The 57,671-nt window shown below is 63.9% G+C and carries 47 protein-coding genes and 1 pseudogene (1 of these 48 running past the window's edge); 24 read left to right on the top strand and 24 right to left on the bottom strand.

Annotation, left to right across the window (positions count from 1 at the left end; translation table 11 throughout):
* From IEX32_RS00240 to IEX32_RS00210, 7 genes are all read left to right on the top strand, one after another.
* Positions 1-141 carry the end of an ATP-binding cassette domain-containing protein gene (locus IEX32_RS00240; protein WP_188767065.1) on the top strand. It extends 1,641 nt beyond the left edge of the window, so only the last 141 of its 1,782 coding nucleotides appear in the window; its start codon lies beyond the left edge, outside the window; the stop codon is at positions 139-141.
* Positions 138-1,265: an ABC transporter permease gene (locus IEX32_RS00235; RefSeq protein WP_188767063.1), complete on the top strand. Its 1,128-nt coding sequence runs from the start codon at positions 138-140 to the stop codon at positions 1,263-1,265. Before IEX32_RS00240 ends, IEX32_RS00235 begins: the two co-directional genes overlap by 4 nt.
* A gap of 4 nt (positions 1,266-1,269) precedes the next feature.
* Positions 1,270-2,379, top strand: coding sequence for an ABC transporter permease (locus tag IEX32_RS00230; protein ID WP_188767061.1), 1,110 nt, complete (start codon positions 1,270-1,272; stop codon positions 2,377-2,379).
* 16 nt (positions 2,380-2,395) lie between these two features.
* Positions 2,396-3,943 (top strand): efflux transporter outer membrane subunit, encoded by a 1,548-nt coding sequence (locus tag IEX32_RS00225; protein ID WP_188767059.1) that lies wholly within the window; start codon positions 2,396-2,398, stop codon positions 3,941-3,943.
* 79 nt (positions 3,944-4,022) lie between these two features.
* Complete coding sequence (locus IEX32_RS00220; RefSeq protein ID WP_188767057.1) at positions 4,023-4,334, top strand: FtsB family cell division protein; 312 nt, start codon at positions 4,023-4,025, stop codon at positions 4,332-4,334.
* A gap of 127 nt (positions 4,335-4,461) precedes the next feature.
* On the top strand, positions 4,462-5,547 hold the full coding sequence (gene pdhA / locus IEX32_RS00215; protein WP_188767056.1) for a pyruvate dehydrogenase (acetyl-transferring) E1 component subunit alpha: 1,086 nt from the start codon (positions 4,462-4,464) through the stop codon (positions 5,545-5,547).
* Complete coding sequence (locus IEX32_RS00210) at positions 5,547-6,977, top strand: pyruvate dehydrogenase complex E1 component subunit beta (protein WP_188767053.1); 1,431 nt, start codon at positions 5,547-5,549, stop codon at positions 6,975-6,977. Before pdhA ends, IEX32_RS00210 begins: the two co-directional genes overlap by 1 nt.
* 42 nt (positions 6,978-7,019) lie before the next feature.
* Here the strand turns inward: IEX32_RS00210 and IEX32_RS00205 are convergent, their stop codons facing one another.
* From IEX32_RS00205 to IEX32_RS00195, 3 genes are read right to left on the bottom strand one after another with little or no spacing between them, the layout of a single operon-like run.
* The gene (locus IEX32_RS00205; RefSeq protein WP_188767051.1) at positions 7,020-7,469 is read right to left on the bottom strand and encodes a TadE/TadG family type IV pilus assembly protein; all 450 of its coding nucleotides are present in this window, start codon (positions 7,467-7,469) and stop codon (positions 7,020-7,022) included.
* On the bottom strand, positions 7,466-7,873 hold the full coding sequence (locus tag IEX32_RS00200) for a TadE/TadG family type IV pilus assembly protein (RefSeq protein ID WP_229735749.1): 408 nt from the start codon (positions 7,871-7,873) through the stop codon (positions 7,466-7,468). The genes IEX32_RS00205 and IEX32_RS00200 overlap by 4 nt, the downstream gene beginning before the upstream one ends.
* A gap of 44 nt (positions 7,874-7,917) precedes the next feature.
* Complete coding sequence (locus tag IEX32_RS00195) at positions 7,918-9,219, bottom strand: pilus assembly protein TadG-related protein (RefSeq protein ID WP_188767048.1); 1,302 nt, start codon at positions 9,217-9,219, stop codon at positions 7,918-7,920.
* Between the two features lie 149 nt (positions 9,220-9,368).
* Between IEX32_RS00195 and IEX32_RS00190 the strand changes: the two genes are divergently transcribed.
* Both IEX32_RS00190 and IEX32_RS00185 read left to right on the top strand, forming a co-directional pair.
* The gene (locus tag IEX32_RS00190) at positions 9,369-10,067 is read left to right on the top strand and encodes a hypothetical protein (RefSeq protein ID WP_188767047.1); all 699 of its coding nucleotides are present in this window, start codon (positions 9,369-9,371) and stop codon (positions 10,065-10,067) included.
* An 82-nt stretch (positions 10,068-10,149) separates the two neighbouring features.
* Positions 10,150-10,611 carry an EF-hand domain-containing protein gene (locus IEX32_RS00185; RefSeq protein ID WP_188767046.1) on the top strand — a complete coding sequence of 154 codons (462 nt, stop codon included), beginning with the start codon at positions 10,150-10,152 and terminating at the stop codon, positions 10,609-10,611.
* A 9-nt stretch (positions 10,612-10,620) separates the two neighbouring features.
* Here IEX32_RS00185 and trmFO read toward each other — a convergent pair whose 3' ends face one another.
* The 4 genes and pseudogenes from trmFO to IEX32_RS00165 form a co-directional block, all read right to left on the bottom strand.
* On the bottom strand, positions 10,621-11,964 hold the full coding sequence (gene trmFO, locus IEX32_RS00180; RefSeq protein WP_188767045.1) for a methylenetetrahydrofolate--tRNA-(uracil(54)-C(5))-methyltransferase (FADH(2)-oxidizing) TrmFO: 1,344 nt from the start codon (positions 11,962-11,964) through the stop codon (positions 10,621-10,623).
* Positions 11,965-12,042: 78 nt separating this feature from the next.
* A pseudogene (locus tag IEX32_RS20525) lies at positions 12,043-12,424 on the bottom strand (MBL fold metallo-hydrolase); the annotation flags it as partial.
* 17 nt (positions 12,425-12,441) lie between these two features.
* Positions 12,442-13,134, bottom strand: a complete 693-nt coding sequence (locus IEX32_RS00170; protein ID WP_188767043.1) for an SDR family NAD(P)-dependent oxidoreductase — start codon at positions 13,132-13,134, stop codon at positions 12,442-12,444.
* 166 nt (positions 13,135-13,300) lie between these two features.
* Entirely contained in the window at positions 13,301-13,780 is a 480-nt protein-coding gene (locus tag IEX32_RS00165) for a peroxiredoxin (RefSeq protein ID WP_188767038.1), read from the bottom strand.
* A gap of 241 nt (positions 13,781-14,021) precedes the next feature.
* On the opposite strand from IEX32_RS00165, the gene IEX32_RS00160 reads away from it, so the two are divergent.
* From IEX32_RS00160 to trxA, 9 genes are all read left to right on the top strand, one after another.
* Positions 14,022-14,477, top strand: coding sequence for an S-adenosyl-L-homocysteine hydrolase (locus IEX32_RS00160; protein ID WP_229735748.1), 456 nt, complete (start codon positions 14,022-14,024; stop codon positions 14,475-14,477).
* A gap of 182 nt (positions 14,478-14,659) precedes the next feature.
* Complete coding sequence (gene ahcY / locus IEX32_RS00155) at positions 14,660-16,120, top strand: adenosylhomocysteinase (protein ID WP_229735747.1); 1,461 nt, start codon at positions 14,660-14,662, stop codon at positions 16,118-16,120.
* Between the two features lie 173 nt (positions 16,121-16,293).
* Positions 16,294-18,648 carry a sensor histidine kinase gene (locus IEX32_RS00150; RefSeq protein WP_188767033.1) on the top strand — a complete coding sequence of 785 codons (2,355 nt, stop codon included), beginning with the start codon at positions 16,294-16,296 and terminating at the stop codon, positions 18,646-18,648.
* The gene (tsaE, locus tag IEX32_RS00145) at positions 18,645-19,088 is read left to right on the top strand and encodes a tRNA (adenosine(37)-N6)-threonylcarbamoyltransferase complex ATPase subunit type 1 TsaE (RefSeq protein ID WP_188767031.1); all 444 of its coding nucleotides are present in this window, start codon (positions 18,645-18,647) and stop codon (positions 19,086-19,088) included. Before IEX32_RS00150 ends, tsaE begins: the two co-directional genes overlap by 4 nt.
* Entirely contained in the window at positions 19,088-20,083 is a 996-nt protein-coding gene (locus tag IEX32_RS00140) for an aminoglycoside phosphotransferase family protein (protein WP_188767521.1), read from the top strand. The genes tsaE and IEX32_RS00140 overlap by 1 nt, the downstream gene beginning before the upstream one ends.
* Positions 20,080-20,805, top strand: coding sequence for a nucleotidyltransferase family protein (locus tag IEX32_RS00135; protein WP_188767029.1), 726 nt, complete (start codon positions 20,080-20,082; stop codon positions 20,803-20,805). Before IEX32_RS00140 ends, IEX32_RS00135 begins: the two co-directional genes overlap by 4 nt.
* Entirely contained in the window at positions 20,798-23,797 is a 3,000-nt protein-coding gene (locus IEX32_RS00130; RefSeq protein ID WP_188767028.1) for a PD-(D/E)XK nuclease family protein, read from the top strand. The genes IEX32_RS00135 and IEX32_RS00130 overlap by 8 nt, the downstream gene beginning before the upstream one ends.
* Positions 23,794-27,288, top strand: coding sequence for a double-strand break repair helicase AddA (gene addA / locus IEX32_RS00125; protein ID WP_188767027.1), 3,495 nt, complete (start codon positions 23,794-23,796; stop codon positions 27,286-27,288). Before IEX32_RS00130 ends, addA begins: the two co-directional genes overlap by 4 nt.
* Before the next feature lie 78 nt (positions 27,289-27,366).
* Positions 27,367-27,687 carry a thioredoxin gene (gene trxA, locus IEX32_RS00120; RefSeq protein WP_188767026.1) on the top strand — a complete coding sequence of 107 codons (321 nt, stop codon included), beginning with the start codon at positions 27,367-27,369 and terminating at the stop codon, positions 27,685-27,687.
* A gap of 291 nt (positions 27,688-27,978) precedes the next feature.
* On the opposite strand, the gene IEX32_RS00115 is transcribed toward trxA, so the two are convergent.
* The 10 genes from IEX32_RS00115 to IEX32_RS00070 form a co-directional block, all read right to left on the bottom strand.
* Positions 27,979-28,983, bottom strand: coding sequence for an alpha/beta hydrolase fold domain-containing protein (locus tag IEX32_RS00115; RefSeq protein WP_188767025.1), 1,005 nt, complete (start codon positions 28,981-28,983; stop codon positions 27,979-27,981).
* A gap of 365 nt (positions 28,984-29,348) precedes the next feature.
* Positions 29,349-31,781, bottom strand: coding sequence for a TonB-dependent receptor (locus IEX32_RS00110; RefSeq protein WP_188767024.1), 2,433 nt, complete (start codon positions 31,779-31,781; stop codon positions 29,349-29,351).
* Between the two features lie 251 nt (positions 31,782-32,032).
* A complete protein-coding gene (locus IEX32_RS00105; protein WP_188767023.1) occupies positions 32,033-32,767 on the bottom strand; it encodes an alpha/beta fold hydrolase in 735 nt (244 codons plus the stop codon).
* A 12-nt stretch (positions 32,768-32,779) separates the two neighbouring features.
* Positions 32,780-33,526, bottom strand: a complete 747-nt coding sequence (locus tag IEX32_RS00100; RefSeq protein WP_188767022.1) for an SDR family NAD(P)-dependent oxidoreductase — start codon at positions 33,524-33,526, stop codon at positions 32,780-32,782.
* The gene (locus IEX32_RS00095) at positions 33,526-34,485 is read right to left on the bottom strand and encodes a LysR family transcriptional regulator (RefSeq protein WP_188767020.1); all 960 of its coding nucleotides are present in this window, start codon (positions 34,483-34,485) and stop codon (positions 33,526-33,528) included. Before IEX32_RS00095 ends, IEX32_RS00100 begins: the two co-directional genes overlap by 1 nt.
* Positions 34,486-34,496: 11 nt before the next feature.
* A complete protein-coding gene (locus IEX32_RS00090; protein ID WP_188767019.1) occupies positions 34,497-35,975 on the bottom strand; it encodes an acyl-CoA reductase in 1,479 nt (492 codons plus the stop codon).
* Positions 35,975-37,366 (bottom strand): phenylacetate--CoA ligase family protein, encoded by a 1,392-nt coding sequence (locus tag IEX32_RS00085; RefSeq protein WP_188767018.1) that lies wholly within the window; start codon positions 37,364-37,366, stop codon positions 35,975-35,977. The genes IEX32_RS00090 and IEX32_RS00085 overlap by 1 nt, the downstream gene beginning before the upstream one ends.
* Positions 37,367-37,517: 151 nt before the next feature.
* Complete coding sequence (locus tag IEX32_RS00080) at positions 37,518-40,007, bottom strand: glycoside hydrolase family 2 TIM barrel-domain containing protein (RefSeq protein ID WP_188767017.1); 2,490 nt, start codon at positions 40,005-40,007, stop codon at positions 37,518-37,520.
* On the bottom strand, positions 40,007-40,294 hold the full coding sequence (locus IEX32_RS00075; RefSeq protein WP_188767016.1) for a hypothetical protein: 288 nt from the start codon (positions 40,292-40,294) through the stop codon (positions 40,007-40,009). The genes IEX32_RS00080 and IEX32_RS00075 overlap by 1 nt, the downstream gene beginning before the upstream one ends.
* Before the next feature lie 58 nt (positions 40,295-40,352).
* A complete protein-coding gene (locus tag IEX32_RS00070) occupies positions 40,353-41,261 on the bottom strand; it encodes an SGNH/GDSL hydrolase family protein (RefSeq protein ID WP_188767015.1) in 909 nt (302 codons plus the stop codon).
* Between the two features lie 316 nt (positions 41,262-41,577).
* Between IEX32_RS00070 and IEX32_RS00065 the strand changes: the two genes are divergently transcribed.
* The 6 genes from IEX32_RS00065 (at position 41,578) to IEX32_RS00040 (ending at position 50,982) form a co-directional block, all read left to right on the top strand.
* Entirely contained in the window at positions 41,578-42,177 is a 600-nt protein-coding gene (locus tag IEX32_RS00065; protein ID WP_188767014.1) for a TetR/AcrR family transcriptional regulator, read from the top strand.
* A gap of 141 nt (positions 42,178-42,318) precedes the next feature.
* Entirely contained in the window at positions 42,319-44,604 is a 2,286-nt protein-coding gene (gene bglX / locus IEX32_RS00060) for a beta-glucosidase BglX (protein ID WP_188767013.1), read from the top strand.
* Positions 44,605-44,932: 328 nt separating this feature from the next.
* A complete protein-coding gene (locus IEX32_RS00055) occupies positions 44,933-47,401 on the top strand; it encodes a TonB-dependent receptor (protein ID WP_188767003.1) in 2,469 nt (822 codons plus the stop codon).
* A 114-nt stretch (positions 47,402-47,515) separates the two neighbouring features.
* Positions 47,516-48,799, top strand: a complete 1,284-nt coding sequence (locus IEX32_RS00050; RefSeq protein ID WP_188766995.1) for an MFS transporter — start codon at positions 47,516-47,518, stop codon at positions 48,797-48,799.
* Between the two features lie 173 nt (positions 48,800-48,972).
* Positions 48,973-49,953, top strand: coding sequence for an NAD(P)H-dependent amine dehydrogenase family protein (locus IEX32_RS00045; RefSeq protein ID WP_229735746.1), 981 nt, complete (start codon positions 48,973-48,975; stop codon positions 49,951-49,953).
* 144 nt (positions 49,954-50,097) lie between these two features.
* Positions 50,098-50,982 (top strand): sugar phosphate isomerase/epimerase family protein, encoded by an 885-nt coding sequence (locus tag IEX32_RS00040; RefSeq protein ID WP_188766991.1) that lies wholly within the window; start codon positions 50,098-50,100, stop codon positions 50,980-50,982.
* Between the two features lie 141 nt (positions 50,983-51,123).
* Here IEX32_RS00040 and IEX32_RS00035 read toward each other — a convergent pair whose 3' ends face one another.
* The 7 genes from IEX32_RS00035 to IEX32_RS00005 form a co-directional block, all read right to left on the bottom strand.
* Positions 51,124-52,224: a ThuA domain-containing protein gene (locus IEX32_RS00035; protein ID WP_188766989.1), complete on the bottom strand. Its 1,101-nt coding sequence runs from the start codon at positions 52,222-52,224 to the stop codon at positions 51,124-51,126.
* A gap of 14 nt (positions 52,225-52,238) precedes the next feature.
* On the bottom strand, positions 52,239-52,910 hold the full coding sequence (locus IEX32_RS00030) for a TetR/AcrR family transcriptional regulator (protein WP_188766987.1): 672 nt from the start codon (positions 52,908-52,910) through the stop codon (positions 52,239-52,241).
* 6 nt (positions 52,911-52,916) lie between these two features.
* Positions 52,917-54,602, bottom strand: a complete 1,686-nt coding sequence (locus IEX32_RS00025; RefSeq protein WP_188766986.1) for a GMC oxidoreductase — start codon at positions 54,600-54,602, stop codon at positions 52,917-52,919.
* 20 nt (positions 54,603-54,622) lie between these two features.
* Positions 54,623-55,240, bottom strand: a complete 618-nt coding sequence (locus tag IEX32_RS00020; RefSeq protein WP_188766984.1) for a gluconate 2-dehydrogenase subunit 3 family protein — start codon at positions 55,238-55,240, stop codon at positions 54,623-54,625.
* Complete coding sequence (locus IEX32_RS00015; RefSeq protein WP_229735745.1) at positions 55,240-56,088, bottom strand: sugar phosphate isomerase/epimerase family protein; 849 nt, start codon at positions 56,086-56,088, stop codon at positions 55,240-55,242. Before IEX32_RS00015 ends, IEX32_RS00020 begins: the two co-directional genes overlap by 1 nt.
* 8 nt (positions 56,089-56,096) lie before the next feature.
* The gene (locus tag IEX32_RS00010) at positions 56,097-57,401 is read right to left on the bottom strand and encodes an MFS transporter (protein ID WP_188766980.1); all 1,305 of its coding nucleotides are present in this window, start codon (positions 57,399-57,401) and stop codon (positions 56,097-56,099) included.
* A 23-nt stretch (positions 57,402-57,424) separates the two neighbouring features.
* Positions 57,425-57,671 (bottom strand): TIM barrel protein (locus IEX32_RS00005; protein ID WP_229735744.1); only part of this gene is annotated, 247 nt, incomplete at its 5' end.

The following is a 57,671-nucleotide window of genomic DNA, read 5'->3' as shown; positions in this document are numbered from 1 at the left end:
GGCCGCCTGCTGGCGCTGGGCACGCCGAGGGAGGTTCGCGAAAGGGCGGGGGATGGGGAAGAGGCGGACATGAACCGCGCCTTCATCTCTATCGTCGAGCAGGCCCGCGCAAACGGTAACGACGACAGGGCGGCGGCGTGAGCAGGTCGCCGTTCCATACGCGTCTCGCCGCGCTCACGCGCAAGGAGACGCGTCAGATGCTGCGCGATCGCAGCAACCTCATGGTCGGGCTGCTGCTGCCGATCGCGCTGATCCTGCTGTTCGGTTATGGTCTTTCCTTCGATGTCAGGAATGCGCCGGTCGCGCTGGTGATGGACGACAACTCCGCCATCGCGCGCGAGGCGGTATCGGGGATCGGGGGCTCCGAGTATCTCGTGCCCGTCCACGCCGCCACCATGATCGAGGCCGAGGAAATGCTGCGCGCCGGCAGGGTCGAGGCGATCGTCCGCGTGCCGGTCGATTTCACCCGCCGCGTGGCCGCCGGCGACGCCCGTGTCCAGCTTATCCTCAACGGCCTCGATTCGACCACCGCCACGACCATGGAAAGCTATGTCGGCGGCGCCATCTCCAGCGCCATGCAGCGCCGCATGGACCGCAGCCCGGAAATGCGGGGAGGCGGCAGGGTCGAACTGTCGCAGCGTACGTGGTTCAACGAGGCAGGGTACAGCACATGGTACCTCGTGCCGGGACTGATCGCGCTGATCATGACCCTGGTAGGCGCCTTCCTCACTTCGCTGCTGATCGCGCGCGAGTGGGAGCGCGGGACGCTGGAGGCGCTGTTCGTGACACCGGTCAGGCCGCTCGAACTCGTACTCGCCAAGCTCGTGCCCTACATGATCGTGGGGATCATCGATCTCGTGATGTGCCTGCTGGCGGCGCGCTATCTGTTCGAGGTGCCGATCCGTGGATCGCTGCTGGCGATCGTCGTCGCATCGCTGCTGTACCTCGCGGTGTCGCTTCTGCTGGGGCTCTTTATCTCGGGTGTCACGCGAAACCAGTTCGCGGCCAGCCAGCTGGCGCTGCTGCTCAGCTTCATGCCCGCCCTGATGCTGTCCGGCTTCGTCTTCGACCTTCGTAACGTGCCGGTGGTTGTACGGGTGGTGGCACAGGCGCTTCCGGCGACGCACTTCATGGGCATGATCAAGTCGCTGTTCCTTGCCGGCACGGACTGGATCATGGTCCTGCGCAACTGCGGCATCCTTGGGGCATACGGCGTGATCCTGCTGTTCGCGACGCGTCGCACGCTGCGCAAGCGGCTGGATTGAACCGATGCAGCGGGCCATCGCCTATCTCGTTCAGATCGCCTTCCTTTGCCGCAAGGAAATTTCCGCGCTGCTGAAGGATCCGGCGAACCGGCTGATCCTGCTCGGTCCGGCGCTCATCCAGTCGATGCTGTTCGGATATGCCGCCACGTTCGACCTGCAAAACGTACCGTATGCTCTTCTCGACCAGAGCCGCGGCGCGGCGGCGCGCGAGTTCGTGACGAGGCTTGACGGGACGGGCGTGTTCGAACGCGAAGCCACGCTGACCTCGGAGAACCAGATCGCCCGCGTCATCGATTCCCGCCAGGTGCTGGTCGCCATCACTATCCCCGCCGACTTCGACGAGCGCCTTGCGCGCGGCGCTGACGCGCAGATCCAGGTCATTCTCGACGGGCGCAATTCATCGACTGCGGCATCTGCAGCGGGCTATCTCGCTGCCGTCGCGGAGCGTTACAACCGTTCCGTCGGCAGCGCGCCGCCGATCACCGTCGTGCGAAGGGCATGGTTCAACCCGAATCTGGAATCGCGCTGGCAGATCATGCCGGCGATGATCGCGACCCTGAGCATGATACAGACGCTGCTGCTGGCCGCCCTTTCCGTCGCGCGTGAGCGGGAGCAGGGGACGTTCGACCAGCTTCTGGTGACGCCGCCGCCCATGCAGATACTCGTCGGCAAGGCGCTGCCTGCGATCGGCGTGGGGCTGGTGCAGTCAACGATCGTGCTGCTGATCGTGCGCTTCTGGTTCGGGGTGCCGATGAGCGGTTCGCTCTGGCTGCTCTACCTCGGCCTGCTCGGCTTTACCGGCGCGGCCGTGGGGATCGGCATGTCGCTGTCGGCCATGGCGCGCAACATGCAACAGGCGATGCTCTATTCGTTCCTCATCATCCTGCCGCTCACCCTGCTTTCGGGGCTGCTGACGCCGGTGCGTAACATGCCTGAGGTTCTCCAGCTCGTGACGTACCTGAACCCGCTTCGCTTCGCGATAGACCTGGTTCGCCGGGTCTATCTCGAAGGCGCGGGGCTTGCGGATGTCGCGCCGGATTTCATTCCCATGCTGGTGGTAGGAGGCGTTACCTTGCCGCTCGCCGCGTGGCTGTTTCGCCACCGTCTTGCCTGATCTCGGGATGCCCGACATGACGCGACCATCAAGTTCACCGAACCCGCGCATTTTCACCGGCCTTGCGACCATCGGATCGCTGCTGCTTGGCGGGTGCACGATGGGCCCCGACTATGTGCGCCCCGCCACTGCCGCGCCGGACGACTGGACGACGTGGCGCAGTGGCGATCCCGTCCTTGTCGCGCATGGGGCATCGGAAGAATCGATCCCCGCCGACTGGTGGAAGGTTTTCGACGATCCCGTCCTCGACGGGCTGGTCGGCAAGGCGCTTGCCGCAAGCCCCGACATCGAGACCGCCGCGCTCCATTTCGCGCGGGCTCGCGTGCAGCGATCGGCCGAAGCCGCGGCGAGCCTTCCGCACGTCGCGGCCAATGCCGATGTCAGTCGCCAGCGGCAGAGCGAATATGGCGCCGGTACGCGGCTGTTCGAGGCGATCGGGCGGGATCGGGACGCGCTTGCCAGGTTGCTGTCGCAGCCGTTCACGCTCTATCGCGGCGGTTTCGACGCCTCTTGGGAACTCGATCTGTGGGGCAAGGTCCGGCGCTCGCTGGAGGCCGCGGACGCCGGCATTGCCGCGCAGGGGGCCTTGCTCGACCTGGCGCGGCTCAGCGTTGCCGGCGAAGTGGCGCAGACCTATTTCGAGCTGCGCGCCACGCAGCGGCAAGCGGCGCTGATGCGGGAGGAGAGCGCCTTGCTGCGCGAGCGCGTCTCGCTCGTAGCCGCCCGGGTCGAGGGCGGCATCGAAAACCACCGGGAACTGGAGAGCGAACGCGCCGCGCTGGATGCGGTCGAGGCGCAGCTTCCCGTCTTGCTCACGCGCGAGGCCGAGCAGATAAACGCCATTTCGTTCCTGCTGGGGGAGCGGCCCGGGAGCCTGAGGGAGACTCTGAAGCCGGTCGCGGACAGTAGCGGCGCGCTTCCGCCGGACCTGTCGTTGGGGCTTCCCTCAGAAGCGGCCTTGCGCCGGCCCGACGTGCGCGCCGCCGAGGCGCGTCTTCATGCCGCCACTGCGGGAATCGGCGTGGCCGTGGCCGATCTCTACCCGAGCATTCGTCTTGGCGGGGGCATCGCCCTTGAATCCTATCGCAGTGAGAACCTGTTCGACTGGGCAAGCCGGACCTGGTCGATCGGGCCGAGCCTTGATCTGCCGCTGTTCGACGGCGGGAGAAGGCGGAGCGTGGTGCAACTGCGCAAGCTGGAACAACGCGAGGCGGCCGTGGAATTTCAGGCCACGGTCCTGCGCTCGTGGCAGGAGATCGACGACGCGCTCAATCGCTTCGCGTCCGAACACCTACAGCATGCCAGGCTGCTTGCCCGCATCGAAACCACGCGCCGGGCCTTCGGTCTCGCCGAGGCGAGTTATCGCGGCGGTGCCATCAACTATCTGGGGGTGATCGATGCACGGCGCACCGTACTCCAGGCCGAGCGCGATCTGGCGCAGAACGAAGGGCGCCTGCGCACCAGCTACGCTGCCGTGAACAAGGCGATCGGCAATACGCCCGCAGAGGGCACGAGGCGCGAGTTATCAACATCAATCGACGCGACGACGCGCCGGCTCGATTAGCCGGATACTGTGCCTGCTCGCAGGCCGGGTCTATCGAATAGTCTTGCAACGCGGAATCACTTGTGATTCTATCGATTCCATGAGGACCATGCGGCCGGAGCCAAACATAGCAAAAGAGCGGTTCGTGCAGGGCCTTGCGCTCGCCGTGCTCTTGCTGATGGGCGCCTGGGTCATCGCGGGGCCGAGTGGTCTTGTCGCCTGGGGCGAGAACCAGCGACTGCTCGAACAGCGCGAAGCGAAGTTGGCGGAGCTCAGGCTGGAGAGGGAGCGGATCAGGAACCGCGTCGACCTTCTCAATCCGCAGAATGTCGATCCTGATCTGGCTGGCGAGCTGCTGCGCGGCAACCTGAATGTCGCCCGCCCGGACGAGATGGTGATGCTCGTTCCCTGACCGCTGCGTCCCGGCAGGCGACAATTTATGTTCACGCCAGCGCAAATTCACGATAACGGCGCTTCCGATTTCCGTCGCACCTGCCTATATCCCCCCGCGATGATCGCGTGAACGATGGGGAGCCTCATTGCCTAAGGTAAAAACTGACGCCCGACCCGGAGGAGAATCTGCCGGGTCGCCCGCAGCAGACGACGAGTTCGTCCTCCACAGTCTCCAGCAGACCCACGCGGCGGACCGCCGCTACAAGGCGAGCAAGGAAGAACTGCTCAAGCTGTACGAGCAGATGTTGCTCATCCGGCGGTTCGAGGAGAAGGCCGGTCAGCTTTACGGCCTCGGGCTGATTGGCGGTTTTTGCCACCTCTACATCGGGCAGGAAGCCGTCGCGGTCGGGTTGCAGTCCGCGCTCGACGGCAATCGGGACTCGGTCATTACCGGCTACCGCGACCACGGGCATATGCTGGCTTACGGCATCGACCCGAAGGTCATCATGGCCGAACTGACCGGACGCCATTCGGGGATCTCCAAGGGCAAGGGCGGTTCGATGCACATGTTCAGCGTGGAGCATCGCTTCTACGGCGGTCACGGCATCGTCGGCGCCCAGGTTTCGCTCGGCGCGGGCCTTGCCTTCGCGCACAAGTATCGCGAGGACGGCGGCGTCGCCATGGCCTACTTCGGTGATGGTGCGGCGAACCAGGGGCAGGTCTACGAGAGCTTCAACATGGCCTCCTTGTGGAAGTTGCCGATCATCTTCGTGATCGAGAACAACCAGTACGCCATGGGTACGGCGGTCAACCGCTCGTCCGCCGAGACGCATTTCTACCGCCGTGGCACGGCCTTCCGCATTCCCGGTATGCAGGTTGACGGCATGGACGTGCTCGAGGTCCGCAAGGCTGCGGAAATCGCGCTCGAGCATGTGCGCGGCGGCAACGGGCCGGTCCTCATGGAGCTCAATACCTACCGCTATCGCGGCCACTCGATGTCGGACCCGGCCAAGTACCGCAGCCGCGAGGAAGTTCAGGGCGTGCGCGAAAAGCGCGATCCGATCGAGCATGCCAAGGCCGAACTCATGGAATTGGGCGTCGATGAAGCCGCCCTCAAGAATCTCGACAAGCGCGTTCGCGCAAAGGTGTCCGAAGCGGCCGACTTCGCCGAGAATTCGCCCGAGCCCGACATGTCCGAACTCTATACCGACGTTCTGGTGGAGCGCTACTGATGGCGATCGAACTGAAGATGCCCGCGCTCTCGCCGACCATGGAAGAGGGCAAACTTTCCAAATGGCTGGTCAAGGAAGGCGACGAGGTTTCCTCGGGCGACATCCTTGCCGAGATCGAAACCGACAAGGCGACGATGGAATTCGAAGCGGTCGATGAAGGCACGGTCGGCAGGATCGTTGTGCCCGAAGGCACCGAAGGCGTGAAGGTCGGGACGGTGATCGCGCTGATCGCCGGCGAGGACGAAGACGCGTCGGCTGTCGAGGCGCCCGCCAAGAAGACCGAAGCACCGGAGAAGACCGAAGCACCGGAGAAGGCCGAGAAGGCCGAGAAGGCTGAGGAAGCCGGTGATTCGCAAGCCAAGGCCGCGAAATCAGAAGGCGGCTCCGCGCAGCTCGAGAGTGAGGTCCAGCCCCGCAAGGACCCCGTAATCCCCGCCGGCACCAACATGAAGACGGCGACCGTGCGCGAGGCACTGCGCGATGCCATGGCCGAGGAAATGCGCCGCGACGAGCGCGTTTTCGTGATGGGCGAGGAAGTCGCCGAGTATCAGGGTGCCTACAAGGTGACGCAAGGCCTGCTCGACGAGTTCGGACCGAAGCGCGTCATCGACACGCCGATCACCGAATATGGCTTTGCCGGCATCGGCACCGGCGCCGCCATGGGCGGTCTCAGGCCCATCATCGAGTTCATGACGTTCAACTTCGCCATGCAGGCGATCGACCACATCATCAACTCGGCGGCGAAGACCAATTATATGTCCGGCGGCCAGATGCGCTGCCCGGTCGTGTTTCGCGGACCGAATGGCGCAGCCGCGCGCGTGGGCGCGCAGCATTCGCAGAATTACGGACCGTGGTACGCCAACGTGCCGGGGCTGGTGGTCATCGCGCCCTACGACGCGTCGGACGCGAAGGGCCTGCTCAAGGCCGCGATCCGCAGCGAGGACCCTGTGGTGTTCCTGGAGAACGAGCTGGTCTATGGCCGTTCGTTCGAACTGCCCGAACTTGACGATCATGTCCTGCCGATCGGCAAGGCGCGGATCGTGCGCGAGGGCAGCGATGTGACCATCGTGTCCTACTCGATCGGTGTCGGTCTTGCACTCGAAGCCGCGGAAACCCTGGCGGGCGAGGGCATTGATGCCGAAGTCATCGACTTGCGCACGCTACGCCCGCTCGACAAGCAGACCGTGCTCGACAGTCTGGCCAGGACGAACCGTATCGTCGTCGCCGAGGAGGGCTTCCCGGTCTGCTCGATTGCCTCGGAAATTTCCGCGATCTGCATGGAAGAGGGCTTCGACAATCTCGACGCCCCGGTCGTGCGCGTCTGCAACGAGGATGTGCCGCTGCCTTACGCCGCCAACCTCGAGAAGGCGTCGCTGATCGACGCGGCGCGCATTGTCGAGGCCGTGAAAAAGGTGTGCTATCGGGGCTGAGATGGCTGCATAGAGGATCGCCCGCAGCAACGCGGGCGTCCGCTATGCAGGTTTCAGCAGGAATACGGGCCGTTCATACTTGAGCTGCAGGATATCCCCGTCGACGAAGGCGAGGAAATCCGGCGCATCGTAAGTGATCTGAATGTTCATTTCGATCGTATCGGGGATGCGGCTGGTCTGCGTCGTGACAGTGACACCCAGCCGGTCGGTATTGAGATTGTACCTGCCACCGACCCCACGTGAGCGAATCCAGGTTTCGATGATCTCGGTCGGGCTTTGCTGGCCGCGTTGGTACTCGATGACGGCAAATCGCGCGCCATCGGAGGCCAGATTGCGAACGGCGTTCGAATTCTGGATGTGCAGGCCGATCTGGACGACGCCGACGAGCAGCGTGATGAAGATCGGGGCAAGCAGGGCGAATTCCACCAGCACGCCACCGCGTTTGTCGGCTATGAATGTCGCGGGCCGGCTTTGGCGTAGCAAGCGCATCATTGCACCTGAATCGTACGTTCGACGTTGTAGGTGATTGGCGACCCTACTCCGAATTCCGTCCAGATCGGTGTGTAGGTGTCGGTCACGGTTAGCCGCACATACTGATAGATTGGCTGATCGCTATCGCAGGTCGATGCGTCGGTTGTCAGGGTGCTGGTGGCGTTGCAGCGGAATCGTTGTTCCAGCGTGACTTGCTCGGCGCTGAGTCCCAGTGAATCCTGGAGTACTTGCTTGATCTTGTCGGAGGGGGTTCCGGTGCCGCCGGCAGCGGCCAGGACGATGCCCTCGGCTTCACTGGCCGAACTCTGCAATTCCTGCTGTCGCGATACCAGCATGCCGACCTCAAAGGTTCCGAGCGCCATCAAGGCGAGCAGGGGCGCGACGAGAGCCGTTTCGATGGCCATCGTGCCATGTCTGTCCTGTCGCAGATGGCGAAGAGCGCGGCGCTTCATACCACGAGCCTCACGCCGGGTGTGGACGTTCCAAGTTCGGAACTGTCGTCGTAGTCGCACAGCGTCCTCAGATAGGCGCTGCCACGTATGTCCAGCGTCCAGGCCGAGATTTGGAAACAAAGCTTGCTCGTCGTTCCCGAGTCGCCGTTGATCTGCACATCGCCATTTGCCAGATACAGCACGCCTTCGATGTTGAGCTTGGAGTTGCCATTGATCTGGTGCGCCGCGGGCTCGGTTTCGCCGGTCTTGTCTTCGATGATGAGCATCTGCGCCAAGCGATCGGCGTCAGCTGCGTAAGGCCCGCCCTGAAAGTCCCCCTCCTGCATTGGCGTGAGCGTGATCGAACCGGTCCCGCCCTGGCCGCCCAGCTTGATCTCGGCTCCATTGCGCAGGACGAAGAGGACGTTTTTGCCGATCACGGCAGCGTTGGTCGACAGATCGAGTGTGCCGCCATCGAAGAAGTAGACGCCGCTTTCGAAGTTCGTGGCGCATTTGGCGGTGTACCCGCCAACGTATACGCCCGGTTGGAGATTGGCGATTGCGTTGTTGCCGTTGCCCTCGCAGTATTTGTCTTTCGTCCTGTCTGTGTTGGGTTCGGGCTGTGGGATCGGAATGTCGCCATAGACGTCCGACAGGCCTGTGACCTCTTCAGCCACGACAGATTCGAGTTCGTCGGGAGCACTTACCGTACCGCATGTGGCGATAGAGGTCGTCTCTATCGTCGCGCTTCCGTCGATTACGATAGCATCGTCGCTGCAGGAAAGCGCACCGAGACCGCAGTTGGCGATGACATGGGCATTGCCGCCGATCTGGAAAGTCGTCCCATCCTCCTTCAGGGTGATGAGGCAGGCGTTGTATTTCGAACCTTCCCGGAACATGGCCTGAGCGCGGGCCCCAACCGTCGTGGGTCGATCGAGCAGCATACCGGTGAATGGCAGTTCACGCGTGACTGTGGCCGTCACCAGGACGCTGTTGTTGAACCCGCCTTCGAAATTGGCGAGCTTGATCGTCGGGGGGCTGGCGAATTCGGCGGTGAGGTGCTGGTTGGCGTTGAATTCCTGCTTGGCGCGAGTGGTGTAGTCGGCATCTTCATCGTAGGCGAGAGCCCACGCGCCGCCGATTGCCGCCTGATCGACGGAATGTTGCAACTCGCGCTGCCACATATACCACTGCGCCGTATCGACGCCGTAGCCGATCGCCCCGATAAGTGCGGGGAGGCCCAACGCCACCATCATCATGGCATTGCCTCCGCGCTCGCGGACGAACCTCCGGGTCAGATAACGCACCCCTCCGAGCATCGGTGACACCTCCCGTGACACTGCAATGAATAAAATTTAATACCCGCCGCAGGGTTGTTGGCGCGTGAAGCGAATTGGTTAATGGTTTCGTAGCGATGGACCGGCACTAAGGGCTTGCACGAAGGCCTTTCCGGTCTAGGGGGACTGGCGTGCCCCTAAGTCCAAATCCTGCGCATTCCGATCCCGGCCCCGAAAAGGCTCTGCTCGGGACCTTGCCGATAATCGAACGGCTGGCGCTGTCGTATGCGCCGGCTTCCGCCCGGCTGCCGACATTGGCGTTGTTCGCGCTCGATACGCGGCTCGCCGGGCTGCTGCGCAACTCGCGCGAGCCGATGCTGGCGCAGTTGCGGCTCGCCTGGTGGCGAGAGACGCTCCAACAGGACGGCAACGCATGGCCCATGGGCGAGCCATTGCTTGCGGCACTGCGCAGCTGGAACGGGGCGCATACGGCGCTCTCGGCTCTGGTGGATGGCTGGGAGGCCCTGACCGGTGCGGCGCCGCTGCCTCAGGACGCGATCGAGGCCATGGCTGCAGGTCGGGGAGAGGCCTTCGCGGCCTTGTCCGCCGCGCTGAACCGGCCCGGCGAATCCGCCGCCGCTCGCGACCTGGGCAGAAGGTGGGCGCTCGCCGATCTTGCGATGCGGCTCGGCAATGATCAGGAACGCGGGACGGCGGCTGCCATGCTGGAGGCGGACAGCGGCGGAAAGCCCCGCGTCTCGCGCGCGTTGCGGCCCCTGCTGGTGCTTCACGGCCTTGCCGAGCGCCGCCTTGCAACGGGGGAGGAGGCCGGTGCCAGATCGCCGGCGGCCTTGCTCAAGGCAATGAGGCTGGGATTGCTCGGCTTCTGATGGTGGCCGGCGCATGAAGACTTTGTAATTTCACCGAGGGCTTCCGACGCCGTAGACTCCCCGCCATGACGGAGGGGCCGACTTGAATCGTTTCGTCCTCGGGGCTCTGGCTGCGCTGGTGCTGGCTTCGGTGGGCCTGTTCTGGCTACAGGGAAGGGCGGAAGTCGAAGAGGGTGCGCCGCCGCCGGAAGTGCCGTCTGACGATGCCGGCCCGGAAGAACTGCCCAGCGCGGAAATTGCCGATCTCGTCGGACCTGAGCTGCCCGAAGCTACCGAGCTGACCCGCGAGCAGCGGCGTTTCGGACGCTACGACCGCGACAACGATGGGCGCATTACGGGCAACGAGATGCTTTCCACCCGTACGTCCGGCTTCCGCGACCTCGACAAGGACGGCAACAACCTGCTGACCTTCGAGGAATGGGCAGTCACGACGGTCGACAAATTCGACTATGCCGACGTCGACGGCAACGACTGGCTCACGCCGGGGGAATTTCGCCGCAGCGCACCTCCGCCGAGCAAGCCGAAACCCCGCTGTTCGTGCTGAGGCTTGGTTTCACGCCGCCGTGGTCAGCGTCTCCACCCAGGCGCCGATGTCCGCCTTGGCGCGTGCGGTGTAGGCTTCCTTGCGCTGCTTTTTCTTGACGTCGTGCAGCGGCGGGAAAAGGCCGAAATTGACATTCATCGGTTGATAGCTCTCCGCCTCGGCGTCGCCGGTGATATGCGAGAGAAGCGCGCCCAAGGCAGTCGTGCGGGGCGGGCTCTGCCACTCAAGCCCGCGCAGTTGGGCGGCCGTCATCAATCCCGCCATCAGGCCGACGGCGGCGCTCTCGACGTAGCCTTCGCAGCCGGTAATCTGGCCGGCGAAGCGGACATGCGGCGCGCTTTTCAGGCGAAGCTGCCGGTCGAGGAGCAGCGGCGAATTGAGGAACGTATTGCGGTGCAGGCCGCCGAGGCGAGCGAACTCCGCCTTTTCGAGGCCCGGGATCGTGCGGAACAGGCGGACCTGCTCGGCATGTTTCAACTTGGTCTGGAAGCCCACCATGTTCCACAGCGTGCCCAGCTTGTTGTCCTGCCTGAGCTGCACCACGGCATAGGGCCATCGCCCGGTCCGCGGGTTGTCGAGCCCCACCGGCTTCATCGGGCCGAAGCGCAAGGTGTCGACGCCGCGTTCGGCCATGACCTCTATTGGCATGCAGCCGTCGAAATAGGGCGTGTTTGCTTCCCACTCCTTGAAAACGCTCTTCTCGCCCTCGATCAGCCCGGCGTGGAAGGCAAGGTACTGGTCCTTGTCCATCGGACAATTGATGTAGTCCTTGGTCTCTCCCTTATCCCAGCGCGAGGCCATCCAGCATATGTCCATGTCGATTGTCTCACGGTAGACAATCGGCGCGATGGCATCGAAGAAAGCGAGGCTTTCGGCTCCCGTGGCGCGGCCGATGCTGCCCGCCAGCGCCTCGGCGGTCAGCGGGCCGGTGGCAACGAGAGTGAGTCCGGCCTCGGGCAGCGTGTCGATCCGCTCGCGCCCGATGTCGAGCGAGGGAAGCGCGGCAAGCCGTGCCTCGACTTCGGCGGAAAAGACATCGCGGTCCACCGCGAGGGCGCTGCCCGCCGGGACCTGCGCCTTGGCGGCGGCGGCCATGATGAGCGAATCGCAGCGGCGCATTTCATGGTGGAGCAGGCCCACAGCATTCTTCTCGTCGTCGTCGGAACGGAACGAGTTGGAGCAGACCAGCTCGGCAAGTCCGTCCGTCTGGTGCGCAGGCGAACGCTGCCCGGTGCCGCGCATTTCCGACAGGCGAACGCGAATGCCGCGACGGGCGAGCTGCCAGGCCGCCTCGCTGCCGGCGAGACCGCCGCCGATGATGTGAACGTCGTAAATGGTGGGGTGGGTCGTCATGCTCACGCGCCTACCCGTTCTTGACGCTTAGCGAAAGTGAATGCCTGCGCGTGAACATCGCGCCCGACGGCCTGCAATCGCGTCGCCGGCCTCGCGCATGGCGACGAACTCGGTCTCGGTCACGTCCTCGTGGATATGGACGTTGCGGGCTTTTTCGGCACCGATCGTTGTCTCCCAGACGTAGTCTTCGCGGCCGGGGGCCTTGTAGTCGTGGCACAGGAATACGTGCGTATCATGGGGAGTTGCATAAGACGGCGGATCGAGCGGTACAAGCGTGCGCGCATCGCCGGGGGAAGTCGGCTCGGGCGGTGCCATAGTCGGGCATGAACAGCGTGTCGCCGACGAAGGCGGCATCGCCGATCACGCCCTGCACCGCGCAAATCTCGCGGCCGATCACCAGCATTCCTCCAAGTGCCCGCTGAATATAGGGGCCGCCGGATATATGGTCGGCAGACGGATGCAAATGGAACGGTAGTCCTAGTTCGCCGATGTGTCGCCGCGTGTGACCGGGATCAGCGCGCCGGTTACGGCGCGGCTCGCGTCGGATGCAAGGAAGGCGATCACTTCGGCGATTGCCGAGGGCTTTACCCAGGTCGAGAAATCGGCATCGGGCATATCGGCACGGTTGGTGGGCGTGTCGATAATGCTGGGCAGGACAGCGTTGACCGTCACGCTCGTACCGGAAAGTTCCTCCGCCAGCGCTTCGGTCAGGCGATGGACGCCGGACTTGGAAGCGGCATAGGCGCCCATGCCCATCGCCGCCTTCACCGCGCCGCCAGCGCCGATGTTGACGATGCGGCCCGCTCCCGAAGCCTTGAGCGAGGGAAGGGCGAGCTTGGTGACAGTCGCATTGGTCGTCACGTTCATCGCATGCATCCTGGCGAACGTGTCGAGCGAGCCGCCCTCTACCGTTTCCCAGGCAAATCCGCCCGCGACATTGACGAGCACGTCGATCCCGCCATGGGCCGCGATCACCTTGTTGAGCGCTGCCTGGGTTGCGGCGGAATCGGTCAGGTCCACGCCGCCGATGTCCAGCGCGCCCGCGATCGGTTCGGAAGGGCGCGGCGCGTAGTCGATGCGGGCGACCTTGTCGCCGGCCGCGGCGAAGGCTTGCGCCACTGCCTGGCCGAGAATGCCGAAACCACCCGTGACGATAACCGAACGTGCCATGATATCTCCTCGCTTGTGCGCGCCGTGCTAACTTCACCGGGGGCGGGGAGCAACCGGCGATCGTCGTTCATCACCCCGCTGATGGCGGGCCGGCCGCCGAAGATGCGAAAAAGGGCGGCCCACCGTCATGGCGGGCCGCCCCTCTCAATCTGTCCCGAACGTTCGTTCAGAGCTTGCCGAGCATGTATTCGGCCGAGCTGACCTCGAACGTGCCGGGCGCCTCGACGTTGAGCTGTTCGACAACGCCATCGTTGACGACCATCGAATAGCGCTGCCCGCGGCTGCCCATGCCGAAGCCCGAACCGTCCATGACGAGGCCCACGGCCTTGGCGAGATCGCCGTTGCCGTCCGCCAGCATGGTCACGTCATCCGAGCCCGAGGCCTTGTTCCACGCGCCCATGACGAATGCATCGTTGACGGCGGTGCAGGCAATCTCGTCGATGCCCTTGGCCTTGAGTTCGGAAGCCTTCTCGACGAACCCCGGCAGGTGCTTGGCCGAGCAGGTCGGGGTGAACGCGCCCGGGACCGAGAACAGCGCAACTTTCCTGCCGGCGAAGTAGTCGGCGGTCTGGACCGGCTCGGGTCCGCTCTCGCCAGCCTTCATCAGTTTGATGTCGGGCAGCTTGTCTCCGACGGAGATGGTCATGGGATACATCCTTTCCTGCAAGTAAAGCGCAATGCCGGGAGATATAGGCGCCCTTGGTATTCCAGCAACGCCTCATGATGGTAAATTTTGATTCAGGGTAGCCATTGAACGCCCGGTAAACGAACGGGTCGATTCTCGGTCTCGCGCGGGACTCACCCCGCGGGAGGGGGACTGAGAAATGGGGAGTTGCAATTTTGGGGCGGACGCTCATCCGACATCGACAGCGCGGGGAGAGCGCGGTTTGCTGTGGGCGTCGATCGCGGGGATCGTCGCCGCGATCGGGCTGGGGCTGGCGACGCCGGCACATGCCGCCAGCGGTGATGCCGAAAAACTGCGCCGTCTGGACATCATGCTGATGGTCACCGGCCTGCGCTGCCGAACGACGCCGGATGCCTTCACCGACGACTACGGGAACTTCTCCCGCAAGCACCTGAGCGAACTCAATGCGGCCAATCGCGAACTCAGGGAGGATCTGGCGAAGCGCCACGGCGCGAAAGGCGCGGTCAGGGCGCTCGACCGCATGAGTGTGGTCATGGCCAACGAATACGGCGGCGGTCACCCCTGGCTGAGCTGCTCCGAGCTGCGCGAGGTCGCGCGCAATCTGTCAACGGTGCAGGGGCGTGAAACTCTGGTCGAGGCAGCCGATCAACTGCTTGCCGGAAAGCGCGGGCCGGTTTTCGCGCTGGCTTCCCGGTAAGCCGGCAGGCGAAAGATGGATTTCGAGCTTCGGCCGGGCACTGGTCGGTCTGGCCGGAGCGTTGATGGCCGCGGGGAAATGGACTGCTGTCCTGCATCCATATAAAGAAATCTTTATATTTGCTTCCGCCGGTCTGAAACGGTAGGTACGCCGCATTCTGTTCGCCCGCCTCTGGCCGGGGCATGGCGGCGCCTTTGCAACCGTTTCAGGAGTTTGTGTCCGTGGCCACCGCCCAGATTGCCGACCGCGACTATGCCATCGCCGATATCGGCCTTGCCGAATATGGCCGCACCGAGATCGCGATTGCCGAAACCGAAATGCCGGGGCTGATGGCCCTGCGCGAGGAATTCGGTGAAGCAAAGCCGCTCAAGGGCGCGCGCATCACCGGATCGCTCCACATGACGATCCAGACGGCGGTGCTGATAGAGACGCTGGTTGCGCTCGGCGCCGAGGTCCGCTGGGCCACCTGCAACATCTTCTCCACCCAGGATCATGCCGCTGCCGCCATCGCCGCGCAGGGCATCCCGGTCTACGCCATCAAGGGCGAGAACCTTGCTGATTACTGGGACTATGTCGGCCGCATCTTCGACTGGTCGAGCGAGGGTCATCCTGACCTCACCGCCAACATGATCCTCGATGACGGCGGCGACGCCACGATGTTCGCCCTCTGGGGCGCGCGGGTCGAGGCCGGCGAGCCGATGTTCGAGCCTTCGAATGCCGAGGAGATCGAGTTCGTCCGCGCGCTGAACGCCTTCCTTAAGGCGAAGCCGGGCTATCTCTCGCGCACCGTCAACGCGATCAAGGGCGTCTCGGAAGAGACCACCACCGGCGTCCACCGCCTCTACCACCTCGCCAAGGACGGCAAGCTGCCGTTCCCGGCGATCAACGTGAACGATTCGGTCACCAAGTCGAAGTTCGACAACCTTTACGGCTGCCGAGAATCGCTGGTCGACGCGATCCGGCGCGCGACCGACGTGATGCTGGCCGGCAAGGTCGCCTGCGTGGCCGGTTTCGGCGACGTCGGCAAGGGCTCTGCCGCCTCGCTGCGCCAGGGCGGCGCCCGCGTCATGGTGACCGAGATCGACCCGATCTGCGCGCTGCAGGCCGCCATGGAAGGCTATGAGGTGGTGACGATGGAAGAGGCCGTGCGGCGCTGCGACATCTTCGTGACCGCCACTGGCAACGAAGGCGTAATCACCGGTGCTCACATGGAGGCGATGAAGGACAAGGCCATCGTCTGCAACATCGGTCACTTCGATTCCGAGATCCAGATATCGGCGCTCGACAACTACAACTGGCACGAAGTGAAGCCGGGTACCGACCTCGTGACCTTCCCGGACGGCAAGCAGATCATCGTGCTCGCCAAGGGCCGCCTCGTGAACTTGGGCTGCGCCACCGGCCATCCGAGCTTCGTCATGTCGTCGAGCTTCACCAATCAGGTGCTGGCGCAGATCGAACTCTTCGCCAAGTCGGACGATTACGAGAACCGCGTCTACGTGCTGCCCAAGCATCTCGACGAAAAAGTCGCCGCGCTGCATCTTGAAAAGCTGGGCGTGAAGCTGACGAAGCTGTCCAAACGACAGGCGGATTATATCGGCGTGCCGCAGGAAGGGCCGTTCAAGCCCGAGCACTATCGGTACTGAGCCAAAACCCATCGTCATCCCGGACTTGATCCGGGACCGGCAGCGGTCGCCCGGCGTTCGCCAGGATGACGATGGCGGCTCTGTCGGGCCCCACCTACTCCGTGGTGGATTTGGGCATCATCGCAGCACCTTCCCATTGTCATGCGGCGTTCGGCACACCATAGCCGTTGGCGATGGATCATGAGCGCCTGGTGACACTGCTGATCGGACTGCTGCTCGCCGCGTGGACGGTGGGGGCGGCCTGGGCGATCCTTTCGGCGCGGGCGCGTCAGAAGCGGGCCGAAGGCGCGCTGCGCTCCGCCCGGCGCCTTGCCCGCATGGTGGAGGAATCGCCCGCGCTGCCGTTGCTCGTGCGCTCGGACGGGCGGATCGAGGCAAGCGCGCGGCTGGCGCAGTGGCTCGGCCTCGATGCCGTGCCGCAATACCTTTCCGAGCTGGATACCGGGGAGCGCGGTCTTCCCGCCGAGAAGCTGGCGGAACTGAACGAGGCGGTGCGCCGCTGCCAGAAGAGCGCCGCTCCCTTCCGCCTCGTCGCCACCCCCCGCAATTCGACGCGCAGCCTTGCCTTGCGCGGGCACCTTGCCGATCCGCAGGTGTCTCCTGGCGGCGCGGCGCTCGTGTGGGTTTTCGACTTCAGCGACAGCCAGAGCGAACTGGCCCGCCTGCGCGAGGAAGCTGCGCGGGCGAGGGGGGACTTCACCGCGCTCGTCTCGCTGATCGAGGCGGCGCCGATGCCGATGTGGTTCCGCCGCCCCGACGGCGAACTGCAACTGGTGAACTCGGCCTACGTCGCGGCGGTGGGCGGGGAGAGCGCCGAGGCGGTCGTCGCCGCCGGAACGGAACTGGTGGAGACCGTCGAGGGCGTCAGCCCCGCGCAGGTCGCCAAGGCGGCCCGCGACAAGAGCGCGCCTATCGAACGCATCGTCTCGACCACGATCAACGGCCAGCGTCGCACCTTGCGTGTCAGCGACCTGCCGCTCGGCAGCGACGGCGTTGCCGGCTATGCCGTGGACATCGAGGATCTGGAGGAAATGTCGCGCTCGTTCCGGGCGTTCCGCGATGCCCAGCGCGCCATGCTGGACCAGCTTTCCGCCGGTGTCGCCCAGTTCGACGCGAAGAAGCGCCTGACGTTCGCGAACCAGCCATTCCATCGCCTGTTCAAGCTGGCGGCGAAGACCGCGCAGGATCCGCCCGCCTTCGAACGCCTGCTCGACGCCGCGCGCGATGCGGGAAGAGTGCCCGAAGTGCGCGACTTCCCGGCTTGGCGGCGGGAAAGGGCGGCATGGTTCTCCTCGGGCGGCACGCATGAGGAGGCGTGGTCGCTCGCTGACGGCACGCACTTGCGCATCGTTGCCCAGCCCGTGCCCGATGGCGGCCTGCTGCTGGTGGCCGAGGATCGCACCGAGCAGCTTCGCCTCTCGGCCGTGCGCGACACGCTGCTGCGTACCCGCACCGCGACTTTTGACAGCCTGTTCGAGTCGATCGCCGTCTTCGCGCCCGATGGCCGCATGCAGCTGTGGAACCGCCGCTTCGCCGCCGACTGGGGCCTCGACAGCGATTTTCTCGATACGCATCCGCACGTCGAGGAACTGCTCAAGAAGATCGGCTCGCGCCTCAAGCGCGGTGCCGAAGCCGAGCTGGTCGGTAATGTCGTCCGCGCCGCCACGCTCGATCGCACGCAAAAGGGCGGGCGCATCGCGCTTGCCGATGGGCGAATGCTCGAATTTGCGGGCGTGCCGCTGCCGGACGGCAATGGCCTGCTTGCCGTGCTCGACATCACCGATTCGCAGAAGGCCGAGGACGCCCTGCGCGAAAGCAATGCCGCGCTGATGGAAGCCGACGCGATCAAGACGCGCTTCCTCGCGAACATGAGCTATGAACTGCGCACGCCGCTCACCTCCATCGGCGGGTTTGCCGAGCTGCTTCAGGCCGGGCTGGGCGGCGAACTGAGCGAGAGCGGGCGCGAATACGTTGCCGACATCCTCGCCTCGGTGGACCAGCTGGGCGAGCACATCGAAAGCCTGCTCGACCTCTCGCAGAGCGAAGCGGGCATGCTGCCGCTCAAGAAGGACGACATCGATCTCATGCCGTTCCTGCGCGGCCTAGTCGAAGAGCGCGCCCCGCGTATCGAGAAGGCCGGGCTGGTGCTCGATCTGCAATCCAAGGGCCTGCTGCGCCCGATCACGGGCGACCGCAAGCGGCTGGCGCGGGCGATCGGCCATCTCGTCGATAACGCCATTGCCGCCTCGAAGCGCGGGCAGCACATCCTGGTGCAGGCCGCGCACCGCAAGACCGCCAATGGCGACGTCGCGCGGATTCTCGTGCAGGACAGCGGGGTTGGTCTCGACAGCCGCAGCCTGACCCGCGCGCTCGACGGCATGAAAGTCAGCGCCGACGGCAAGAGCGTCGAGCGCCGGCAGGGCCTGGGCCTGCCTCTGGCGCGGCAACTCGTCGAGGCGCATGGCGGCACGCTGCGCCTCGAATCCGAACCGGGCAAGGGCACCAGCGCCATCGTGGAGCTGCCGTGAAGGTCGCGCTTCCCGATCTTGCCGCGATGGACCGTTTCGGGGCGGCGATTGCCGAAAAGCTGCGCGCGGGCGATGTCGTCGCACTGGAAGGCGGACTCGGCGCGGGCAAGACAACGCTTGCGCGCGCGGTGATCGCCGCGCTCGGGCACAAGGGAGAAGTCCCGTCGCCCAGCTTCGCGATCGTGGAGTGCTACGATCCGCCCGCCGTGCGCCTGCCGCTGGTCCATGCGGATTTCTACCGCCTGGCGCACCCTTCCGAAGCTGAGGAGATCGGCCTCGACGACTACCGCGAAGGCGCGGCGATGCTGGCCGAATGGCCCGATCACGCCGGCGGCTTCGCGCATGAGCCGAGCTGCCTCTCTATCAGGCTGGAAATTGCGGGCGAAGGGCGGATCGCCATTGTCGAGGCGGGGGCGGATTGGCTAGGGCGAATGCCATGATGACGGATACCAGCACGACCCTGCCTTCCGGGCTAGATTCCTTTCTCGAAGCTGCCGGCTGGGCGGGCGCGCGGGTCGATCCGCTTCCCGGCGACGCCTCATTCCGCCGCTATTTCCGCATCCGCAGGGGTGACAGGACCGCGATGCTGATGGACGCGCCGCCGCCGAACGAGGATCCCGGCCCGTTCCTGCGCGCCGCCCGCTGGCTTGATGCCAATGGCATGCGCGCGCCGCGCATCATCGCCGAGCGGGCCGAACACGGCCTCGTCCTGATCGAGGATTTCGGCGAAGCGCGCATGCGCGATTATCTCGACCAGTGGCCGGACGATGAGGAAGCCACCTACAAGGGCGCAGTCGACGCTCTGGTGCATCTGCACGAACTGCCGCCGGGGCCGTTCCTCGATTACACAATGAGCGAGTACCAGCGCGAGGCGCGGCTGTTCGTCGACTGGTATTGCACGGCCCGGAAACTCTATGTCGACGTGCCCGGCTTCGTTGCCGCATGGGAGAGCGTGCTGGGCGAACTGCTGCCGCGCCAGCGGCCCGGCGTCACCGTGCTGCGGGACTATCACGCGGAAAACATCATGCTGCTGGGCGCGCTTGAGAAGCAGGGCCTGCTCGACTTTCAGGACGCGCTGGTCGGTCACCCGGCCTACGATCTCGTCTCGCTGCTGCAGGACGCGCGGCGCGACGTCTCGCCCGAGCTGGAGGCGGAGATGTTCGACCGCTACATCCGCGCGACCGGCACCGACGCCGAGACGTTCCTGGCCGATTATGCCAGGCTGGGCGCGCAGCGGAACACCAAGATCGTCGGCATCTTCGTGCGCCTGTGGAAGCGCGACGGCAAGCCGCGCTACCTCGATCTGATCCCGCGCGTATGGGGGCTGTTGGAACGCGATCTGGCGCACCCGGCGCTTGCTCCGGTGGCGCAGTGGTTCGATGTGAACATACCGGCCGAACTGCGCGACACGGGCGGAGGCACGTTCGAGGTATGAGCACGAAGCCTCTCGTCAGCGACACCGCGCTGGTGCTGGCCGCGGGGCTGGGCAAGCGCATGCGCCCGCTCACCGCCAGTCAGCCCAAGCCGCTCATTCGCGTTGCCGGCAAGGCACTGATCGACCATGCCCTGGACAAGCTCGACAACGCGGGGGTGGCGAAGGCCGTGGTCAATGTCCACTACCTCGCCGATGCGCTCGAAGGGCACCTGAAGGTGCGCCGGAACGGGCCGACGGTCTCGATCTCGGACGAGCGCGAACTTCTGCTCGAAACGGGCGGCGGCATGGTCAGGGCCGCGCCGCAGCTGCCCGATCCGTTCTTCTGCCTGAACAGCGACAACATCTGGCTCGACGGGCCGAACGACGTCTTCGCCGAACTTTCCCGGGCTTGGGATGCTCAAGCGATGGACGCGCTCCTGCTCATGGTCCCGCATCCGCGCGCGCTCAACTATCGCGGCGACGGCGATTTCCATCTCGACCCGCTGGGTAAGGTCAGCCGCCGCCAGCCGGGCCGCGTGGCGCCGTTCATTTTTTCCGGCATCCAGATCGTCTCGCACCGTCTGCTGCGCGATGCGCCCGAAGGCCCGTTCTCGACCAACCTGCTGTGGACGCGCGCGATTGAGGAAGGCCGGCTCTACGGCATTTCGCATACCGGCCTGTGGTTCGAGGTCGGCGAACCGGGCGCGATCAGGCCGACCGAGGCATGGTTGCCCCGTGCCTGAAAGGGCCGGTCCCCGCGTCTACTCGATTGCTGCCCATCGCGGTTTCGCCGATGCTCTCGTTGCGGGGCTGGTGCCGCGCTATTCCGAAGGCGACCTTGGCCTTGCCCGCCTGACGCTGCTGCTGCCGAGCCGCCGCGCGGTGCGCACCGTGACCGAGGCCTTCGTGCGCCATTCGGGCGGAAGCGAGAGACCCGGCATGCTGCTGCCGCGCATGGCGGTGGTGGGCGATCTCGATCTCGACGAGACGCTGGGGCCGCTGCTCGATCCGCTGGGCGCCGCCGACATCCCGCCGGCCGCCGATCCGGCGCGCCGCTGGTTGCGTCTGGCCCATTACCTGCGCGAGGTCGAAGGCGAGGGGGCCGGCAAGGGCGCGGCGCTGCTTCGCCGCGCCTGGGAAGTGGGGCGCACGATGGATCGCCTGCTGGTCGAGGGGATCGCGCCCATCGATCTCATGTCCGAGCGTGTGATCGGCATTGTCGGCGATCTGGCGAGCCATTGGACCGACAACACGCGCACTTTCCTGAAAGTGCAGCAGTACTGGATCGCCGAACTTGCCGGACGTGAGCAAATCGACGCGCCGGAACGCCGCAATCGCCTGTTCGAGCACGCCGCGCGGCGCTGGCGCCAAGCTCCGCCGCAACATCCCGTCGTTGCTGCCGGGGTTACCAGCGCGTCCCCGGCGCTGGCCGAGTTGCTGCGCGTCGTCAGCGAAATGCCCGGTGGAAGCGTGATCCTTCCCGACCTCGATCTCGCGCTCGACGCGCAGGTCTGGGATGAGCTGGGAACCGCCGGCAAGCCGGTCGAACCGGACGATCCGCCGTTCGGCCGCGACGATGCTGTCACGCATCCGCAATATCACCTCAAGCTGCTGCTCAACCGCATGGGCATCGCGCGTACGGAAGTGCAGCCCTGGCACCGGTCCGGCGTGGGCGCCGCGCCGCCCGAGCGCAGCAGGGTTATTTCGAACCTGTTCCTGCCGCCACGGGCATCGACGGGCTGGGTCGATCTGCCCGCAGAGAAACGGCGCCTTTCCGGCGTGCGCCTGATGGAAAGCGCCCATCCCGGCGAGCAAGCGCAGGCGATCGCGATTCTTATCCGCGAGGCGCTGGAAACGCCCGAACGCCGCGCCGCGCTGATCACCCCGGATCGCGGGCTCGCCGCACGGGTCATCGCCCATCTCGGGCGCTGGGGCATCGCCGCGGACGATACCGCGGGGCGCCCCCTGACGCAGACCGCCGCCGGCCGCCTCCTTCTGCTGCTGGCGGAAGTGGTAGCGGAGCGGGCCGCGCCGGTGCCGCTGATCGCGCTGCTGACCCATCCCCTTGCCGGGGCGGGGGAGGGGCGCGCGCGCTGGCTGGAGAATGCGCGCTGGCTCGATCTTGCCTTGCGCGGTCCCCGTCCCGGTGCCGGGCTTGCCTCGATCGCGGCCGTGGCCGACGAGGCGAAGGTGGGGGACTGGTGGCGCGAAGCCGAAGCCATGCTGGCGCCCCTGTTCGCCTTTGGCGAGGCCGAGCCGCTCGATCATCTGCTCGGCGCTTTCGCCGATGTTGCCCAAGCGCTTTGCGGCGAGCGGCTGTGGAGCGGGCCTGACGGCCGTTCGCTCAGCGCTTTCGTTGAGGATCTGCGCGCGGCGGCGGGAGCGGCGGGGGCGCTGCTCGACCCGCGTGAACTCCACGCCGTGCTGCGCGACGCGATGGACCGCGTGGCCGTCCGTCCGCCGTGGGGCGGGCATCCCCGCGTCGCGATCTATGGCCTGCTCGAAGCGCGCATGAGCCGTGCCGACCTCGTCATCTGCGGCGGGCTTGTCGAAGGCGTCTGGCCCGCGTCGCCGGCGCAGGATTCGCTGCTGCCCCCGGCCATGCTGCGCGCGCTGGGCGTGCCCGGCGACGACTTCCGCATCGGTCTTTCCGCGCATGATCTCGCCGCGGCGCTGGGCGCGCCCGAAGTCGTCCTGAGCTGGACCTTGCGCGACGAGGGTGGCCCGGTGATCCCTTCGCGCTTCGTGCTGCGCGTCAAGGCGATGCTCGGCGATCAGGCGGCGCGGCATGTCGAAAGCGAGGCCGTGCGCCTCGCGCGTCTGCTTGACGACGCCGCGCCGGTCCTTCCGCATCCTCGGCCCAGGCCGATGCCCGATGCCGCGCAGCGCAAGGTCGACATCCCGGTCACCGGGCTCGATCGTCTGCGCGGCGATCCCTACCAGTTCTACGCCGGCTCCATCCTACATCTGCGCCGCATCGATGCCCTCGACGCGGAACCGAGCGCGGCATGGAAGGGCGAGATCGCGCACCGGATTCTCGAACTCTGGCACAAGGCGGGCGATCCGGAAGGCGGGCTTCGCGCGATTGCCGAGCAGGTGCTTGACGAGGAGAACGCGCATCCGTTGATGCGCGCGCTGTGGTGGCCGCGCCTTTCCGCCGCGTTCGATACGTTCGATGCGATGATCGCACGGCAGAAGGCGGAAGGCCGCGAAGTGCTCACCGTCGAGGCCTGGGGCGACATGCGGCATCGCGACATCCGCATTCACGGCCGCGCCGATCGCATCGACCGCAAGGCGGACGGCTCGCTTGTCGTCGTTGACTACAAGACCGGCGGCCCGCCCAAGCCCTTGCAGGTGAAGGAGGGGTTTGCGCTGCAGCTCGGCCTTATCGCCATGATCGCCGAAGCGGGCGGCTTCAGCGGCGTCGAGGGCAGGGCGAGCGGCTTCGAGTACTGGTCGCTGGCCAAGAAGCCGCGCACCGACGAATTCGGCTATGCCATGGAGCCGGTCACCGACGAGGAGAAAAGGCGCGAAAAAATGCTGATGCGTCAGGATTTCCTGCCCGAGACCGAACGCTACCTCGATGACGCGCTCGACAGGTGGATCCTCGGCACTGAGCCTTTCACCGCCCGGCTTAATCCGGAACTGGCGAGCTATGCCGACTACGACCAGTTGATGCGCCTCGACGAGTGGATCACCACGCTCGGCAGCCATGAGGCGGAGGAGGGCGCATGAGCGGTCCTGCCACGGTCCATCCACTGCACGGCAATCAGATGCGGGCCGTCGATCCGCAGGAGACGGTCTGGCTCTCCGCCTCGGCCGGCACGGGCAAGACGCAAGTGCTTTCCTCGCGTGTGCTGCGCCTTTTGCTGCAACCGGGCGTGGAGCCTTCGCAGATCCTGTGCCTCACGTTCACCAAGGCGGGCGCGACGGAGATGGCGGCGCGCATCAATGGCACGCTCGCCGAATGGGTGCGGCTGGAGGATACGCAGCTTGCCGCGCGTCTCGAAGCCATAGGCGCGAGCTGCGATCAGGCCACCATCGCGCGGGCGCGCACGCTCTTCGCGGCCGTGCTCGACTGCCCCGGTGGGGGCCTGCGCATCGACACCATCCACGCCTTTTCGCAGTGGCTGTTGGGCACGTTCCCGCTGGAAGCGCAGCTCATTCCCGGTGCGCGGCCGATGGAGGACCGCGAACGCGTCCTGCTCGCGCGGCAGGTGCTCGCGGACCTGCTCGTGGCGGCCGAGAGCGAGCCTCCGGGCGATCCGCAAGTGCTGCGGGCCGTCAGCGATCTTTCGAAACGCCACGGCCCGGACGCGGTCGAGGCTTTCCTGCTCCGCTGCGCCTCCAAGCGCGAGGCCTGGTTCGGACCGGGCGGCTGGCAGGAACCGATGCGGTCGAACGTGCTACGCCTGCTCGGCCTGCCGAGCGATGCCGGTGAGGCCTGGCTGGCGGAGATGTGCAGCGATGCCGCGTTCGACGTCGCCTCGTTGCGGCGGTGCCTGGAAATCAATCACGAATGGGGCACCAAGACCGGCCTCGGCTTTGTGGACGGCGTCAGCGAATGGCTGCTCGGCGACGCTGGGCAGCGCGCGGCGGAAATCGAGGCCCTTGCGAAGCTGTTCCTGACGCAGAACAGAGAGCCGCGCGCGAGCAAGTCGCAGGACAAGATAGATCCCGCTTACCCCGATTATTGCGGCAGGGTGATCGCCTGCATCGTCCGCATTTGCGACGCGAAGGCGCTGCTGGACCTGACTGAACGCCTCGTCCCGGCGCTGCGCCTCGGCCGCACCTTTGCGCTGGCATGGGACGAGGCCAAGCAACGCGAAGGGCTGATCGACTTCGACGACCAGATCCGCCGCGCCGCCGACCTGCTGCGCAACCAGTCGCAGGCGGACTGGATCCGCTACAAGCTCGACCGCCGCTTTGACCATATCCTTGTGGACGAGGCGCAGGACACCAATTCCTCGCAGTGGGACATCATCCTCGCCATGGCCGAGGAGTTCTGGGCGGGGCTCGGCCAGCGCGGCGAGGCGATGCGCACGCTGTTCGTCGTCGGCGACTACAAGCAGGCGATCTTCCGCTTTCAGGGCACCAGCCCCGAAAACTTCCGCCGCGCCGCCGACAAGGTGCGCGCGTTGATGGACGAGGCCGCCGGGAACGCGGAAATGCTGCGCAGCAACCTGCGCCCGCGCCGTCTGCTTCCGCTCGGCCTCGACCGCAGTTTCCGCACCGCGCAGAAAGTGCTCAATTTCGTGGACGAGGCGATCGGCGGGATCGGACACGCGAGCTTCGGGCTGGACACGCCGCCGGATCGCCATGAGGGGCAGGAGCGTCCCGGCTACGTCGCCTTGTGGCGGCCGGTGAGCGCGGTATCGGTTGACGACGATGCCCATGACGAGGGCGCCGACGAAGACGGGTCGCAGGAGGGCTGGCTCTCGCAGCCCGACCGTCAGATGGCGGAGCGCATCGCGCTGCAGGTCAAGGCCTGGCTCGATCCCACTGGCCCCGGCTTTACGCTGCGCAAGGGCAAGCCCCGCCGCGCGGAGGCTGGAGACGTCATGGTGCTGGTGCGCCAGCGCAAGGAACTGGCCGGCCTGATCGTCGGCCGGCTCCATGCCGCCGGAGTGCCCGTCGCGGGCGTCGACCGCCTGCGCCTCGGTGCGCCGCTCGCGGTGAAGGACCTTGTCGCCGCGCTGCGCTTCGCGGTGCAGCCGTTCGACGATCTCAACCTCGCCGGCCTGCTGGTCTCGCCGCTCGTCGGCTGGAGCCAGGAGCAATTGCTGCGGCACGGCTATCGCGACAGGCACGTGCGCCTGTGGTCGCACTTGCGTGCGTCGAGTGATCCGGAGGTCGCGGCGATCCTGAGACAGCTGGGCGAGCTTCTGGCGCTGGCCGACTACGAACCGCCGCAGCAATTGCTGCACTGGCTACTCGTGGGTCCGTGGCAAGGACGGCGCAAGCTCGTGGCAAGGCTGGGGACCGAGGCCAACGATCCGATCGACGAACTGCTCAACGCTGCCCACGCCTATGTCGCCACCGACACGCCGAGCCTGGCTGGTTTCCTCGCATGGTTCGATGCCGGAGACGGCGAACTGAAGCGCGAGGCGGACAGCGCGGCGGGGCTCGTGCGGGTTATGACGGTCCACGGCTCCAAGGGATTGCAGGCGCCGATCGTCATTCTGGCCGACGCCACGGGCAACCCGGAGCGCAGCCGGGATCGCGGCCTCGACTTGCCCGATCCGGCAGGCGAGAGCCGCAGGATCCCGCTGCCGCCGCTCTCGAGGGAAGAGAAGGCGGGGCGCATCCTGACCGAAATCGAAGCCAATCGCGCCGCCGACGAACAGGAACACTGGCGCCTGCTCTACGTCGCCATGACCCGCGCCGAGGAAGCGCTGTTCGTCGGCGGCGCGCTCGGCAAGCGCGATGGCGGGGTGCCCCCGCCCAAGAGCTGGTACGCGCGGCTGCGCGGCCTGTTTCCTCCCGAAGCGGAGGTCGCCGATGCAGTTTGGGGAGCGCGCTGCGAATGGGGCGAGCCGCCGGAATCGATCCCGTCAGAGACCGCCCCGGCCGAACTGCCGCTGCGCGAACCGCTGCCGCGCTGGCTGGAACGCGCGCCGCCTGCCGAGCCCCGGCCGCCCCGGCCGCTGGCCCCTTCGGCTCTGGGCGAGGAGGAGGCTCCCGATCCGCCATTCCCGCCCGGCGCGGCGCGGGACGCGGCGCGGCGCGGAACGCTGGTGCACAAACTGCTCGAACGCCTGCCCGAAGTCGCTGCGGGGGGCCGGGAGGAGGCCGGGCGCGCCTGGCTCGCGCGCAATGCCGCCGATTTCGAAGAAGGCCGGCGTGAAGCCATGCTGGGCGATGCTCTGGCGGTTCTTGCCAATCCCGAATGGGCCGCCCTGTTCGCGCCCGGCAGCCTGGCCGAAGTGCCGGTGGCCGCCGTCGTCGGAGGGCAGGTCGTCGCCGGTACGATCGACCGTCTGGTGATAGAACCCGATCGGGTGCGCCTGATCGACTACAAGACCGCGCGCCGTCCGCCCGAAACGCTGGAGGGCGTGCCCGCAGCCAGTCTCAGGCAGATGGCGGCCTATGCTGCCGCTCTGGAAGCCGCCTTTCCGGGGCGGACGATCGAGGCCGCGCTGCTCTATACCGCCGTGCCCCGGCTGATCCCGGTGCCGTCTGAAACGCTGGAGCGCCACAAGCCTGCCTTGGCGGCCCCTGAGTAAAGCTATGGCGCCCCGGCGTTGCCAGAGACCGTTTCTTCCCTAGATTGCAGTCAAACCCACTTTCCGAGGAGCCAGTCCATGCCGACCATTGCCGTCACCGATTCCAGCTTCGAAAACGATGTGCTGAAGGCGGACAAGCCCGTCCTTGTCGACTTCTGGGCGGACTGGTGCGGTCCGTGCAAGATGATCGGTCCGGCTCTCGAGGAAATCAGCGAGGAACTGTCGGACAAGGTGACCATCGCCAAGATGGACATCATGGCCAATACTGACACTCCCGCCAACTTCGGCGTCAAGTCGATACCCTACCTCGTGCTGTTCAAAAACGGCGAGCAGGTCGCCCACAAGCTTGGCGCCGCTCCCAAGAGCGCGCTCAAGGGCTGGATTGAAAGCGAACTCTGACCGCCTCCACCGAGGTTAGAATACCGGCCCCTCTCGTCGAAAGACGGGAGGGGATTTTCTTCAGATGCGGCAGATGGGGTCGGGGGAGGTTCCGATTGTGTGTGGGCAGCAGGCGCCAGCACACGATCAAGCCCGCCAGCCCGGCCTCGCTTTTTGACAGTACTTGCGGCCCCAACCCATCGTATACGTCCAGTCCCACGGGACGTCCTCGCGTGTGAGGGGCGCTTCGATACGGTTCCGGTTGGGGCTCTCGCTGACGGCGGCGGCGATCCTCACCGACCCGATTACGTTTCAGCCGATCCGAAGATTTCTCCTGATAAAGTCCGCCTCTGCCAACAGAACCTCGCCGTCCTCTGGCGCGCCGAAGAAACCTCCGTGTGGCATCGCCTCCCAGATGTGGAGTTCAGCCTTACAGCCGGATCGCAAGAGGGCGCGATGCAGGATCACGGTGTTGGAGAGGAACAGGTCGCGCGTTCCGGAGACCAGCATTGTGGGCGGAAAGCCCTTGCTGAAATCGCCGAACACGGCCGAGAGGTAGGGGTCGCGCAGGTCGTGACCGTTGGCGTAGAGTGCAATGGTTTCAGTCAGTCGGTGCTTGAGCACAACGTCAATCGTGTCGTTCGTCTCGAAAGTGTCGCCACTTTCGGTGAGATCGGCTTCGGGCGTTGCGAGCACGCAGGCACCGGCCAGCGGCAGGCCCAGGTCGCGAGCCTTCAACAGGAAGGAGGCAGCCAAGCCGCCGCCGGCGGAGGCGCCGACAACGACGACATTCTTTGCGTCGAAGCGTTCGAGCAGCCACCGGTACGCTTCGACAGTGTCATCAAGGCCAGTTGGGAACGGGTGATCGGGCGGCATCCGGTAGTCGATCGAAAACGTCCTGACTTGCGCCATGGCCGCGAGCGGCAAGGCCATATGGGCAGCCGCCAGACCCGACCCCTGGACATACGCCCCGCCATGAACATAGAAAATCGCGCGATCGGCCGTATCCGGTCCCACGCCCTGCGGTACGATCTCGTAGACCACCGTGGCACCGACCTGATGTGTGATGATCTCCGCCGGGAAACGCTCGGCATTGGTTGCCATTGCCGCGGAGAGCATCGCGTTGCCGGCGTCGAGACAGGTGCGCCATGCTTCCTTGTCGTTTGGATCGGACGGGTAGGGTCCGCCCATCATGGGTGGGCTGGACAGGAACGCCTGGGCCTCAATACTGACGGTTGACGGGGCGCGTATCGTGCGTGCCGGAACATGCACGCCTCCCTCGGTCGTGGTTTCAGTGATGATGTTCCCGGCACCCATACCCGTCTCCTGTCCGTCCTGCGGTCCTCTTGTACGGCCCGCTTCTTTAGCGCCGCGTCGGCATCCTTTACGAGCCTGGCGATAGCCGCAACCTCCATAGCCGATCGGTCGCGCCCGTGGCTATCGCCGGGGGCATCCGCAACGCTCACAGGCCGGTGTCATTGCCGCTTGGTATAATAGCGGAGCGAGCGCGTGCGCGTTGTTCTCGACCTTGCTGGAGAATGCGTTGGTCAGGCTCTGGCGCTCGACATGGCTGGCCGAGATGTACGGCCACGGCTTCGCTTGCACCCGCTCTTAAGATTGACAAAGAAAATGGGCGGGCAATTCACATTGCCCGCCCAGAAAAGCGACCTGGTTTGCGTCGATCAGCGCGAGCCGAAGGACGTGCGGAACGTCACCCCGAATTCACGCGGCGCAGTCACGTCGATCTGACGATACGTGCTCGAAGTTGATTTAGCCACGACCGTTCGGAACGTCGGCGGCTGCAGTTCCCGGAAATTGGTAACCGTCGGCGTTCCCTCGCGGTTCAGCACTCTGAACGTATCGAGGATGTTCTTTGCATAGGCCGAAAGCTCCCATCCCCCGTCAGCACCGCGGAGGCCGGCATAAAGGTTGAGGAGGCCGTAGCCGCTGATATCGTCGAACTGGTTGCTGGGATCGTTCTTCGACTTGCCGTAATAGCTGAAGAGGCCCCGGGCAAACGCATTAGTTCCGTCGGTGATCGGGAAACGATACTCGCTCTGAGCGGTTGCCGCGAACGGAGACTGGAAGCCGGAACGCAGCGAGACGTTGCAAGCCCCGACGTTGTCGCTGCCATAGGCGTCCTGGACCTGCTGGAGGGTGGGCGCCGAAGTCAGCACGTCCGGCACGCCGTCCTGGTCGAGATCGTTGCACGGGATCAGTCCGTTCTTGATCTGGCCATCGGAATAGGACGCGTTGAGGTTGAAGCTCCAATCGGGCGTGACGTCGAAACTGATCTCGCCCTCTACGCCTTTGACTTCGACGGGAACCGCGGCAACGAAGTTGAAATCGTCGACACTGGGTGAGACGCCGATCACGGCGCCCGTCGCATCGCGCACGGCGCTGAAGGTCTGGTAGAAGACCCCATTGCCACCGGAGCGATAGGGGTAGTTCTTGAACTTCTGGTAGTAGCCGGCGAGGTTGAAACGCAGACGCCCGCCCATGAGCGTGCTCTTGACGCCGACTTCGTAGCTGGTCGATGTCTCCGGTGGGAGCGTCGTGAAGCTTCTCTGGAGATCCGACTTGATGATGCTGAAGTCACCGATTGCCGTTGGCCCGGGTCGGTAGGACGTTCCAAGCGACGCATAAACCATGACGTCAGGATTCACGAAGTAATTTACCGAACCGGTGTATATCAGCTTGTCATCCTTCAGCTGTTCGTCGACAATATTGACGCCGGACACGAGCAGCTGGCTGTCGGATTTATAATCGATGTAGCGCAGTCCTCCGGATACTTCCAGCGCATCGCCAATATGGAAGGTCAGGTTTCCGAAAGCGGATGTTTCCTTGGAGGTTCCGGGACGCAGAATCGGTGTGTGTGATACCGTTGCTACGCCGCCGCCCAAGAAGGGGGGGAGAGTGACGAGCGTCTGCGAATCAAGCACCGTGTCCGCGTTGTTCTTCTGGTGGAAGACACCGACTACGTAGTCGACCATGTCAAAAAGCCGGGATTCGTTCTGAAGGCGCAGTTCATGCGCTTCATTGGTCGAACGGCTGTCGGTGACCTGTCCGAATTCGAATCCCGGAAAAGCGTTCGCGTTGTCGTCGTCGCCGAAGGTGAAGACCTTCGTCTTGCGATAGTTTCCGACGTAGATCAGGTTCTGACCAGCCCCCGACAGCTGGGCCTTCCAGGTGAAGGTGTCGAATTTCTGGTCAAGTCTCGTCGGCGCGTCCTCGATCGAAAGGCGATCCTTCCCCGAGATGAAAACCGGGCTGGTCGGCTGCGAGGGATCAGCAATGTTGGCGGATTCGACTTGGGTGAAAACCCTGCTGCGCGTGTCCTGAACCTGGTACATGCCCTCCAGCAGGAGCCAGTCGGTCGGTTGCAACACCGCGCTGAAGCGCCCGCCTATCGACCGGTCATAAGGATCCCGCTTGTCGAGCGCTTGCGCGGAGCTGGTACGTACTTCATTCGCATCGCCGACGTCGTATATGCCAGCTGCGCGAACGGCGAGCACGCCTTCGATAATCGGCACGCCCACACCGCCATTGATGTTCTGCGTGCCGATATCATTTGCGGTGAGCGAAACGGTGCCTCCGGCCTCATAGAGGTCGGGCTTGCGCGTCGTTACGGTAAGTGAGCCGGACGGCGAGGCGCGTCCGCGCAGCGTGCCCTGGGGCCCGCGAAGCACTTCGATCTGGCCGATGTCATACATCTGCTGGAGAATGGCGTTGCCGTTCATCGGCGTATCGTTGAGGTAAAATTCGAGCGAAGCGTTGTTTCCGGAAACCCGCGTGTCGAATGCGACGCCGCGAATGGAGCCGCCGCCGCTGAAACCCTGGCTCGACAGTTCCAAGCCGGGGACGATATTCTCGACATCTTCGAAATCGCGCAGGTTGAGGTCGGCAATCTTTTCGGCGGTGACGGTATTGATGACGATCGGCACTTCCTGGACGTTTTCGTCGCGGCGACGTGCGGTAACGATGATGGCGTTATCAGTCGCGCTGGCGTCACTTAGGGCCTGTTCGCTCGATTGGTTGGCATCCTGGGCAAACGCGGGCGTTGCAATAGCCGCAGCGCTGACGCTCGCCAGAAATAGCTTTCCGATTGAATTCATATATACTTCCCTCCCTGAAGATGCTGCCCTCATAAGAGGGGGCAGCAGCATTTCACATCTTAGGTAGCCCTAGGCACACCGCCAGAATCACCCCATATTGGGGAGGCAATGGCACCGCAAGCCAAGATCCATTGTGCATTATCGTAATGTCTGTTGCTGTGCGAAAATGGCCACACCAGAAAGCTGCGGACGACCTCGGAAATCTGCCGAGGCAAATCGACGCCGTCCGCGCGGGCTTGTTTTCCCGCTGCTCAGGCCCGCTTTTTGCCCGAGGCAACGGCCACATCGTTCAGCATTTCGGCGACCTGCAAGGGCTCCGTAAGCATGAGATCATGACCGGTGTCCACGGTGAACACCCTTTCGGCCGCGATCCATCGCTCGCGCAGTTTTTCCGGGCGTCCCTTGAGCGATGTGGCGCAGTTTATGATGGTTCGCGGGAGGGCCGCGACCGCGTCGGGCCGTGACAGAATTAGGGGTTCGGTGACGGTCTTCCACGGCTGCGGCGTCAGGCGTGACAGCGCCCAGTCCTCGTATTCGCATCCGTTCAATCCGTAGATCGCGCCGGCGGCAACGTCTGGCCAAAGCCCGAGTTCGACGCCATCGACCATGCGCGTCGAACCTGCCATCGTGAGCAGTCCCGGCGAGACGTCGACGAGGGCTTCGCCATTCATCGGAATGGCCGCGTCGAGAAAGACGATGTGCCCGATCCGTTCGATCACCCTGTCCGCGGCGCCTGTGATGACCATGCCACCATAGCTGTGGCCGACGAGCATCACATCGCTAAGATCTTCGTATTCGATAAGGTTCGCGATATCGGCGATATGGGTGGAGAGCGCGGTGTCCGGTGTCAGCACATGCTTCCGGTCGGCCAGTCCGGAAAGCGTCGGCGCGAAGACGTCATGGCCGCGGGCGCGCAGCAGCCGGGCGACGGGAGACCAGCACCAGCCGCCGTGGCCGCCACCGTGTATGAGAACGAATGTTGCCATGATCCCAGCCCCTCAGGCGTTCGCTGCGCCACTGGCGAGGATGTGCGCTCCCGAGACCCAGCTTGCCTGGGGAGAGGCGAGGAAGGCCACAACTTCGGCGATTTCCCCGGCGGTGCCGATCCGGCCGAAGGGGGATGCCTTCTCGAAGAATTCGCGCGCGCCTGGGGGGGAGTTATCCATCATCCCTGGGGCCGTTGCGCCGGGAATCACGGTGTTGACCGTCACACCCTGTTTGCCGAGTTCCTTTGCCCAGGACTCGGTGAAGCTCTTGACCGCCGATTTGGTCGCCGAATAGATTCCCGATCCCGCCATCGGAAAATCGGCAAGGGTGGAAGACAGGTTGATGACCCGGCCGCCTTCGCCCAGCCGCTTGGCCGCCTCCGAAGCGACGTAGAGCGGCCCCCGGAGATTGACGCCCAGCATCCATTCGAGATGTTCTTCGTCGAAGTCCGCGAGAGGGCCGCCGGTGCTCACGCCCGCGCTGTTCACGACGATGTCGATCCTGCCGAACTGCGCGTCGATAGCGGCGAACAGGGCGCGGACCTCGCTGCGTTTGGAGATATCGGCGCGAAAGGTCATGGCTTCGCCGCCATTGCCGCGAATGGCCTCGGCGGTTTCCGTGGCGCCGGCTTCGCTGCCGCTGAAATGCACCACGATGCGCGCTCCGTCTCTGGCCAGGCGCAGCGCGATCTCGCGCCCGATCCCCCTGCCTGAGCCGGTGATCAAGGCCACCTTTCCATCGAGGACTGGAGTGTTCATCAACTGGTTACCTCTTTTTCTTGCGTTGAATTTTTCTCGATGTGTGCATCCCAGCCACCATCGGCGAGGGCGCGCAGCAGGCTGTGCAGCAGGTTCTCTACCCTTACCGATGCGTGGGTCAGAACATGCGAGGGATTGCGCACGAGCGACATCGTGCGGTGCATGCCCGTCAGGCCCAGCCGGGCGACGCTGATCCTTTCCGCCCGAGCCTCTGCGAGCGCGACACAGGAAGGCAGTACGCTGAGAGCCCGCCCATGCTCGACCAGATCGAGGAGAGTGGGCAGGCTGTCGACGTCGTACCGGACCTGAAGCCCCGTGTTGTTGCTTGCGGCCTCGCGCTCAAGCAATTGCCGCAATCCGTGCTGCGGTCCGGGAAGGGCCAGGCGTGAAGCGGCAAGTTGGGCGAAATCGATAAGCCCCGGCTCCGACGCGGTGCCGAATTGCCCGTAGGGGGCAACCACGAACAGCTCTTCCGAAAACAACCGGTTGGGTGTCAGGTGACGCAGCGTGTGCAGATCGTACATGATTCCCAGGTCGATCTTCTCGGCCTCCAGCCACCCCCTGATCGTGCCATTATAGGCCTCCACGACCCTTACCCGCACCAGCGGCGATTGCACCTCGAGCGCTTCGATGAGGCGGGATCCCACCAGCCGTGCGACGCTGGGGGGCATGGCGACGATCACTTGTCCCTGGGCCTCACCGCGCAGACGAAGCGTATCGGCGATGGCCCGTTCGGCCGAAAGGAGCATCATTCGGGCGTGTTCGAGGAACACGCGGCCGGCCTCGGTCAGCGTGACGCCGCGCGCGGTCCGGTCGAACAGGCGAAGCCCGACCTCGTCCTCCAGGCGCAGAAGTTGCTGGCTGAGCGAAGGCTGCGCAATGCCGAGAGACTGCGCGGCCCGGCTGATCGAACCGGTCTCGGCAATGCGCAGAAACGCCTTGAGGTGGGCAGTGTCCATTCTGGCGAAGGCTACTCCGCCGCAACCTCGAGCGCCACCTTATCGTGAGCCGGGCGCATGTCGACCACCCAGCGCATCGAGCGTCGCATAGGCTCGATGCCGTCGTGCGGGCTACCCGGGGGCATGTGGTGCGAATTGGCATAGACGGTCATGGGATCGCCGCCTTCCAGCGAGACCAGCCGCTGGATTCCAGCCAGGGCGAACATGTCGAGAATGCGCGCACGGATACTCTCGGGATAGATGCCCACGGTCTGCGTGGTGTCGTCGCACCACTTGAGCACGTCCTTGAGATCGTCCACCGGCACGAAGTTGACCACGCGGTTGTTGAGCTTGTCGAAGAATTCGACGCGGTCGTTGAACTTCGAAACGACGAAGCCGCCGGTGAGAGTGTCGCCCTCGACATGGTAGAAATCATCCTCCAGCGCGACAGCCTCCATTTCCGCCTCAAGCTCGCGATTGGGCTTGGTGAAGGGCACCGAGAGCAGGGGCGGCAGTTTCGCGTAGGCCGCCACCATCTTGCGTCCGACTTCCACGACCTTCTCGATCGAAGCGTCGTCGGTATCGCTTTCGACGTAGACGAGGCGCGTGTTGGCGCAGGCGGTCTGATTGTAGAAACCGGCCATCGTCGCAAGGCCGATCGCCGCCTCTTCCATCGCCGCATCGCTCTCGAAAGTCTCGCGGCCGAGCATCGACATCGAGTATTTCGGGTTGAGCGCGGTAAGGTCGATACCCGGTTGCAGGAACTTCTGGATGTGCCTGACCGAGCTCATGCCGCCCCATGCCGTGATCTTGTCGATCCGGCTGGTCCGCACGATCTGCGAATCCATGTATTCGTCGCCGCCCTTCCAGTAGGCCACGGCGATGTGTTTCGTCACCGGGTGGTCGGGCGCCAGTTCGATCAGCGTACGGGCAATCGCATTGGCCGTCAGCGGATCGTTGGACGGCGACTTTATCAGGATGTCCGACTTGGTGAGGCCGGCACGGGCCACCGTCATGGCTGCGACCACCGGCACGTTGCCCGCGGTAATGTGCAACTGGCGCGTTCCGACCGCGCGGATGCTGACGTTGGAATAGGCGCCGTCGCCCTGCACCCAGCCATCGATGTAATTGAGCCCTATGGTCTTGTCGACCATGGCGGTCATCATATCGGGATTGAACATGTTGGGCAGCGCATCATAAACCCCGCGCAGGATCGGCTCGGAAAGCCCGCCTGCGCTCAGTGCCAGCGCGAAGCTTTCCTGCAGCAGCACGTTGTCCTCGATCACCAGGCGCTTGCCGAGTTCGGCAAGCAGGTCGATGATCTGGGCCATCGGTGTGTCGTGCAGGTCCTGCAGGCGGGACGTATCGCCCAGCACCAGGTCGTGAATGTGCTTGTGCGGATCGGCCTGACGGAAATCGGAACCGCCGCGCCCTTTGAAGTGAACGGCATCGTCACCCGGCATGATTACCCGGCCGCGCGCAATGATCGGAATTTCCAGGATCTGTTCCATCAAGCTTCTCCCGCCACGAATTCCATGAACTCGTTATACGCCTGCTGCGATCCCGCGCAGGTGATCTTGTCCTCACCGCCCTCGTTTTCGCCGATGCGCCTGATCGACTTGGCGATGCGCGGCGCGCGCCAGCCGGTTTCGGTATCCTCGTCATCCCAGTGGATCGTCACCTCGTCACCCGAGGTAAAGCCACCCCAGTAGGACTGCGGCACGAGATCGACGAGCACCAGCCGTCCGGTCTGCACGCCCTCACGGGGCAGCGCTTCGCCGTCCGGCCCCATCAGCAGGGGCACCGAGTAGGGCGGAAGATAGAAGAAATCGTCCTTGCCCAGCGGCGCGTTGCCGATGCATTCGGAGAAACCGTACTGGTTGCCCATGAAGTCGACGCCGAAGAACGTCTTGATCTGGTCTTCCCAGTCGTCGGGCGCGTCCTTGTAGCCCTTCATGCCGCCGCCGCCGGAGATGATCGAACCGGGAGCGAATTCGCAACGCACGCCGCGTTCGAGCCCCGCCTTGGCGACGCGGAACATGTCGGCGAAGGTGCCGCCGATCTTCACGCGCTGCCCCTTGTACTTCTCGATCAGGTCAGTGAACCACGCGTCGAGATCGCCGTCCTTCGAACGGCCTTGGGCGAGCATCTGCTGGCGCTGTTCGATCAACGCGGGATCAAGCCCCAACGTAGCGAGCTCACCCTTGTCCTCGGCGGCCTGCAGGCGCCCCGAGAGAGCCATGAGGTCGGCTGGGATGTGGGTGTTGTAGAGCGTATGGTAATGCTCCTCGCCGCCAGCCATCTCCACATTGAACAGGCTCATCATCTTGAGCATGGTCTGATAGCCGCCGCGGTAGCCGGGGAAGAAGGTCGGCAGCTTGGTGGTCCAGGAATTGACGCCGCTCGCGGCGTAGTTGACGTTGAAGAAGTGGAACTTCCAGGGGCCGAACTCATCTTTCGAGCGCGGCACGAACGACAGTTTGCCAGTGGTACCGCTCGAATAGGTGACAAGCATCCCATAGGCTTCGAGGCGGCCCAGCCATTCCTCGATTGTCTTCAGGCCCGTCAGGTCGACCTTCGTCAAGTCGTGCGCGGTCAGCTTGTCGAGCCAGGTCGTCAGCTTGGCGAAATCGCGGTTCTCGATGATCTGGATCGGATAGTTCTTCAGCACCCGGTGATCGAAGCAGACCGGCAGGATGTCCTCGATCTTGTCGATTGTGTCGACGCCCTGGCGGTCAGCCAGCTTCTTGAGTGCCGGGATACGGTCGCGCAGTCGGCGGAACATGATCTGCGTCGCTTCGAGCTGAAGCTTCTCACGCTGCTCGCGCGGGATGGACATGAGTTCCTCCCACGAACGATAGGTCCATGACGCTGGATTGTCGGGCAGGAGGCTGATGCTCATCGGTTATTCCTCTCAGTAAATGCTCAACCTGTGTATAGACGCGGCCTTGCTGTGCGAGGAATACGGGAATCGTTACTTGGTGCTATAGGAATATCCTATGACTCTTGGCGGCCATTGACTGGTATCCGTCTGAAGTGGACCAGTCGTCCGGCTAGGCCAGCGCGAAGGTGACCGCTGCGTTTGGCAAGCCTTCCGATTGCGCGGTAACCCGCACTTGACCCGGGCCTGTTGCACGCAAGATCGCAAGCGCGCGGCCGCGAAACGTCTGCGTTTCCGTGGATTGCAGAGAGCCGGTTGCCAGGGGATTGGCGCTGCCGAAGGCGGCCAGCCTGGCCGGTCCTTCGATCGCGAGACCTACCGCGCGCTGGTCGTCGGGCAGGACCCGGCCTGCGGAATCCAGAACGTCGACCCGGACATAGGCCAGCGCTTCGTTCCCGCGAAGTTCGGACGAGCTTTCCACCGAGAGGCGCAGGCTGTTGGCTGCCCCCACGGTCTCCAGGCGCCGCCGAGCGATGGCGCGGTCGCCCTTCCAGGCCACGGCTTCAAGTACGCCCGGCGCATAGGGTACGGCAAATTCCGCCTTCATCTTGTCTTCGGGAGTAAGCGTCTTCTGCCCGACGGTGGCTCCGTTCAACAGCAGCTCAACGCGCTCAGCCGACGTGTAGAGACGCACGGTAAGCGGCTTGTCCGCGCTCTCCGGCCAAGCCCAGCTCTGCAACTCGTCGGGCCACCCCCAGTTGGCGACCCATGGAAAAGTGCCCTCGGGCGCGGGGCGCTGCACGAGAAGTTCCAACGGGCTCAGCCCCCAGGCGACATCGCGAGCGAGAGATGCGGCTTTCTGCTCGCCAATCAGGTCAAGATCGCCGCACCAGGCGTTCACCCAGGGCCAGCCTGTTATAGCGAATGGCGGACTGCCATTCTTGAGGAACGCGGTGGCGCCGAGTCCGGCCTCGCCAATGTAGTCCATTGCCGTCCAGACAAACTCGCCCAGGAAGTAGGGCGCGCGGTCCGTCAGCGCCGCATAGTCGAACACCTCGCGGGCGAAGGTCTCGGAGGCATAGACAACGCGCTCCGGATGCTGAAGATGCTCACGCTCGATGTCGTCGAGACGGTAGTTATAGCCCGGCACGTCGATGAAGATCGTCGAGGCATTGTCGATCTTGTTGGCAAAGCCGGGACGGGCCGTCTCGGGTCCGGCTATCATTTCCTGTCCGAGCACGCCGTTGAGGCCGGCGGTAACGGGGCGGGTCGGATCCAGCCGCTTGACGGCGTTGGCCAGTTTCCATTCCCACTCCACGCCTTGATCGGTGGCGCGCAAGGGGATTTCGTTGCCGATGCTCCACATGATGACCGACGGGTTGTTACGCGCCGGGCGCACCATCGCATCGATCACCTTCTCCCATCGATCTCGGAAGTGGATAGAGAAGTCCTGCAGCTCCTTGTGCTCATGCCAGACGTCGAATGCTTCCTCGATCAGGAGCATGCCGAGGCGGTCGCATGCGTCGCGCAGCGAGCGCGAGGATGGATTGTGCGAACTGCGGACGGCGTTGAATCCCCGCGCCTTGAGCAGGCGTATGCGGCGCTCGTCGGCGTCCGCGAACGCGCAGGCACCCAGCAGACCGTTATCATGGTGGATGCAGCCACCGCGCAGTTTCGTCACCTTGCCGTTGATCACCATGCCGCGCTGAGGATCGAAGGTGATGATCCGGACGCCGAAGGCCTGTACTACCTTGTCGAGAACAGTCTTGCCGCGGCGCAGTTCGGTTTCGAGCGAATAGACCTGCGGATCGTCGGGCGACCAGAGGCGCGGTCCGCGCAGCGACAGAATCTGGCTGACCGATTGCGAAGCAGCTGACCTGGTCTCGGCGGCGACCTTGCCATCCGCGTCGCGCAGGCGTGTAACCAGTTCCAGGCCCTCCAGCGGAGTGACGAGGTCCGTCGTCACCTCGACTACAGCGGTTCCGTTTTCGAGCTGGCGCGTCCATGCGGCCACTCCCCACCGATCGAGGTGGCTATCGGCCGGCATGACATCGAGCGTGACCGGGCGATAGATACCCGAACCCGAATACCAGCGACTGTTGCGACCTTCGTTACGGACCCGCACCGCAAGCACATTGTCGCCGGCTCGGTTCAGAAACGGTGTCAGATCGAAGCTGAAGGGGATGTAGCCATGGCGGTTCTCGCCAAGGGGGCGGCCGTTGAGGAAGACGTCGCTCTCAAGATAGACGCCGTCGAACAGCACCTCGAGCCGCGCGTCCGCAGGATAGCCGTCGACCCGAAAGTGCTTGCGGTACCATCCCTCGCCGCCGACCGTGAAGCCGGTTGCGGTGCCGCCGACCGCGTTCTTGTCGAAAGGACCGATCTGATCTGGTGCGTGGCCGCCAGGTATGTCCTCGATGCTCCAGTCGTGCGGCAGATCGATCGGCCGCCAACCACCGTCGTCCAGCCCTGGCTGTTCCAGTCCGTTGCCGGCGCCGTGATGAAAGCGCCATCCGGCATTGAAGGGAATATCCCGCATGGGCCAGCTCGCCGGCTGTGTCTTGGTGGCCGCCGAAGCAGTATCAATTCCGATGAGCGGCAGCAGGGCCGCGCCAGCCGTGAGTGTCATCGCGCTGCGGCGATCGGTGAGGGGGGCGGGCATCACTTGAACTCTCCCAGAGCCTTCAACTGTGCGTCGATGCGCTCAATCGCGTCGCGCTGAACGACGCCGAACACGAGCAGGGATTCCAGGGAAAAGTTCCCCAGGTGCGGCTTGATCTGCTCGCCGCCGGTACGGCGATCGATCGACGGGATTTCCTTCACCACGATCGCCCATGCCGCTGGAACTGACTTGAGAATCGCGACCGGTGTATCGCGCGTGCTCAAAACGCGCGGAAGCCGGCGGGGTGGCTCGTAGGCTTTCGCGGGCGGATAGAGAGGTGCGTCCAAGGGGCGTGCTCCTGAATGAATCGTCGGGTTGTGCGGTAAGCGCGGCCGCGTCGCCGGATTAGAATTCGCCGATTTTCCTGTCGAGCGCATCCGCTATGGCCGTCATTGCGGGAAGGGTGGGATGGTAAGGCGCAAAGCTCGATGCGCCGGGATCCTTTATGAAGCCCGTCGCCCAATTGTTTTCAGCGCAGGCATCATGCCCGCGCGACAATTCGGAAGCTTTGACCAGTTCAGCGCCCGCCCGATGAGCGACGGCCGCAGTCACTTGTTCAAGCCTTGACGCGATTGCGCGCGAACGCTCGGCAGCCTGATCGGACAGCGGAACCGTCGGGCACAATTCGGACGGTGGCACAACGCGAATATAATCGACGAAGATCAGCCGCGCCTGCGGCGCCCGTTGGCGCACTTGCTTTGCTATCTCGTCCAATCCGTGTTCGACCTTTGCCCAGGCGGCTTCATCAGGCGAGACGACCGGCGAACCCGCGGTCTGCGGGTGGTCGCGCGCATAAGCCCGCAGCCTCTCGCACATCGCCGCTACCTGCCCGGAGTCAGCCGATCGATCGCCCTCGCATGATCCAACCATCAGGCTGCTTACAAACCCAACGTCATTTCCGCCGATTGTAACGGTCACCAGGCGTGTGTCGGGCGTTACGGCATCGATTTGCGCCGGCAATTCCCGCCATGGTCTCAAAATATTGGCTGTCGTTGCTCCGCCACAGCTGACATCGACCAGATGCAAGCCACGCTTGCGGGCAAGTTGATGCGCATAGTTGTCGGCGGACCGCTGGCAACGATTTGGCGGCATATCGGCCAGAGACGTTATCCCTGGCCCTGCCGCAAATGAACTTCCCATCGCTACATATGTCGAACCGGAGGGAACTGATGGCATTCCGGGTCTCGATTGCTGGACGCAGGCGGCAATGGCCAATGTTGCGAAACCGATCGTCCATCGAGGGAATTTCATCATGGAAATTATGCTCCTGCGAATCAAAATTGGGTCAGGCCGGTCTTTCCAGACTGCGTTGCCTTCCGATTATCTCGACGAATAGCGTCCGCAAAACGCCCGGCTTCCGTCATGCTCTCACGGTCAGTTCACTCGCGACAGGTTCCTCTACAAAATTGACAGCCTACTTACTGGGCAGTAGGTAAAACAGCTGCAAGGGAAGCAGTCAATTGCCTGTCAGACTGATTGAAGAAGAAGCACCGGTAGCGAAAGCAACCGTGCATCGTGCGAACGATGATGGGCTGATACCCGGATTTGCCGTCGTGAAACAGGAGTGTCGATGGTGACGCTTCCTGCCACCGGGCCCGAGCGCGTGCGAATGAGCGGGGATGAGCGGCGCGCAGCGATACTTGAGCAGGCCATCTGGTTGGTCAGCGAACAGGGCTTCAGCGGACTGACTGTCAATCTGCTGGCGCGGCGATGCGGTTTGACGACTGCCGGCCTCCTGCATCACTTCGAATCCAAGGAGGCGCTGATCTTGGCCCTGCTGGATGAACGAGATCGGCGAGACCGGACGGCGCTGGTCGAGGCTTTGGGTTTGACCCGTGGTCAGGAATTGAGCCGGAGCGAGGCCCTGGCGATTCTCACGGCCATCGTCGCCCGCAATGTCGGTCAACCTCACCTGGTTCGTTTGAACGCCATGGTACGCGCAGAAGCGCTGGTGCCGGATCACTTTGCGCGAGAATATTTCAAGCTGCGCGAGATCCGTGTCCATGCGCTCTTTGCCGATCTTGTCCGGCCATTCACTGCTGAAGCAGAGAGCACTGCCATGGAACTCATGGCCATGATGCACGGGCTGGAGGCGCAGTGGCTCAGGGAGTCCTGCGGTTTCGATCTGGTCGCGGCCTGGACGAAGGCAGCGCAGAAGCTGCTGAAATAATCCGACCCGGTCCACGGGGTTTGAACGTCGCGAAGAAGGGGAACTGTCATGGCAAGCCTAACACGGCGGGCGGCAACTGGGCCGCGGCAAGCATGGTCCGCGAGCAGGCGCACTCGAGCTTGGCTGAAATGGGCAACTGGCATGGCTGTCGTTGCCATTCTGACTCCCTCTCTTGCCGCTTCGGCCAGATCGCAGCCTTCACGCCCGGCGGCGAGCGAAGAAGAATTCCGCGCTCGGGCCAACGCCTTGATCAAGGAAATGACTCCGGAGGAAAAGGCGGCGCAGCTCGCAATCCTTTTCGCGCTGCCGCCGATGCAGTCCCTCGTTGACAAGCGGGCGGCGAATGGCGGAGGGGCATTCCTGTTCGTTACCGATCCCAAGGAAACGAACCGCCTGCAGCACCTTGCACTTGAAAAGTCGCGGCTGAAAATCCCGTTGCTGTTCGGTTTTGATGTGATCCACGGGCTGAGGACCATCTTCCCCGTTCCCATCGGCATGGCTGCGTCATGGGATCCGGCCATGGTCGAAAGGAGCCAGTCCGTTGCCGCTTCAGAGGCCCGCGCCGTCGGCGTGCACTGGACGTTCGGGCCGATGGTGGACATCGCGCGCGACGCGCGCTGGGGCCGTCTTGTCGAGGGCGCAGGCGAGGACCCCTATCTGGGGAGCGCCATGGCGGCAGCGCAAGTGCGCGGCTTCCAGGGGTCGTTCATCGGCTCGCCCGGCCACATCGTTGCCGGGGCAAAGCACTTCGCGGCCTATGGCGCTGCGGCCGGTGGCCGCGACTATGACGAGGTTGCCGTCTCGGAAGCAGATCTGCGCAACGTCCACCTGCCTCCCTTCAAGGCAGCGGTCGATGCCGGAGCGGGCAATATCATGAGCGCCTATATGCCGCTGAACGGAATTCCCGCCACCGCCAACCACTGGCTGCTCACGGATATCCTTCGCAAGGAGTGGGGTTTCCAGGGCTGGGTGGTCAGCGACAACGAGGGCGTCAATAACCTGAAGACGCACGGGGTGTCGCAAAGTGCGGAAGAATCGGCGGCCAAGGCGATCTCTGCGGGGCTGGACATGGAGATGGCCCTTTTCAATCCGGCGATGAACAGCCTGCCGAAGGCAATCGCAGACGGAAAAATCAGTGAGGAGCAGGTCGATGGCGCCGTGCGCCGGGTGCTCGAGACAAAGATGCGTCTCGGTCTTTTCGACGATCCCTACGTGGACGAGGCAAGGGCAGAGCTGGTCTTGTCCGATCCCCGCCACCTCGATGCCGCGCGTATCGCCGCGGAGCGCTCTGCGGTTCTCCTCAAGAACGAGGGCGGCTTGTTGCCGCTCGATGTCAGCAAGCTGCGTTCCGTGGCGGTAATTGGCAGTCTGGCCAATTCATCGCGCGATACGCTTGGACCGTGGGTCTTTCCGCAGAACAAGCCCGTTGCCCAGAGCATTTTGACTGGCCTCAAGGCCAGGCTTGGCGCGAAAGTCACCGTCAGCTATGCGCCCGGCGTCGCCATTCCGCCGCGGGTCAATCCCTCCCCATTCAAGGAGATCGAGGGAGCGTTCGACGAAATGCTCGGCAGTCGTCCCGCTCCCGCCGACGACGAGCGAGGCATTGCCGAGGCGGTGCGCACGGCGGAGGCGGCCGATGTAGCCATCGTCGTGGTCGGAGAAGCTTCCGACCAGATCGGCGAGACGGCTTCGCGCTCATCGCTCGATCTTCCCGGTCGTCAGCAGGAACTTCTCGACGCCGTGGTCGCTACCGGCAAGCCCACAATCGTACTTCTGATGAACGGTCGCCCGCTCGATCTGAAAGACACCAGGGCTGGCGCCATTCTCGACATCTGGTACCCCGGATCCGCCGGCGCCGCGGCGACGGCAAACCTGCTCTTCGGTGACGCGGTACCTGGCGGCAAGCTTCCCTTTCTCTGGCCGAGAAGCGCGAGCCAGTTGCCGATGTTTTACGCGCACACCACCAGCCATGATCCTAAGAATGCCTACAAGCGCTATTGGAACGAATCCAACGCGCCCGTCTATCCGTTCGGTCACGGTATCAGCTACACGACTTTCAGCTATTCCAATCTTGCGGTTGACCGGCAACATATCAGGGCGGGCGACACGGTTACGGTCTCGGTCGATGTCAGGAATACCGGCAGCCGGTCAGGTGACGAAGTCGCCCAGCTCTACCTCCACCAGCAGTCCGGTACTGCCGCTCGCCCGGTGCGAGAACTCAAGGGCTTTCAGCGGCTCACGCTCAAGGCTGGCGAGACACGCAAGATCTCGTTCAAGATCGGCCCTGCGGAATTGCGGTATTGGAATGCGGCAGTCAGAGGCTGGGTAATCGACGACGCCATATTCGACGTTGCAGTGGGCACCGACTCCACGGCACCATTGCAGTCATCGTTCGAGGTTTCCGCTGGATCGGGGGGCAAGCCTTGATGCAATTCCAAGGCTAGGGTTAAATCGCCGCGCGGTAACAATGCATTATGCTCCAACGCCTCGGCGTAATTGACGAAAAATTAAAGTCAATAAAACCAAGTATATAATTGCAATTCATGGCAACCTATTGGGTATTCCTCTAGGGGCTATAATGCATTGATATGTTGACGAGCGCGGCTGTGCCCGCCACACCTCCGCACCCAATACGCCGGAACCGAAAAATGGTCTGGCAGATTCGGTAGGATTACCGAACAAATGGGAGGGGAGAGATATGTCATCATTGCGAGGTTTGCGTCCTGTTCTGCTGCTCTCTGCGGCGGTTTTCTGTATGCCGTCCACACAGGTGTGGGCGCAAGCTGCCGACGCGGCAGCTGAAAACATCCGGGCCTCAGGTTCGAACGACATCATTGTAACCGCGCGTCGCCAGGAAGAGCGGCTCCAGGACGTGCCCATTTCCATCACGGTCTTCGATCAAAAGCAGATAGACAATCGCAATGTCGTGTCCGCTCTGGACCTGGCAAAATACACGCCTTCCCTGGCAGCGAACTCGCGTTTCGGGGCCGAGAACACGACGTTCTCGATCCGGGGATTCTACCAGGAGCTGCGCACGACCGCATCCGTTGCCGTCTACTTCGCGGATGTCGTCTCGCCCAGGGGCGGGGGGTCGACGAGCGGCGGCGATGGCGCGGGTCCGGGCAGTTTCTTCGATCTGCAGAACGTCCAGGTTCTGAAGGGCCCCCAAGGGACCTTGTTCGGCCGCAACACGACGGGCGGCGCCATCCTGCTGGTGCCGCGCAAGCCCGAGGACACATTCGGCGGCTATGTCGAGGGTCGCGTCGGCAACTACGGGATGCGCCGCGTGCAGTCCGTGGTGAACACGCCGATCGGCGATCAGGCTCGCTTGCGCCTTGGTGTCGACTGGCAAGATCGCGACGGTTACCTGCGCAACATCGCGCCTACCGGTCCCGATCGCTTTGCCGACATCAACTATGTCGCGGCGCGCGCCAGCCTCGTCGTCGATCTGACGCCGGATCTCGAAAACTACACGATCGCGTCTTATACGCGATCCGATAACAACGGCCCGATCCCCAAGGTCACCAACTGCAACACGACACGCAACGGCGCGACATTGCCCACCGGGCTCCTGTCCTGCGACCAGTTTGCGAGGGAGCAGGGGCTGGGGCGCTACGTGGTCGAAAATACTGTCCCGCGGCCGGGCATAGAGCTCGATCAGTGGCAGATCATCAACACAACGACCCTGCAGGCCAGCGACAGTCTGACGATCAAGAATATCGCCAGCTACGCGCAGCTTACCTCAACCAGCCGGACCGAGGCATTTGGCACGCGCTGGATTATGCCGGAGACTTTCCTGGGCCAGCCCACGGGTGATCTCGCGGGGCGGGAACTGAGCTTCGTGCCGGTCATGGCAGCGCCCGGACTGGCCAGCAACGACCAGTCGACCTTCTCCGAAGAGCTGCAATTTTCAGGTTCGGCCGGTGCAGGAAGGCTGACCTGGCAGGCGGGCGCCTACTACGAAAAAAGCAACCCGCTGGGTACGTACGGGAATCAGAACCCGTCCAACCTGTCATGCGCCGATTCCGACACATTTCAGTGCGTCGACGCATTGGGGCGCGTTCTTGGCAGGGAAGGCCGTCAGGGCAGCCTGAGCCGCCAGCTGACCCGCACGACATTTCGCAATATCGGTCTTTATGGCCAGGCGACGTTTGACGTAACCGACAGCATTTCCCTCACGGGCGGCATCCGCTATACTTGGGACAAGACAAACAGCGTCGCGCGCAAGCAGGTCATCCGCTTCCCGGCGGAGAACGATGCTCGCATCTATTGCCTTAACCCCGCGCTTGGCCCCAACGGTCCTGTCCAGAACCCGGACGGCAGCTTCGATTTTTCAAACTCCATTGATCCTGCCGCCGCGGCGACCGCCTGTCAGCAATCGATCGAGCAAAAGTCGAAGGCGCCGACCTGGATGCTCGGTGCGGATTTCAAGCCGGCGGACAATATCCTGCTCTACGCGAAATACAGCCGTGGATACCGGCAGGGCAGCACCAATCCGTTCGGCGGCGATGGCTTTGAGACTTTCGGGCCGGAGAAGGTCGACACTTACGAGGTCGGCGCCAAGACGAGTTGGTCGGGGGCGATGCCGGGCAACTTCAACATTGCCGGCTACTATAACGACTTCACCGACCAGCAGGTGCAACTGGGGCTGATTAATCTTCAGGGCCTCGTGGCCCCGAACACCGCAATCGTAAACGCGGGCAGTTCGCGGATCTACGGGGTCGAAGTGGAGGCGGCGATTTCGCCGTTCGCCGGCTTCGATCTCAGCGCCAGCTACGGTTACCTGAACACCAAGCTCAAGACGCTGACGCCTGTGACGATTCCGCCGGGCAGCCTCTACAACTTCGTGCTGTTCACGTCGCTGGCCGGAGAGGCGCTGCCCTATTCGCCCAAGCATCAGGCTTCCGTCACCGCGAGCTACTCACTGCCTTTGCCGGAAAGCGTAGGTACCGTGACGCTCTCGGGTACCTATTCGTATCGTTCCAAGCTGATTACCACCTACACCTCGGCAGAAGGTACCCTCAGGCCTCTCAGCTTGCTTGACCTCAATCTGAATTGGGAGTCGGTGGCCGGCTCGCCGATCGACCTGGGCGTGTTCGCAACGAATGTGACGAACAAGTATTACTATACCCACGTCAACGAGCAGTCGTCATCCGGTTTCATCTCGCGCTACCTTGGCGAGCCGAGGATGTATGGGCTGCGCGTCCGATATCGCTTCGACTGATCGGGGTTCCTTCACGCTCCGTGGCCTCGGCCACGGAGCGTACATCTTGTTTCGGGCAACCGATACCTGACTGCTGCGACCTTCATCGACTGGCACCGCCGAGAAAGGCGCATCATGAGTAGTCTTGAAACACCTGTGCGGGCCGCGGATGAATGGAAAGCCCAGTGGCCCCTGGTTCTGGCGGCCATGGTCGGGTTTTCCTTTCATTCCATTGCCACGTATTCTTCCGGGCTGTTCATCGAGCCGCTTCAGGAAGAGTTTGGATGGAGTCGCGGGCAAATAACCGCTGGGCTTGCCATCGCGGCCATTTCCACCGTTCCCTTATCGCCCTTCGTCGGCGCGATCATAGACCGCTGGGGGAGCCGCCGCATCGCGCTTCCCGGACTGGTGCTTACCGCCTGTTCGCTGGCATCGTTCGGGACGACTGGCGCGTCGATTGCCTACTGGCTGGGACTATGGTGCATCTATGCGCTGGTCGGTCTGAGCGTGAAGTCCACGGTTTGGACGTTCGCGGTTTCGCAGGCATTCAGCGCCGGGCGCGGTCTCGCCCTGGCTGTCATGCTTTCCGGCACGGCCATTGCGCAATCGCTCGTACCGCCGCTTGCGCAATGGCTGATCGCGACCGTCGGATGGCGCGAAGCGTGGTTTTGGCTTGGCTTCGGATGGTGCCTGCCGGCCCTGGTCCTCGCCTGGTTTTTCCTCAAGGATGCGAAACCGGCCACCCGCCCCCCTCATGCCGCGTCTGGCCCGCATGCGGATGTGGCGCTTCGCGTGCCCGGAATGACCATGGGAGAGGCCTTGCGCAATCCTGCGTTGCTGAAACTCGGGGGCGCCACGTTCATCATGATGACGCTGGGCCTCGCGGTCATCGTTCACCAGGTGCCGATCCTTACCGAAATCGGGATGTCGCGGGAAGTTGCGGCATGGCTGGCGGGGCTGTCCGGCGTTGCCGGAATCGTCGGCAAGCTTGTCACCGGCGCTCTGATGGACCGCTTTGACGGGGCCAGGATCGGCGCGCTTACAATTGGCGTTTCGGCCGCGGGCTTTGCACTTCTTCTCGCTCCGCCGAGCTTGCCGACCATTATCACGGGCATCGTCATCATCGGTTACGCGGTCGGTACCAAGCTGCAGGTCGCGGCCTACCTTACGAGCCAGATCACGGGCATGAACAGCTTCGGCAAGATCTTCGGCATGATGAACAGCCTGATCGCGCTCGGTGCGGGGCTCGGGCCGGTGATGTCAGGCTTCATCTATGACGCCTTCGGGACGTATGCCCCGCTTTTGCTGGCCGGAATTCCCGGCAGCCTCATCAGCGCATTCCTTGTCTACAGCCTCAGGGGATCGAGAACGCCTCCGCCCGCTGTTGTGGAGGCCGTCTCTGCGCAGATGGAGCCATGATTTGTGATCAGAAAGCTGACCACAGCTGGTGCTCAATCGACAATTCTATATCTGGAAAGTCTGAACGCAGCGGCGCTGCGGCGCCACCGCTTCAACAAAGTGTGAGGTAAAGTGGTATGAAACGGCGCTTTCGCATAATCCAGTGGGCCACGGGCCGAACGGGTGAAAGATCGATGCGTGCGGTCATCGATCACCCGTGGATGCAACTGGTCGGCCTGTGGGTGCATTCGCCGGAAAAGGTCAGCAGGGATGCTGGCGATCTGTGTGGGCGAGCACGGACCGGCGTGATCGCGACAAACAGCATCGATGAGATTGTCGCGCTTGATGCTGATTGCGTCCTGTATCTCCCCCAGGGTCTCGATGTTGACGCGGTGTGCCGGATACTCGCGTCGGGCAAGAACGTGGTCTCCTCCCGCTTCGAATTCCTGCACCCGCCCAGCATGGACCCTGAGATCCGCACACGTATCGAAGCAGCATGTGCGGCAGGCGGCACGTCGATCTACGGGACGGGCAGCAGTCCCGGCTTTGTGACCGAGGCGCTGCCGTTGGTGCTCATGTCGATCCAGCGGCACCTGGACTGTCTTACCATCGATGAGTTCGCCGACATGCGTGAAGTCAGGTCGCCCGAAATGGTGTTCACGCACATGGGCTTTGGCAAGCCGATCGCCGACTTTGACCCCAGTACGCTTGGCGACAGCAAGGTCGGCTTTGCGCAATCGCTTCGCCTTGTCGGAGAGGGACTGGGCCTGCCCCTCGAAAAAGTGACGGCCGATGCCGAAGTTGCCGGCGTGCGCAAGGCGTTCGATCTTCATGGGCGACGGCTCGAACCGGGCATGGTCGCCGCGCAGCGAACGACTCTGTCAGGATGGCACAACGGCCAGGTCATCCTGCGGTTTCGCGCCAACTGGTACTGTAGCACGGACATCGATGCCGACTGGGATCTTCGCGAAGTGGGATGGCGCATCCGGCTCGATGGGGATGCCCCGCTTGATATCTCGATCACCAATCCCGTTTCACGCGATATGCTGAGCGAGGTTGCACCGAACAAGACGCCTTTCCGGATCGTCAATGCGGTTCCCTACGTCTGTGCGGCGCCGCCTGGAATTCGCACTACTCTGGATCTCCCCCAGATTATCCCCTTTCTTGGCGAGTAGACCGATTGAGTGGTCTCTTTCGGTTTGCCTATACAGGTAAAGAATGCAGAATTTGAGGTGCCGATGACAAAGCTGGATCGCCGGCAAGTCCTGAGCAAGATTGCTGCCGCCGGACTTGGTGCGGCATTGACGGGGTGCACGCACATGGCAGATCCGATGCCATTCTTCGACCAGAAGCATCGCAGGATCGGTTTGCAACTCTACACTCTCGGAGACGATGCCGGAGCCGATCTTGATGCAACCTTCGCGCAGGTCGCGAAGATCGGCTATCGCGACATTGAACTACCGGGCCTGTACGGTCAAAGTCCCGCTGCGATTGCTGCTGCGGCCAGGCGGGCAGGGGTGGAGATCAGCAGCCTCCATCTTGCCGTGAGTACGCGCAGCGGCGTGGAAGGCCTGTCGCTGGCAAGCCCTCCTGACGCCATTGCTGCCGCGCTCGGCGAACTCGGGGCCGCTCGCGCGGTCATGCCAATCGCTTTGTTCCCCGAAGGGATGCAGCCGCGTGAGGGAGAAACGCCGCAGCAGATGATCGCCCGTTCGTTTGCCGCGGTGGGCTCGGATATCTGGTTTCGTACCGCCGCAAAGCTGAACGAAACGGCGGCAGCTTTGCGGCCGCATGGCATCCGGCTGGGCTATCACAACCACAACCTGGAATTCGCGCCGCTGGGCCGAGAAAACGGCTGGGATATTCTAACCCGCGAATGCGAGCCCCGGCTCGTCGATTTCGAAGTCGACACCGGATGGGTGGCGACGGCGGGCATCGATGTGGCCGGATTTATCAGGAGGTACGGCGAGCGCATAACGCAGCTCCACGTCAAGGACGTCGCTGTAGGCGGCAAGGTGAATTTCGCCCTTGCAATGGAGCCCGCCGAAGTGGGCGCCGGAGCGCTCGATTGGCCATCGATCTTCACCGCAGCGAGAGATGCAGGGGTGCAGCACTATTATGTCGAGCAGGAGCCGCCCTTCTCGATACCGCGGTTTGAGGCGATCCGCCGGGCGTATTCCTATCTCGACCGACTGACCGTCTGAGCCGCCGTCAGCAATTCACGATGAATCCGCCTCTGCGGGATTGATCAAAATGGCCCACTGCAGCGTCGGCACGGCTGGGAATATCGACATATTCCCGCTCGCGTCCTTTCACCGGGCCACTTTGCTTCAAACCTCGATGGTTTAATTCGAGCACGGCGTATTGGTATCCGCCGCCCAACGGATCGCGTCCTCCAGCACGGTGACGTAGTGCGGTTCGCTGTAGGTTTCGGGCAGGTGACCTATCGCAGAATAGAATACGCGACCCTTGCCCTGGCAGTTCGTCCAGGCAAGCGGATGATCGCCCATTCGCAGGTCGGCTCCCATCCCCTCGGGTAAATAGCTGCTCTCGTCCAGAGAAAGCAGCACATTGGCTCCCACGGCGCGCGGATTGGTCGAGAACGAGTACCATTCGTCCTTCATCGTCCAGTCGGAAGGCAGGTCCCTGGTGAGCGGGTGGTCGGCGTTCACTTCGATCCTGGCATCCTGGAATTGCGGATCCATCGGATGCCCCTTGAACCGGGCACCGATGAGGCTGTCGGCATACCAGTCCCAGAAATAGACCGGGTCGCCGGCCGAACCATGCACCGCGACGAAGCCGCCGCCGCGCTTCAGGAAGTCCTGGAGAGCGCGGCGCTGCCCGAGCGTGAGGACGTCACCGCTGATGTTGTTCCAGATCACCGCATCGAACTGGCCCAGCGTCTTGTCATTGATCGCGCCGGCCTTCTCGGTGGAAGCGATGGCCCAGCCATTCCGTTCCGCCATACCCACGAACGCATCATGCGCGGCCTTGACCGAGGGATCGTCGCGGAAGCCGACGATCTTTTCGAAGAGCAGCAGACGCGGCTTGCCCGAAGGAAGATCGAATTTCGGTACGTCATTGTCATAGCGCACACAGCGGGCGGTCTTGTCGGCCTCGGTCACCGGTACTTTGCGCAGTTCGGCATCGAGGGCGGGCATCTTTTCCGCCGGGATGCCGGTGAACCTGCCGGCCATTTCGACCGAGAGGATGGCCGCGAAAGATGGGGCAGTGGTCCCTGCGAAGCGTTCGGGGATCTTGTCGAGCTTTCCGGGTGCGGCCTTATCGAGGACTTCCCGCGCTCCGGGCGAAAGAAGCACGTCGATCAGCGGGGACTTTGTCGAATATGGCTCATCGCGCAGCGGGCAGTCGAGAGGAGCGGCGAATGCCGGTTGGCATAAGCTCATCGTGATGCACGCGGCCAGAAACGACAATTGCTTCTTCATGAGGGGTGCCCTTTTCAAATCGTTGTATCGGAATTTCGGCCCATCGACCGCATGACCGTTTCGACCAGCTTCTCGATATATCGGGTGACTTCGTCCTCACCGAGTTCGCGGACCAGCGATTCGGTGCGAAGCCATCCCGACAAGGCGTGCAGGAACATGTCTGCAACGAACGTCCATTGGACCTCTCCGGCGTCGGGGCCACCCGCATCGGCAAGGTCCCGGGCGACCAGTTCGCGATACCGGCGCGATCCCCGCGCAAGCCAGAAGGCAGCGAGTTCGGGAAATTGGTCCGACGCTCGCTCCATCATTCGCGTGAAGCGCTTCACGTCACGCGAACAGAACATCCGCTTGAACGCCCAGGCATGAAACCTTAGCCGGCCTGCAAGATCGTCCGGCTTGTCGTGATCGAATTGCCCCGCCCTGACCGACCACGTGGCCAGGGAATGTTCGATCACCTGCCTGAACAGCGCATCCTTGCCGGGAAAACGGGCATAGACTGTGCCCTTGGACACCCGCGCCTGCTTGGCCACGCCCTCGATCGTCGCGCCTTCGAAACCGTGATCGAGGAACTGCTCGAGCGCGGCACCAAGGATGGCTTGGTCGATCTCGGTCGCGCGGTCCGCGGTCGGCCGCCCCTGCGGATGGGCCTTCTTCTGAACCGATCGGGATCGCGGGTTCGCTATCATCTGGCTCTAGATCTTGCCTTCCTGCAGGAACGCGACCGCATGATGCGCGGCGCGTGCCGACAGTGCCATGTAGGTGAGGGACGGATTCTGGCACCCTCCCGATGCCATGGCGGAACCATCGGTAATGAACAGGTTGGGTACGTCGTGCGCCTGGTTGAAACCATTGAGCACCGAGTTTCTGGGATCCTTGCCCATGCGAGCCGTTCCCATCTCGTGGATGCCCAGCCCCGGCTCCCCCGGCTCGTCGTTGACCGACATGACCATGCCGCCGGCGGCCTCGACCATGGCCTTGCCGTCGATGATCATCTGTTTCGCCATCTTGCGCTCGTTTTCGCCGATCGTGCATGCGACATGAGGCGTGGGAATGCCCCATTTGTCGGTCTTGTTGGCATTGAGCGTAACGCGGTTTTCAGGATTGGGCAGCATCTCGCCAAAGCCCGTTACATATATCATCCACGGCCCGAGCTTGCGTACGCGTTCCTTGAGCGCGGCTCCGATGCCCGGCATCGCGAGGGCTGCGCTGCGCCATCCCATACGCATGGCACCGCCCTGGAATCCATAGCCGCGCAGGAACTCGCCCGGCTCGGTGACATTGCGGAAGCGTGGGATGTAGAGCCCGGTGGGACGCCTTCCGTGGTAATATGTGTTCGGTCCGTTGGGCAGCATGCCGGCCACGGAAAGCGCGAAAAGGTGATCCATGAGGTTGCGGCCGACCATGTCGGAGGAGTTTGCAAGGCCGCTCGGGAACGCGTCCGATTTCGAGTTCAGCAGGATCTGTGCCGTCCCGATCGTCGATGCGCAGCAGAATATGACCTTGGCTTCGTAGGTGCGGCCCTCCTTGGTGCCAGCATCGATGACGCGCACGCCGGTCGCCTTGCCGGTCGCCGGGTCGTGCACGATCGAATGGACGATAGCGTCGGTCACGATGGTCAGGTTGCCAGTCTGCTCGGCCGCCGGCAGCGACGAACTCAGGCTTGAATGCGCAGCGCCGTAGCTGCAGCCTTGGCTGCAAAATGAGCGGTTCTGGCATGACGTCCGCCCCAACGCCTCATGCTGCGGCTGCGCCTGACTGAGATTGGCGACGCGCCCCGGTATGACCTTGCGGCCCGGAAACTGGGCTTCCACTGCCTGTTTCAGCACAAGCTCGCCGTCGTTCAGGCCGAATGGGGGAAGGAATTCGCCATCGGGAAGCTGCGGCAGGCCTTCCTTGGAGCCGGCGACGCCGATGAATTTCTCGACGTGATCGTACCAGGACGCGAGATCGGCGTAGCGGATCGGCCAGTCGGTGCCGTGGCCGTCCTTGGCGTTGGCCTCGAAGTCCATCTCCGACAGGCGATAGGACTGGCGCCCCCACATGATCGACCGCCCGCCCAAATGGTGGCCGCGAATCCAGGCGAAAGGCTTGTCCTCCGGGGTAGTGTAGGGGTGCTCCGAGTCTTTCACCCAGAACTGCTGGGTCGCGCTGGTGACGGCGTAGCACTTGCTCTGGATGGGGTAGTCGCGAGCGAGTTCCTCCTGCGGGATCATCCCGGCGTTGGGCAGTTCCCACGGCTGCATCCAGTCGGTGTAGGATGCGCCGTGCTCCAGCTTGCGGCCGCGCTCTATGACGAGCGTCTTGAGGCCGCGCTCGCACAATTCCTTGGCGGCGATACCGCCGCTCATGCCTGAACCGATTACGATTGCATCGAACATTGTCATTCTCTCTCTTCGGCTCAGAAACCGATGCCGCCGGCGGGGCGGGTCTCAGGCGTGACGGGAATGGAAGGCTGCCACTCGCCCGGCGCGTGCTCGTAGATCAGCTCCTGGGTCAGCGCTGGCTCGGACAGGTAGTAGAGAGTCACGACCAGTTCCTTGATCCGGCCGTACCCCGGGTTGGTGTAGTTGGGGAAACCCGTGAACGACGCCATGCCGCCCTTGCCCGACGAGGGCAGCACCTTGAGCGATGTGGCGTCGTGCGGCGCAAGGATGTCATGCCGCGTCGCGGCGTCGAGAACGGCGAAGGATTTGCCCTGCTTCTCGCGCGCCAGAGCGTCGATCTCCGCGATTGCCGCAACGATCTCGCCTCGGGTTTCGGCCGAGGCCCAATCCTTGAGCAGAGCGTCGAACCTGGCGGGAACATCGGCATCGAGCGCGCCTACGGAATCCGTCTTTGGCACGATCGTGTCGGCGACCGCGCCGAGCACGGTGAACTTCGCCTCGTCCAGATGACGGGTACCGGTGGCCGCCTTCGCGAGCGTCGACATTGAAAAACCGCCGGTGGCGGTTGCGCCAATTATGAGCATCATGCGCTCAATCAGCGAGCGACGGGTAAGATTGAGAGGATCGGCCATCACGGGCACTCCTTCAGGCATGAGCTGATGAATTCGAAGCCTTTCGAACAGACTTCTTCCGGCGAGGTGAAGAAATCGCGCCAGACACGCGTGGCGGCGGCGAGCTCGGGCACGCCGCGGCCGAATGCCTCGATCGTCAGCCAGCCGTCGTAGCCCAGGCGGTGCAGGGCGGCGATCGTCTCGCGGATCGGGGCGTGGCCCTGTCCCGGCGTGCCGCGGTCGTTCTCGGCGATATGAACATGTGCCAGCCAGCCCGAGGCGTGGAGATCGACCAGCGCGGCGATCGAGTCCTTCTCCTCGATATTGGCGTGGAAGGTGTCGTAGAGCACGCCGAAGCCTTCGGTATCGAGACGGTCGGCATAGGCGATCACCTGCTCGCAGGTATTGAGCAGGTGGGCCTCGAAGCGATTGAGAGGTTCGAGTGCGCAGGCGAGCCCTGCGGCATTGGCCAGGGGCACGATCTCACGGTGGATCTCGGCGCAGCGTTCCAGTTCCGCCTCGCTGGGACGTTCGCCGCTGAACACGCCAAGCGGTTGGAACCACGGGCCGGCAAGGACCGTCGCGCCGAGCGCTTGCGAGCAGTCTATGACCCGCTTGAGATGGTCGGCGGCGGCCCGGCGACAGGCAGGATCGGCCGAAATCGGGCTGCTCGCTTCGTCGGGGATGATCGCGACGACCGTGCGTTCGAGCCCGATATCGTCGAGGATGCCGCTCAGCCACCGATAATGCGACGGGTCGGAGATGTCGAACACCGGCACTTCGACGCCGTCGAAGCCGGTGCGTTTTAACGCCTCGAACACCGGCACGTGCTCCTGGGTCGCATGCCCGGTCCAGAGCAGCATGTTCATGCCGATCTTCATGCCGGTTGGAGCTTTCGCTTACGGCGGCGTTCGACAAGCGCGAGGGCGCCGAAGATGACGAACAGCGCCATCGGGATTACAGCGATCGCCTGGAATGATTGCTCGGCGGCATAGGCGAGGACGTCCTGAAGCTGCGGTCCCGGTTGCAATGCGGCGAAGGCTTCGCTTCCGCCGGCCTTGGCCAGCTTCGCCTGGTCGTAGATCTTGCCGATCTGCGGCAGAACCAGATAGATCGCCATGGCGCCCGCGAAGCCGAGCAGCCCGATCCCCCAGGCGCCGCTGCGCGGATAGCGACGGGCGGCGGCGGCGAGCATCGTCGGCCACATGAAGCACACGCCGAATGCCCAGAGCGTTGCGGCAACGAGCGCGGTCGCCGGCGAATTGGCGAGGCTCAGCGCATAGAGTCCAATTCCGGCTGGAACGGTGCAGAACCACAGCATGCCGATATCGGAGAAGCGCTTCTCCAGGGTACCGGCGAAGTGGCGCATCACGAACATGATCGCCGAGACATAGACCAGCACGAGAATACCAGGCATTCCGGTGGTCTGTGTCAGTGCGATGTCCACCCACGAGCCTGGCGCGAGTTCGGTCGAGGCGGTCAGGAACATGATTGCCGGAAATATCCAGAAGCCCGGATGCTTGAACGGCTCCGCGATCATCTCGCCGAAAGGCACGCCGAGCGAAGTGCTCTCGGTATGCGGAAATTCCTGCGTCAATGCCCATGCTCCGAAGATCAGGGCAGGGATGGGGATCAGCGCGATCAGCACTTCCCAGGAAAGCTCGAGCTGCTGGAAGACGAGCACGCTCAGCAGGCCGCCGGCGACGATGCCGGCCGGCCACCAGGCGTGCAGCACGTTGAGCCGGTGCGTCTTGTCCTCCGGGTAGAGTGCGGCGGTCATCGGATTGACCGATGCCTCCATCGCCCCCCAGCCGAAACCCGAGACGACCATGCCCACCATCAGCGTGGCGTAGACCGCGTCGATGTCTCCCATGTGCGGCGCCGCCAGGATCAGCAGCGGGCCGGCGATGAAGCAGGCGGAGCAGAACAGCACGACCCGCTTGGTGCCAAGCGTGTCGAGCAGCGGGCTCAGCACGATCAGCGAGAGCGCGAAACCGAGAAACGAATTGCCCAGGGCCGCGGCAATCATCTCGCCCGAATGGAGCGGTACGGCCGGATCGAGCAGTGCCGCCTTGATCGCGCCCGATGCCCCGGTGCGGATCGAGAAGGACAATGCTGCCGTGAACAAGGCAAGCACGCAGATCCAGAATATCGCCCGGGGATTGATCCTGTTTTCCGGCATGTCCTCTATTCCCCCTTGCGGTCTCAGCCGCGGTTCAGCCCGAGCACGTCGCGCAGGAACGCGCGGTCCGTTGCGGCCCCGGCAAAATCGTCAAAGGCCTTGTCGGCCCGGCGGATCATGTGGCGGGCGATGAAGGGCGCGCCCTCGGCCGCGCCCTGCTCGGGATGCTTGAGCGCGCATTCCCATTCGAGCACGGCCCAGCCGGCATAGCCGTACTGCGTCAGCTTCGAGAAGATGGCGGTGAAATCGACCTGCCCGTCGCCCAGCGAG

Origin of the sequence: Novosphingobium endophyticum (assembly GCF_014640675.1) — a bacterium.
GTDB lineage: Bacteria > Pseudomonadota > Alphaproteobacteria > Sphingomonadales > Sphingomonadaceae > Novosphingobium > Novosphingobium endophyticum.
This window is presented reverse-complemented; position numbering and strand designations above follow the sequence as displayed.

Coding starts and splice junctions, on each gene's coding strand:
- IEX32_RS00230 (WP_188767061.1), top strand. CDS start 1,270: ATGCAGCGGGCCATCGCCTATCTCGTTCAGATCGCCTTCCTTTGCCGC.
- IEX32_RS00225 (WP_188767059.1), top strand. CDS start 2,396: ATGACGCGACCATCAAGTTCACCGAACCCGCGCATTTTCACCGGCCTT.
- IEX32_RS00220 (WP_188767057.1), top strand. CDS start 4,023: ATGAGGACCATGCGGCCGGAGCCAAACATAGCAAAAGAGCGGTTCGTG.
- IEX32_RS00210 (WP_188767053.1), top strand. CDS start 5,547: ATGGCGATCGAACTGAAGATGCCCGCGCTCTCGCCGACCATGGAAGAG.
- IEX32_RS00205 (WP_188767051.1), bottom strand. CDS start 7,469: ATGATGCGCTTGCTACGCCAAAGCCGGCCCGCGACATTCATAGCCGAC.
- IEX32_RS00200 (WP_229735749.1), bottom strand. CDS start 7,873: ATGGCCATCGAAACGGCTCTCGTCGCGCCCCTGCTCGCCTTGATGGCG.
- IEX32_RS00195 (WP_188767048.1), bottom strand. CDS start 9,219: ATGCTCGGAGGGGTGCGTTATCTGACCCGGAGGTTCGTCCGCGAGCGC.
- trmFO (WP_188767045.1), bottom strand. CDS start 11,964: ATGACGACCCACCCCACCATTTACGACGTTCACATCATCGGCGGCGGT.
- IEX32_RS00170 (WP_188767043.1), bottom strand. CDS start 13,134: ATGGCACGTTCGGTTATCGTCACGGGTGGTTTCGGCATTCTCGGCCAG.
- IEX32_RS00165 (WP_188767038.1), bottom strand. CDS start 13,780: ATGACCATCTCCGTCGGAGACAAGCTGCCCGACATCAAACTGATGAAG.
- ahcY (WP_229735747.1), top strand. CDS start 14,660: ATGGCGGCGCCTTTGCAACCGTTTCAGGAGTTTGTGTCCGTGGCCACC.
- IEX32_RS00150 (WP_188767033.1), top strand. CDS start 16,294: ATGGATCATGAGCGCCTGGTGACACTGCTGATCGGACTGCTGCTCGCC.
- IEX32_RS00140 (WP_188767521.1), top strand. CDS start 19,088: ATGACGGATACCAGCACGACCCTGCCTTCCGGGCTAGATTCCTTTCTC.
- IEX32_RS00135 (WP_188767029.1), top strand. CDS start 20,080: ATGAGCACGAAGCCTCTCGTCAGCGACACCGCGCTGGTGCTGGCCGCG.
- addA (WP_188767027.1), top strand. CDS start 23,794: ATGAGCGGTCCTGCCACGGTCCATCCACTGCACGGCAATCAGATGCGG.
- trxA (WP_188767026.1), top strand. CDS start 27,367: ATGCCGACCATTGCCGTCACCGATTCCAGCTTCGAAAACGATGTGCTG.
- IEX32_RS00115 (WP_188767025.1), bottom strand. CDS start 28,983: ATGGGTGCCGGGAACATCATCACTGAAACCACGACCGAGGGAGGCGTG.
- IEX32_RS00110 (WP_188767024.1), bottom strand. CDS start 31,781: ATGAATTCAATCGGAAAGCTATTTCTGGCGAGCGTCAGCGCTGCGGCT.
- IEX32_RS00105 (WP_188767023.1), bottom strand. CDS start 32,767: ATGGCAACATTCGTTCTCATACACGGTGGCGGCCACGGCGGCTGGTGC.
- IEX32_RS00100 (WP_188767022.1), bottom strand. CDS start 33,526: ATGAACACTCCAGTCCTCGATGGAAAGGTGGCCTTGATCACCGGCTCA.
- IEX32_RS00095 (WP_188767020.1), bottom strand. CDS start 34,485: ATGGACACTGCCCACCTCAAGGCGTTTCTGCGCATTGCCGAGACCGGT.
- IEX32_RS00090 (WP_188767019.1), bottom strand. CDS start 35,975: ATGGAACAGATCCTGGAAATTCCGATCATTGCGCGCGGCCGGGTAATC.
- IEX32_RS00085 (WP_188767018.1), bottom strand. CDS start 37,366: ATGAGCATCAGCCTCCTGCCCGACAATCCAGCGTCATGGACCTATCGT.
- IEX32_RS00080 (WP_188767017.1), bottom strand. CDS start 40,007: ATGCCCGCCCCCCTCACCGATCGCCGCAGCGCGATGACACTCACGGCT.
- IEX32_RS00070 (WP_188767015.1), bottom strand. CDS start 41,261: ATGATGAAATTCCCTCGATGGACGATCGGTTTCGCAACATTGGCCATT.
- IEX32_RS00065 (WP_188767014.1), top strand. CDS start 41,578: ATGGTGACGCTTCCTGCCACCGGGCCCGAGCGCGTGCGAATGAGCGGG.
- bglX (WP_188767013.1), top strand. CDS start 42,319: ATGGCTGTCGTTGCCATTCTGACTCCCTCTCTTGCCGCTTCGGCCAGA.
- IEX32_RS00055 (WP_188767003.1), top strand. CDS start 44,933: ATGCCGTCCACACAGGTGTGGGCGCAAGCTGCCGACGCGGCAGCTGAA.
- IEX32_RS00050 (WP_188766995.1), top strand. CDS start 47,516: ATGAGTAGTCTTGAAACACCTGTGCGGGCCGCGGATGAATGGAAAGCC.
- IEX32_RS00045 (WP_229735746.1), top strand. CDS start 48,973: ATGCGTGCGGTCATCGATCACCCGTGGATGCAACTGGTCGGCCTGTGG.
- IEX32_RS00040 (WP_188766991.1), top strand. CDS start 50,098: ATGGCAGATCCGATGCCATTCTTCGACCAGAAGCATCGCAGGATCGGT.
- IEX32_RS00035 (WP_188766989.1), bottom strand. CDS start 52,224: ATGAAGAAGCAATTGTCGTTTCTGGCCGCGTGCATCACGATGAGCTTA.
- IEX32_RS00030 (WP_188766987.1), bottom strand. CDS start 52,910: ATGATAGCGAACCCGCGATCCCGATCGGTTCAGAAGAAGGCCCATCCG.
- IEX32_RS00025 (WP_188766986.1), bottom strand. CDS start 54,602: ATGTTCGATGCAATCGTAATCGGTTCAGGCATGAGCGGCGGTATCGCC.
- IEX32_RS00020 (WP_188766984.1), bottom strand. CDS start 55,240: ATGGCCGATCCTCTCAATCTTACCCGTCGCTCGCTGATTGAGCGCATG.
- IEX32_RS00015 (WP_229735745.1), bottom strand. CDS start 56,088: ATGAACATGCTGCTCTGGACCGGGCATGCGACCCAGGAGCACGTGCCG.
- IEX32_RS00010 (WP_188766980.1), bottom strand. CDS start 57,401: ATGCCGGAAAACAGGATCAATCCCCGGGCGATATTCTGGATCTGCGTG.